Annotated in this window: 48 protein-coding genes and 1 riboswitch (2 of these 49 running past the window's edge); of the genes, 28 read left to right on the top strand and 20 right to left on the bottom strand. The window is 67.1% G+C overall.

What is annotated here, in order from left to right; all coding sequences use genetic code 11:
* A protein-coding gene (locus AB1281_RS14585) for a peroxiredoxin (RefSeq protein ID WP_032127816.1) crosses the window boundary here: on the bottom strand, window positions 1-220 show its start. 263 nt of this gene lie to the left of the window's left edge; the window shows 220 of its 483 coding nt (coding positions 1-220); it begins with the start codon at window positions 218-220; its stop codon lies beyond the left edge, outside the window.
* Between the two features lie 261 nt (window positions 221-481).
* On the opposite strand from AB1281_RS14585, the gene AB1281_RS14580 reads away from it, so the two are divergent.
* Window positions 482-1369: a DnaJ C-terminal domain-containing protein gene (locus AB1281_RS14580; protein ID WP_014038123.1), complete on the top strand. Its 888-nt coding sequence runs from the start codon at window positions 482-484 to the stop codon at window positions 1367-1369.
* Between the two features lie 98 nt (window positions 1370-1467).
* Here the strand turns inward: AB1281_RS14580 and pilH are convergent, their stop codons facing one another.
* Both pilH and AB1281_RS14570 read right to left on the bottom strand, forming a co-directional pair.
* Window positions 1468-1839 (bottom strand): twitching motility response regulator PilH, encoded by a 372-nt coding sequence (gene pilH / locus AB1281_RS14575; RefSeq protein WP_005410644.1) that lies wholly within the window; start codon window positions 1837-1839, stop codon window positions 1468-1470.
* Between the two features lie 88 nt (window positions 1840-1927).
* Window positions 1928-2923 carry a YhdH/YhfP family quinone oxidoreductase gene (locus AB1281_RS14570; RefSeq protein WP_430346245.1) on the bottom strand — a complete coding sequence of 332 codons (996 nt, stop codon included), beginning with the start codon at window positions 2921-2923 and terminating at the stop codon, window positions 1928-1930.
* A 153-nt stretch (window positions 2924-3076) separates the two neighbouring features.
* On the opposite strand from AB1281_RS14570, the gene hflK reads away from it, so the two are divergent.
* The 5 genes from hflK to AB1281_RS14545 all read left to right on the top strand — a co-directional run bounded on the left by hflK (window position 3077) and on the right by AB1281_RS14545 (window position 7688).
* Window positions 3077-4210 (top strand): FtsH protease activity modulator HflK, encoded by a 1134-nt coding sequence (gene hflK, locus AB1281_RS14565; protein WP_032127819.1) that lies wholly within the window; start codon window positions 3077-3079, stop codon window positions 4208-4210.
* Entirely contained in the window at window positions 4207-5070 is an 864-nt protein-coding gene (hflC, locus tag AB1281_RS14560; RefSeq protein WP_010482785.1) for a protease modulator HflC, read from the top strand. Before hflK ends, hflC begins: the two co-directional genes overlap by 4 nt.
* 68 nt (window positions 5071-5138) lie before the next feature.
* Window positions 5139-5324: a DUF2065 domain-containing protein gene (locus tag AB1281_RS14555; RefSeq protein WP_005414170.1), complete on the top strand. Its 186-nt coding sequence runs from the start codon at window positions 5139-5141 to the stop codon at window positions 5322-5324.
* A gap of 292 nt (window positions 5325-5616) precedes the next feature.
* Complete coding sequence (locus AB1281_RS14550; RefSeq protein WP_006463282.1) at window positions 5617-6909, top strand: adenylosuccinate synthase; 1293 nt, start codon at window positions 5617-5619, stop codon at window positions 6907-6909.
* A gap of 116 nt (window positions 6910-7025) precedes the next feature.
* Entirely contained in the window at window positions 7026-7688 is a 663-nt protein-coding gene (locus tag AB1281_RS14545; protein WP_430346244.1) for a hypothetical protein, read from the top strand.
* Here AB1281_RS14545 and AB1281_RS14540 read toward each other — a convergent pair.
* Together AB1281_RS14540 and AB1281_RS14535 are read right to left on the bottom strand one after the other, a co-directional pair.
* Window positions 7618-8298 carry a M23 family metallopeptidase gene (locus AB1281_RS14540; protein WP_430346243.1) on the bottom strand — a complete coding sequence of 227 codons (681 nt, stop codon included), beginning with the start codon at window positions 8296-8298 and terminating at the stop codon, window positions 7618-7620. The genes AB1281_RS14545 and AB1281_RS14540 overlap by 71 nt on opposite strands.
* A gap of 4 nt (window positions 8299-8302) precedes the next feature.
* Window positions 8303-9265, bottom strand: coding sequence for a L,D-transpeptidase family protein (locus AB1281_RS14535; protein WP_430346242.1), 963 nt, complete (start codon window positions 9263-9265; stop codon window positions 8303-8305).
* Window positions 9266-9500: 235 nt separating this feature from the next.
* Between AB1281_RS14535 and AB1281_RS14530 the strand changes: the two genes are divergently transcribed.
* On the top strand, window positions 9501-11627 hold the full coding sequence (locus tag AB1281_RS14530) for a methyl-accepting chemotaxis protein (RefSeq protein ID WP_430346241.1): 2127 nt from the start codon (window positions 9501-9503) through the stop codon (window positions 11625-11627).
* Window positions 11628-11678: 51 nt separating this feature from the next.
* Here the strand turns inward: AB1281_RS14530 and AB1281_RS14525 are convergent, their stop codons facing one another.
* Window positions 11679-16664, bottom strand: a complete 4986-nt coding sequence (locus AB1281_RS14525; protein ID WP_430346240.1) for an autotransporter domain-containing protein — start codon at window positions 16662-16664, stop codon at window positions 11679-11681.
* 371 nt (window positions 16665-17035) lie between these two features.
* On the opposite strand from AB1281_RS14525, the gene AB1281_RS14520 reads away from it, so the two are divergent.
* A complete protein-coding gene (locus tag AB1281_RS14520) occupies window positions 17036-17710 on the top strand; it encodes a serine aminopeptidase domain-containing protein (protein ID WP_430346239.1) in 675 nt (224 codons plus the stop codon).
* A gap of 9 nt (window positions 17711-17719) precedes the next feature.
* Here the strand turns inward: AB1281_RS14520 and AB1281_RS14515 are convergent, their stop codons facing one another.
* Entirely contained in the window at window positions 17720-18052 is a 333-nt protein-coding gene (locus tag AB1281_RS14515) for a hypothetical protein (RefSeq protein WP_430346238.1), read from the bottom strand.
* 108 nt (window positions 18053-18160) lie between these two features.
* On the opposite strand from AB1281_RS14515, the gene AB1281_RS14510 reads away from it, so the two are divergent.
* The 3 genes from AB1281_RS14510 (at window position 18161) to AB1281_RS14500 (ending at window position 20847) form a co-directional block, all read left to right on the top strand.
* Window positions 18161-18883, top strand: coding sequence for an AraC family transcriptional regulator (locus AB1281_RS14510; protein WP_014038112.1), 723 nt, complete (start codon window positions 18161-18163; stop codon window positions 18881-18883).
* 82 nt (window positions 18884-18965) lie between these two features.
* Window positions 18966-20333, top strand: a complete 1368-nt coding sequence (locus tag AB1281_RS14505) for an amino acid permease (protein ID WP_430346237.1) — start codon at window positions 18966-18968, stop codon at window positions 20331-20333.
* A gap of 103 nt (window positions 20334-20436) precedes the next feature.
* On the top strand, window positions 20437-20847 hold the full coding sequence (locus AB1281_RS14500; RefSeq protein WP_005418291.1) for a VOC family protein: 411 nt from the start codon (window positions 20437-20439) through the stop codon (window positions 20845-20847).
* Window positions 20848-20939: 92 nt separating this feature from the next.
* Here AB1281_RS14500 and gcvP read toward each other — a convergent pair whose 3' ends face one another.
* On the bottom strand, window positions 20940-23807 hold the full coding sequence (gcvP, locus tag AB1281_RS14495) for an aminomethyl-transferring glycine dehydrogenase (RefSeq protein ID WP_430346236.1): 2868 nt from the start codon (window positions 23805-23807) through the stop codon (window positions 20940-20942).
* A 62-nt stretch (window positions 23808-23869) separates the two neighbouring features.
* Window positions 23870-23972: riboswitch (glycine riboswitch) on the bottom strand.
* A 300-nt stretch (window positions 23973-24272) separates the two neighbouring features.
* Between gcvP and AB1281_RS14490 the strand changes: the two genes are divergently transcribed.
* From AB1281_RS14490 to AB1281_RS14480, 3 genes are all read left to right on the top strand, one after another.
* On the top strand, window positions 24273-25499 hold the full coding sequence (locus AB1281_RS14490; protein WP_042359276.1) for a multidrug effflux MFS transporter: 1227 nt from the start codon (window positions 24273-24275) through the stop codon (window positions 25497-25499).
* A gap of 141 nt (window positions 25500-25640) precedes the next feature.
* Window positions 25641-26537, top strand: a complete 897-nt coding sequence (locus AB1281_RS14485) for a siderophore-interacting protein (RefSeq protein WP_430346235.1) — start codon at window positions 25641-25643, stop codon at window positions 26535-26537.
* A gap of 68 nt (window positions 26538-26605) precedes the next feature.
* On the top strand, window positions 26606-26998 hold the full coding sequence (locus AB1281_RS14480) for a hypothetical protein (protein WP_008265644.1): 393 nt from the start codon (window positions 26606-26608) through the stop codon (window positions 26996-26998).
* A gap of 119 nt (window positions 26999-27117) precedes the next feature.
* On the opposite strand, the gene AB1281_RS14475 is transcribed toward AB1281_RS14480, so the two are convergent.
* From AB1281_RS14475 to AB1281_RS14460, 4 genes are all read right to left on the bottom strand, one after another.
* Window positions 27118-29082, bottom strand: coding sequence for a M2 family metallopeptidase (locus tag AB1281_RS14475; RefSeq protein ID WP_014038105.1), 1965 nt, complete (start codon window positions 29080-29082; stop codon window positions 27118-27120).
* A 601-nt stretch (window positions 29083-29683) separates the two neighbouring features.
* Window positions 29684-31333, bottom strand: a complete 1650-nt coding sequence (locus AB1281_RS14470; RefSeq protein ID WP_164119265.1) for a phosphoethanolamine transferase — start codon at window positions 31331-31333, stop codon at window positions 29684-29686.
* A complete protein-coding gene (locus tag AB1281_RS14465; RefSeq protein ID WP_430346234.1) occupies window positions 31330-32097 on the bottom strand; it encodes a phosphatase PAP2 family protein in 768 nt (255 codons plus the stop codon). The genes AB1281_RS14470 and AB1281_RS14465 overlap by 4 nt, the downstream gene beginning before the upstream one ends.
* A gap of 111 nt (window positions 32098-32208) precedes the next feature.
* Complete coding sequence (locus tag AB1281_RS14460; RefSeq protein WP_430346233.1) at window positions 32209-33912, bottom strand: ArnT family glycosyltransferase; 1704 nt, start codon at window positions 33910-33912, stop codon at window positions 32209-32211.
* Between the two features lie 131 nt (window positions 33913-34043).
* Between AB1281_RS14460 and AB1281_RS14455 the strand changes: the two genes are divergently transcribed.
* Window positions 34044-34757, top strand: a complete 714-nt coding sequence (locus AB1281_RS14455; protein ID WP_014038101.1) for a response regulator transcription factor — start codon at window positions 34044-34046, stop codon at window positions 34755-34757.
* Window positions 34744-36030 carry a sensor histidine kinase gene (locus AB1281_RS14450; protein WP_049443039.1) on the top strand — a complete coding sequence of 429 codons (1287 nt, stop codon included), beginning with the start codon at window positions 34744-34746 and terminating at the stop codon, window positions 36028-36030. The genes AB1281_RS14455 and AB1281_RS14450 overlap by 14 nt, the downstream gene beginning before the upstream one ends.
* Before the next feature lie 36 nt (window positions 36031-36066).
* Here the strand turns inward: AB1281_RS14450 and AB1281_RS14445 are convergent, their stop codons facing one another.
* Complete coding sequence (locus AB1281_RS14445; protein WP_014038099.1) at window positions 36067-36456, bottom strand: VOC family protein; 390 nt, start codon at window positions 36454-36456, stop codon at window positions 36067-36069.
* Window positions 36457-36614: 158 nt separating this feature from the next.
* Here AB1281_RS14445 and AB1281_RS14440 point away from each other — a divergent pair, with 158 nt between their 5' ends.
* Window positions 36615-37865 (top strand): DUF819 domain-containing protein, encoded by a 1251-nt coding sequence (locus AB1281_RS14440; protein ID WP_014648008.1) that lies wholly within the window; start codon window positions 36615-36617, stop codon window positions 37863-37865.
* A 426-nt stretch (window positions 37866-38291) separates the two neighbouring features.
* Here the strand turns inward: AB1281_RS14440 and AB1281_RS14435 are convergent, their stop codons facing one another.
* Together AB1281_RS14435 and AB1281_RS14430 are read right to left on the bottom strand one after the other, a co-directional pair.
* Entirely contained in the window at window positions 38292-38516 is a 225-nt protein-coding gene (locus AB1281_RS14435; RefSeq protein WP_005410613.1) for a YbdD/YjiX family protein, read from the bottom strand.
* On the bottom strand, window positions 38516-40597 hold the full coding sequence (locus AB1281_RS14430; RefSeq protein ID WP_430346232.1) for a carbon starvation CstA family protein: 2082 nt from the start codon (window positions 40595-40597) through the stop codon (window positions 38516-38518). Before AB1281_RS14430 ends, AB1281_RS14435 begins: the two co-directional genes overlap by 1 nt.
* A 215-nt stretch (window positions 40598-40812) precedes the next feature.
* Between AB1281_RS14430 and AB1281_RS14425 the strand changes: the two genes are divergently transcribed.
* Entirely contained in the window at window positions 40813-41664 is an 852-nt protein-coding gene (locus tag AB1281_RS14425; RefSeq protein WP_430346231.1) for a pirin family protein, read from the top strand.
* 131 nt (window positions 41665-41795) lie between these two features.
* On the opposite strand, the gene AB1281_RS14420 is transcribed toward AB1281_RS14425, so the two are convergent.
* From AB1281_RS14420 to AB1281_RS14405, 4 genes are all read right to left on the bottom strand, one after another.
* Entirely contained in the window at window positions 41796-42254 is a 459-nt protein-coding gene (locus tag AB1281_RS14420; protein ID WP_430346230.1) for a hypothetical protein, read from the bottom strand.
* Window positions 42255-42451: 197 nt separating this feature from the next.
* The gene (gene aqpZ, locus AB1281_RS14415) at window positions 42452-43171 is read right to left on the bottom strand and encodes an aquaporin Z (RefSeq protein WP_430346229.1); all 720 of its coding nucleotides are present in this window, start codon (window positions 43169-43171) and stop codon (window positions 42452-42454) included.
* A 124-nt stretch (window positions 43172-43295) separates the two neighbouring features.
* Window positions 43296-44159: a pirin family protein gene (locus AB1281_RS14410; protein WP_430346228.1), complete on the bottom strand. Its 864-nt coding sequence runs from the start codon at window positions 44157-44159 to the stop codon at window positions 43296-43298.
* Between the two features lie 619 nt (window positions 44160-44778).
* Window positions 44779-46842, bottom strand: coding sequence for a 3-hydroxyacyl-CoA dehydrogenase NAD-binding domain-containing protein (locus AB1281_RS14405; RefSeq protein ID WP_430346227.1), 2064 nt, complete (start codon window positions 46840-46842; stop codon window positions 44779-44781).
* A 235-nt stretch (window positions 46843-47077) separates the two neighbouring features.
* Here AB1281_RS14405 and rpoE point away from each other — a divergent pair, with 235 nt between their 5' ends.
* From rpoE to recO, 9 genes are all read left to right on the top strand, one after another.
* The gene (gene rpoE / locus AB1281_RS14400) at window positions 47078-47698 is read left to right on the top strand and encodes an RNA polymerase sigma factor RpoE (protein WP_014038091.1); all 621 of its coding nucleotides are present in this window, start codon (window positions 47078-47080) and stop codon (window positions 47696-47698) included.
* The gene (locus AB1281_RS14395; RefSeq protein ID WP_014038090.1) at window positions 47695-48573 is read left to right on the top strand and encodes a sigma-E factor negative regulatory protein; all 879 of its coding nucleotides are present in this window, start codon (window positions 47695-47697) and stop codon (window positions 48571-48573) included. Before rpoE ends, AB1281_RS14395 begins: the two co-directional genes overlap by 4 nt.
* 74 nt (window positions 48574-48647) lie before the next feature.
* A complete protein-coding gene (locus AB1281_RS14390) occupies window positions 48648-50183 on the top strand; it encodes a DegQ family serine endoprotease (protein WP_430346226.1) in 1536 nt (511 codons plus the stop codon).
* Between the two features lie 181 nt (window positions 50184-50364).
* Window positions 50365-52158, top strand: a complete 1794-nt coding sequence (gene lepA, locus AB1281_RS14385) for a translation elongation factor 4 (protein ID WP_014038088.1) — start codon at window positions 50365-50367, stop codon at window positions 52156-52158.
* Window positions 52159-52212: 54 nt separating this feature from the next.
* Window positions 52213-53007: a signal peptidase I gene (gene lepB, locus AB1281_RS14380; RefSeq protein WP_014038087.1), complete on the top strand. Its 795-nt coding sequence runs from the start codon at window positions 52213-52215 to the stop codon at window positions 53005-53007.
* Window positions 53008-53059: 52 nt separating this feature from the next.
* Window positions 53060-53443 (top strand): DUF4845 domain-containing protein, encoded by a 384-nt coding sequence (locus tag AB1281_RS14375; protein ID WP_014038086.1) that lies wholly within the window; start codon window positions 53060-53062, stop codon window positions 53441-53443.
* Window positions 53433-54113 (top strand): ribonuclease III, encoded by a 681-nt coding sequence (rnc, locus tag AB1281_RS14370; RefSeq protein ID WP_075676956.1) that lies wholly within the window; start codon window positions 53433-53435, stop codon window positions 54111-54113. Before AB1281_RS14375 ends, rnc begins: the two co-directional genes overlap by 11 nt.
* Window positions 54110-55006, top strand: a complete 897-nt coding sequence (gene era / locus AB1281_RS14365) for a GTPase Era (RefSeq protein WP_005410599.1) — start codon at window positions 54110-54112, stop codon at window positions 55004-55006. Before rnc ends, era begins: the two co-directional genes overlap by 4 nt.
* A gap of 18 nt (window positions 55007-55024) precedes the next feature.
* Complete coding sequence (gene recO / locus AB1281_RS14360; RefSeq protein ID WP_049447075.1) at window positions 55025-55744, top strand: DNA repair protein RecO; 720 nt, start codon at window positions 55025-55027, stop codon at window positions 55742-55744.
* Between the two features lie 547 nt (window positions 55745-56291).
* On the opposite strand, the gene AB1281_RS14355 is transcribed toward recO, so the two are convergent.
* A complete protein-coding gene (locus AB1281_RS14355; protein WP_014038083.1) occupies window positions 56292-57020 on the bottom strand; it encodes a response regulator in 729 nt (242 codons plus the stop codon).
* A gap of 127 nt (window positions 57021-57147) precedes the next feature.
* On the opposite strand from AB1281_RS14355, the gene rlmD reads away from it, so the two are divergent.
* On the top strand, window positions 57148-57318 hold the beginning of the coding sequence (rlmD, locus tag AB1281_RS14350; protein WP_075676958.1) for a 23S rRNA (uracil(1939)-C(5))-methyltransferase RlmD. 1164 nt of this gene lie beyond the right edge of the window; 171 of the gene's 1335 nt are visible here — the first part of the coding sequence; its start codon is at window positions 57148-57150; its stop codon lies beyond the right edge, outside the window.

The following is a 57318-nucleotide window of genomic DNA, read 5'->3' as shown; positions in this document are numbered from 1 at the left end:
CCATGCAGTAGACGTCGATGCCGCGCTGGCGGAACGCCTGGAACTTCTCGACGTAGCCGGGCAGGTGGCGCGCCGAACAGGTCGGGGTGAACGCGCCGGGCACCGCGAACAGCACCACCTTGCGCGCGTCGAACAGCGAATGCGTATCGAGCGTTTCGATGCCCTCGCGGATGCGCTTGAGGGTCACTTCCGGAATGCGGTCGCCGACATGGATGGTCATGGGGAACTCCTTGCTGGGGCAGGCTAGTGGGCCGGATGGGACAGGGGCGTCAAGACATTGGAAAACCCGTGTGCAGGCCCCATCTTCAGGCTTTGCGGCGGGGGCTTCCAGCCACAGCCTGGGGCATCGGGATGGCAGCCGCATTGCGCAGGATCAGTCGGCCTCACCGGGGCCGCACGAGGGGCGGCGTAGCATCGCCGGCGCGTAGAATGAACCCGGGGCGGCGCCACCGGCGCGGCCGAAGCAGATCGAGGTAGCTGGATGGAATTCAAGGATTACTACGCCACCCTGGGGGTGGAACCGAGCGCGGGCGAGGCGGAGATCAAGACCGCCTACCGCCGGCTGGCACGCAAGTACCACCCGGACGTCAGCAAGGAGGCCGGGGCGGAAGACAAGTTCAAGGCGGTCAACGAGGCCTACGAGGCGCTGCGCGATCCGGAAAAGCGCGCGGCCTACGACCAGCTGCGCGCGCAGGGCTATCGCCCGGGCGAGGAGTTCAACGTGCCACCGAACTACGGTGGCGCCGGTGGTTTCAATTTCGAGGAAGTGTTCGGCGGTGGTGGACCCAACGGCGGCTTCAGCGACTTCTTCGAAAGCCTGTTCGCGCGCCAGCGTGGCGGTGGCGGTCCGGGCCCGGGCTTCAGCAGCCAGGGCCACGCACCCAACCGCGACACCCGCGCCAAGCTGTCGGTACCGCTGGAAGCGGCCTACAGCGGCGACAGCCTGCGCATCACCGTCAACGGCAAGCAGCTGGACGTGCGCGTGCCCAAGGGCATCCGTCCGGGCCAGGTGATCCGCCTGGCCGGGCAGGGCAACCATGGCGGCAACCTGCTGCTGGAAGTCGAGTACGCCGCCCACCCGCAGTTCGAGGTCGATGGCCGCAACATCCTCTATACGTTGCCGGTGACGCCGTGGCAGGCCGCGCTGGGCACCAGCCTGAGCGTCCCGACGCTGGGTGGCACGGTGGAGCTGAAGATTCCCGCCGACTCCGATGCCGGCCGCAAGCTGCGCCTGCGTGGCCGTGGCCTGCCGGGCAGCCCGGACGGCGACCAGATCGTCGAGATCGAGATCGTGGCCCCGGCTGCGACCGACGAGGCGCAGAAGAAGGCGTACCGGAATCTGGCCAAGGCGTTTGGCGAGTCAATCTGAGCACGCCTTGCGGTAGTGCCGGCCGCTGGCCGGCAATTTCATGACCCGGAACGGTGATGCGTGGTTGCCGGCCAGCGGCCGGCACTACCGCGCGCATCTCAGCCCTGCCCGGCGAACACCCGCTCCAGCACCTCGGACAGCTCGTCTTCCGAGAACGGCTTGGTGATGTAGGCCTTGGCGCCCTGGCGCATGCCCCACATGCGGTCGGTGTCCTGGTCCTTGGTGGTCACCAGGATCACCGGGATATGCCGGGTCGCCTCGTCGCGGGCAAGCGTACGGGTGGCCTGGAAGCCGTTGAGGTTGGGCATCACCACGTCCATCAGGACCAGGTCGGGCAGCTCGGCCTTGGCGGTTTCGACCCCGGCGGCGCCATCGGTCGCGGTCAGGATCTGGTGCCCGAGCTTCTCGACGATGCGCTGTATCCCCAACAGCTGCGACGGTGAGTCGTCGACGATCAGAATGCGTGCCATGTTGTTCCCCATGTAATGCCCGCAGTGTAGTGCGGGCTCATTACCGGCGGGAGGGGGGCACCTGCCGTCCGTCGCCTGCCTGCGACGTTCAGTCGATCCGCACCACGGTGCGGCCGAGCGATCCACCCGCCAGCATCCGCTCGAACACTGCCGGCAGGCCATCAAGGCCAACCTCGGCGGTGCAGATGCGGTCCAGGTGCTGCGGCTTCCACTCAGTGCCCAGGCGCGCCCACACCTCCTCGCGCAGTGCGCGCGGTGCATTGGCCGACGAGACCCCCAGCAGCGACACACCGCGCAGGATGAACGGCATCACCGTCATGTCCAGCGTCGGGCTGGCCGCCAGGCCGGCGCTGACCACGCTGCCGTAGGGCACGGTCTGCGCCAGCAGGCTGGCGAGCATGGCGCCGCCGGCATTGTCGAGGCCTCCGCCGAAGCGCGCCGACTGCAGCGGGCCGGTGTCGGCCAGCGCCTCGCGCGGCAGCACCTCGCTGGCACCGATGGCGCGCAGGAAGCCGGTCTGGTCCGGCTTGCCACTGACCGCGTGCACCGTGTAGCCGGCACGGCTGAAGATCGACAGCGCCAGTGCGCCGACGCCACCGCTGGCGCCGGTGACCGCCAGCGGGCCCAGCTCCGGGGTCTGGCGGTTGTCCTGCATGCGCAGCAGGGCCAGCGCCGCCGTGAAGCCGGCGGTGCCCAGCACCATCGCCTCGCGCGGGCTCAGTCCGGCAGGCTGGGCAATCACCGCACGCGACTCCAGCCGCACATACTGGCTGTAACCGCCGTCGCGGGTCTCGCTGAGGCCACAGCCGGTGGCCAGCACCGCGTCGCCTTCACGCCAGTCCGGGTCGGTGCTGGTGACCACGGTGCCGGCCACGTCGATGCCGCCCACCAGCGGGAAACGGCGCAGGATCTTCCCCTTGCCGGTGCCGGCCAGGGCGTCCTTGTAGTTGACCGAGGACCAGTGGGCGCGGATCAGCACCTGTCCAGGGTTGAGGTCGTCCACCCTGAGCTGGGCCAGGCCACTGCGGTAGCCGGCGTCGTCGTTTTCGATGCGGAAGGCGGTGAACGGGGTGGTGGGGGCCATCGGCGTTGCCTGACTTCGAGGAAAACGCCACCTTACCCCGTCGCCCCCCTTTCGATCCTGCCGATCCGCCCCATCTTGTATGATCGGTAATGGTTTCACGGCTGGCGCCGCGGGAAGGGCCCGCGCCGCAGCCCACATCTTGATGGAGCGTGCATGGCCTGGAATACACCCGGCGGCAACAAGGGCGGACAAGGCCCCGAGGACAATCGACGCGGGCCGTTCGGGTCGCGCGGCGGTGGCAATGGTGGTGGCTGGGGCGGACTGCCCGGGCCGCTGAAGGACCTGTTCGACGGCGGCATCATGCGTTGGGTGGTGGCAGCCGTGGTGCTGCTGGTGCTGTTCTCCAGCTTCCAGCTGATCGGCGAACAGCAGCGTGGCGTGGTGCTGCGCTTCGGCCAGTTCTCGCGCATCCTGCAGCCCGGCCCGAACTTCAAGCTGCCGTGGCCGATCGAATCGGTCACCAAGGTCAACGCCACTGAGATCAAGACCTTCTCGATCCAGGTGCCGGTGCTGACCCGCGACGAGAACATCGTCAACGTCTCGCTGAACGTCCAGTACCGCATCGACGACCCGCAGCAGTACCTGTTCGGCACGGTCGATGCCAACCAGGTGCTGGAGCAGTCGGCGCAGAGCGCGGTGCGCGAGGAAGTCGGCCGTGCCGACCTCAATGCCGTGCTGAACAACCGTGGCCCGCTGGCCGTGGCTGCCGAGGAGCGCCTGCAGGCGCTGCTGAAGGCGTTCAAGACCGGCCTGACCGTGACCGGCCTGACCCTGCAGGACGCCCGTCCGCCGGAAGAAGTGAAGCCGGCCTTCGACGAGGTCAACGGTGCCCAGCAGGTCAAGGAGCGCCTGATCAACGAAGCCCAGGCCTACGCCGCCAAGGTCGTGCCGGAAGCCCGAGGCCAGGCCTCGCGCGCCCGTACCACCGCCGAAGGCTACAAGCAGGCCGTGGTCTCCAAGGCCGAGGGTGACGCGCAGCGCTTCAGCCTGTTGCAGGCCCAGTACAAGGACGCCCCGGAAGTGACCCGCAAGCGCCTGTGGCTGGAGACCGTGCAGCAGGTGCTGAGCGAGAACCGCAAGGTGATCGGTGGCGATGGCCGCCAGCTGATCTACGTGCCGATGACCGGCGACACCCGTCCCACCACCTCGGCCCCGGCCGCAGTGGCGAACCCGGACGTGGTGATGCCGTCGCTGCCGGGTGCAGCGGTGGAAGCTTCCCGTGATCCGGGCCGGCCGGTGGGCCGCCCGACCGGGCGACCGAGCGGCCGTGAGGAGGGCAGCCGATGAAGAGTCCTATCTGGATCGCCGTGATCGTGGCGGTGGTGCTGGGCCTGCTCGGCTCGGTGTACGTGGTCCGTGAGGACCAGACCGCCATGGTGCTGAACCTGGGCAAGGTGGTGCGTTCGGACATCAAGCCGGGCCTGCACTTCAAGGTGCCGGTGGTGGAAACGGTGAAGGTCTTCGACCGCCGCTTCCAGGTGCTCGACACCGCCCCGGCGCGTTACTTCACCGCCGAGCAGAAGGACGTCAGCGTCGACTTCTTCGCCATCGGCTACATCTCCAACGTGGGTGACTACTTCCGTGCCACCGGCGGCGATCCGCGCATCGCCAATGCCCGCCTGGCACCGATCATCACCGACTCGCTGCGCAACCAGATCAACTCGCGCACGCTGCAGCAGCTGGTGTCCGGCGACCGCAGCGAGCTGATCGCGGAGCAGCTGAAGGGGATCAACGAAGCGGTGGCCGGCCTCGGCATGCAGATGATCGACCTGCGCATCAAGCAGGTGGACCTGCCGACCGACAGCCAGGTGATCAACGACGTGTACGAGCGCATGCGCGCCCAGCGCAAGCAGGAAGCCGCCAAGCTGCGCGCCGAAGGCGAGGAGCAGTCGCTGACCATCCGCGCCCAGGCCGACCGTGACAGCACCGTGCTGATCGCCGAGGCCGAGCGTGACGCCCAGCGCCTGCGTGGTGAAGGCGATGCCGATGCGGCCCGCATCTACGGCAAGGCCGGCTCGGCCGACCCGTCGTTCTATGCGTTCTACCGCAGCCTGGAGGCCTACCGTGGCTCCATGACCGACGGCAACGGCGTGATCGTGCTCGACAAGAACGACCCGTTCCTGCAGTACCTGAAGAACGACCGCTGAGGTCGCAGGGCAGTACCCCACGGGGCCCGGCCAGATGCCGGGCCCCGTGCTTTTTCCGGAGTCCCCCCATGAAAGATCTGTTCGCCGCCGTCTGCCTGGTGGCGGTGCTGGAAGGCCTGTTCCTGTTCGTCGCCCCGTTCGCCTGGAAGCGCATGGCCGAACGCCTGCTGGACCTGCCCAGCCCGGCCCTGCGCAGCTTCGGCGGGCTGGTGCTGCTGGCCGGCCTGAGCCTGCTGTGGTGGGTGCGGCATTGAAAGGGTAGTGCCGGCCGCTGGCCGGCAACCTGGGATTGCCGGCCAGCGGCCGGCACTACCGGGGAGGCGCCTGACCGGCCGGTGAAGCCGTCCGTCGGAAAGGTGGCAGCGGACCCCGGAAACCCGGATAATGCACAAAAGCCGGACGGGCCTCCCCGTTCGGCTTTTTCCGTGTCTGGGCCTTCCATCGCCGGCCGCTCCCCGTTTGGAGCCGCCCTCCAGGTGCTGGCCAGCCCCGCCACGGTTCAACCGTCCGCGGCCCCGATGGCCGCAACAAATCGAGGAGCCCGTCATGGGTCAGTCTGTCGTAGTGTTGGGTGCCCAGTGGGGCGATGAAGGCAAGGGCAAGATCGTCGATCTGCTCACTGAGGAAATCGGCGCCGTCGTGCGCTTCCAGGGCGGCCACAATGCCGGCCACACCCTGGTCATCAACGGTAAGAAGACCGTCCTGCACCTGATCCCGTCGGGCATCCTGCGTGACGATGCGCTGTGCCTGATCGGCAACGGCGTGGTGATCTCGCCGGCCGCGCTGCAGAAGGAAATCGCCGAGCTGGAAGCCTCCGGCGTGGAAGTGCGTTCGCGCCTGAAGATCTCCCCGGCCGCGCCGCTGATCATGCCGTACCACATCGCCCTGGACCAGGCGCGCGAGCGCGCTGCCGGCGGCAAGGCCATCGGCACCACCGGCCGTGGCATCGGCCCGGCCTACGAAGACAAGGTGGCGCGTCGCGGCATCCGCATCGCCGACCTGCATTACCCGAAGCAGCTGGAAGAGCTGCTGCGCACCGCGCTGGATTACCACAACTTCGTGCTGACCAAGTATCTGAACACCGATGCGGTCGATTTCCAGAAGACCTTCGACGAAGCGCTGGCCTTCGGCGAATACGTGCAGCCGATGAAGTCCGACGTGGCCGGCATCCTGCACGACCTGCGCAAGCAGGGTAAGCGCGTGCTGTTCGAAGGCGCGCAGGGTGCGCTGCTGGACATCGATCACGGCACCTACCCGTATGTCACCAGCTCCAACACCACTGTTGGTGGTGCGCTGGCCGGTTCCGGCGTCGGCGCCGATTCGATCGACTACGTGCTGGGCATCGCCAAGGCCTACGCCACCCGCGTCGGCGGCGGTCCGTTCCCGACCGAGCTGGACGACGAAGTCGGCCAGGGCATCCGTGACCGCGGTGCCGAGTACGGTGCCTCGACCGGCCGCCCGCGTCGTTGCGGCTGGATGGACATCGTCGCGCTGAAGCGCGCCGTGGCCATCAACGGCATCAGCGGCCTGTGCATCACCAAGCTGGACGTGCTGGATGGCATGGAAAAGCTGAAGGTCTGCATCGCCTACGAGTACAACGGCAAGCGCACCGAGTACGCGCCGCTGGACGCGCAGGGCTGGGAAGACTGCACCCCGGTGTACCTGGAGTTCCCGGGCTGGAGCGAGAACACCCACGGCATCACCAACTGGGACGAGCTGCCGCCGGCCGCACGTGCCTACCTGCGTTCGCTGGAAGAGCTGGCCGGCTGCCCGATCAGCATCGTCTCCACCGGCCCGGACCGCGACCACACCATGGTCCTGCAGGATCCGTTCGCCTGAGCTAGCGCCGGGTGCTGCCCGGCGTAGGTGACAGGAGAAGCCCCGCGCAAGCGGGGCTTTTTCGTTACTGTGTCGCTAGGGCCAGCGGGAAGCGACGCAATGACCAGGATGTCAGCGTGAAGGGCGTAACGGTGGCGCGGATCACCCTGTGGGTGCTGTGGAGCCTGTGGGGCATCGCCTGCCTGGTACTGCTGCTGGGTGCGGCCGCCAATGCCCTGGCTTCGCGCACGCAGACGATGCCGCTGGTGCTGAGTCCTGGCGCAACCGCCCAGATCACCGTCTACCGCCTTATCGATGACCAACTGCGGTTGCGCCTGCGCTATGCCGCGGACGGTACAGAGGCTGACCCCGAGGTGCTGCTGCACATCGAAACTCCGACCGATCAGAGAGACTTCCGCGCAGGGGAGCGTTCGGGAGTGGCCGGGCAGGGCATCATCCGCGCGCTGGTATCGGTCGAGTCCAGCGGCCTCACGGCGTTCTACTTTGGCTATGGCCGCGGCGACGCATTGCCACGCGGCCGCTCATGGCTACGGGTAACCGTGCTGGAGGTGGACCCGGCGCTGGCCGGGCACGCGGCAGACATCGAGCTGCAGCCACCGCTGGACCTGCTGAAGCTGACCGACCTGGATTACATCTGGCTGTGGCCGTTCTTCTTCTGGAAGATGGCGGCGCTGTTCCTGCTGATTCCAGGGGCTGCGTTGGCTGTCTTTACTCTGGTGTTGAGGCGCTGGCAGCGCCGGGCGTCAGTGCCGCCGACTTCAGCAGGGGATAGGGGTTGATCGACTCTCCCTTCCACCACTGTTTTTCCGGTCCGAGCATGTGTACTTCGAAATGCAGGTGCGGCGCGTCGGCACTGGCATTGCCTGTGCTGCCGACGTAACCGATCACATCCCCGCGTTTGATCACCTGTTTTTCCGCCAGGCCATCGGCATAGCGCTGCAGATGCGCGTAGTAGTAGCACCAGCGTCCGCTGGGTTCGAACTGGTAGATCGTCAAGCCGCCGCGCTCGCTGTCGAACAGTTTTTCCACCGTGCCATCCGCCACCGCGAGTACCGGGGTGCCGGCATCGGCCATGATGTCGATGGCATCGTGCACACGGCCCTCGCTGCGCGCATCGGTGAAGGTGTCGCGCAGCTGAGAGGGCAGTACGCCCTGCACCGGCAGCAGCAGACCGGACGGTGCATCCGCAGCCTGCGCGGCCGACTGCGCGGTGGCGGCGGCTGGGGCTGCTCCGCGCCGCGCTACTGGTTCCGTCACCGGCGCGGTGGCCACCGTTGATGGCGTCGCCGGCAGCGAGGTGGCTGCCGGCTCACTCGCGGCGCGGCGCAGCCACCAACCTGCACCCAGTCCCAGCAGAACGCCCAGTACGATCAGCTGCGGAAGACGCATCGGCTCACTCCCGCATCACCACGGGTACCGAGGTATCCACTGCATCGGCCACACGCACCGCATCCCAGTTGGTCATGCGCACGCAGCCATGCGATTCGGTCTTGCCCACGTGGCCGGGTTCGGGTGTGCCATGCAGGCCGTAATGCGGCTTGGACAGGTCGATCCAGACGCGTCCGACCGGATTGTTCGGGCCCGGTGGCAGGGTGGCCTTCTTTTCGCCCTTGCGGGCATCCCAGAACAGCTTCGGGTTGTAGTGGAACGGCGGGTCGCGGTACACGCCCAGGATCTTCCATTCGCCGATCGGTAACGGGTCGTGCTGGCTGCCCGACGACACCGGGACCTGTGCGATCAGCTTGCCCTGCGCATCCAGCAACTGCAGGGTGGAGTCGGATTTGTCGACCACGATCTTGGTCGCCTTCGGCAATGCGGCGGGTGCGATGTTGGGTACCTGGATGCGGCCGCCTGCCTTGCTCAGATCTACGCCCGGATTGAGCAGCTTCAGCAGCTCAGGAGACGCGTGGAAACGCTCGCCCAGGGCTTCTTCCACACTGCTGAAGCCCAGCGATTTCAGCTTGGCCTGGGCGGCGGGTCCTTTCGGTATGGGCCGGAACGGGCCGGTGACATCCTCAGCGGTCAGCGTGTAGCTGGCCAGCGGCGTGATCGTATCGGCCTGCAGAGCCTTCCAGGTGGCGTCATCCAGTTCACCCGTTACGGTCAGCCCATGCGCCGCCTGGAAGCCCGACACCGCGCGTCGCTGGTTGCTGCCCGCTTCGCCATCGATCTGGCCGGGAGAGAAATTCGCACGATCCAGCAGCACCTGGGCGTGCAGCGCGGAGCGTGGGGCCATATCCGGCCCGGCTTTCTCGGCAATGGGGGCGGGCAGCTCGGGCGGCGGCGCCTGCGCGAAGGCTGGCGACGCCAGCAGCGAGAGAGCGAGCAGGGTGGATCGGGACACGGGCAAGGGCATTGGGATCTCCAGCAGGTCACGCCACCACCTTGCCCGCAGCAGCCGCCGAGCCACCGTGAAAGGGATCTGATGCCGGCATGAGCAGCCATGGGTATTGCAGCCGTGTCCAGCGCGCAGGTGCTGCTGCGCCGTGGGCTCACCAAGGTGAACGGTGGCCGACGCCGTCGACGGACGGCGATCAAGATTGCCTGCCGGGCCGCCGATAAGGGCGCATCCCCCCGTTTTGGATACCCCCATGAACTACTTGAGGAACGTCAGGGTTGCCTGGCGTCTTGGGCTGGGCTTTGGCCTGTTGCTGCTGCTGGTTGCCGCCGTGGTGGCCACCGGCGCCACCGCCAGTGTCGTGCAGAAGCGCGCGATGCAGCAGGTGGTCGATGTCAGCGTGGCCAAGGTGCGCCTGTTGTCGCAGATGCTCGATGCCAACAACCAGATGATGGTGGTGCGGCGCGAGATGCTGATCCGCCAGGGCGATGACCGCGGCCACGATGAGCAGCGCATCGCCGATCTGGTCAAGCGCTACGAGGCCAGCTGGACCGCCTACCAGGCGCTGCCCAGCGACGCCGACGGCAAGGCCATCGCGGAAACCATCGCGGCCAAGCGTGCCATCGCGCGCCCGCTCAACAAGCAGACCAGCGAACTGATGGAGCAGGGCGATTACCCGGGCGCCGTGGCGCTGACCCTGGGCCCGGTGCAGGAAGCGGCCAACGGCTGGAACAAGGCACTGTCCGATGGCGTGGACTTCGAAGAGAAGGAAAGCCGCAAGGCCGCCGCCGAGGCGATCCGCCTGGGTGAGCGCAGCCTGCTGCAGCTGCTGGTGCTGGGCGGCGTTGCGCTGCTGGTGGGCATCGGTGCCTCGGTGATGATCGGCCGCAGCCTGACCGGCCCGCTGGCCCGCGCGGTGAACCTGGCCGAGCGCCTGTCCAAGGGCCAGCTGGACCAGGAGTTCCGTCTTGGCGGCCGCGATGAACTGACCCAGCTGGGTGAAGCCATGGCCAGCGTACGGCAGAGCGTGCAGGCGGCCATCGGCGCGCAGCTGCAGATGGCCGAGCAGCACGAAGCGGGTGCGATCCGCTATCGCATGGACGCCGGTGCATTCCCGGGCGACTTCGGCCGCATGGTGCAGGCCACCAACAGCCTGGTCGAATCGCACGTGCAGGTGGAATTGCTGATGGCCGAGGTGATGCAGCGCTACGCCATCGGCGACCTCAGCCGCGACTTGCCGGACTACCCGGGCGAGAAGGGCACGCTGACCCGTACCCTGGCCGCGGTGAAGCAGAGCCTGATGGCGATCAACGCGCAGATTGATGAACTGGCCCGCGCCGCACGCGCTGGTGATTTCAGCATGCGTGGCGATGCCGCTGCGTTCCAGCACCAGTTCAAGGCGATGGTCGAGCATCTCAACGGCATGATGGCCAGTTCGCAGGCCAGCATCGCCGACGTCTCTGACGTGCTGCGCGCGATCTCGAACGGCGACCTGACCGCACGCATGGACGGCGAGTACGACGGCGTGTTCGCCCGTATGCGCGACGATGCCAACACCACCACCGCACAGCTGACCGGCATCGTGCGGGGCATCCAGGTGGCTGCCGACAGCATCAACAACGCGGCGCAGGAACTGGCCGCCGGCAACAACGACCTGTCGCGCCGCACCGAGCAGCAGGCGGCCAACCTGGAAGAAGCCGCTGCATCGATGGAGGAACTGACGTCCACCGTGCGCCAGAACGCCGAGCTGGCGCGACAGGCCGACAGCGAAGCGCATGCGGCCGGCGCCGCCGTGCGCGAGACCGAACAGGCGATGGCACAGATGGCCTCGGTGATGGGTGAGATCGACCAGTCGTCGGCACGCATCTCGGAAATCTCCACGGTGATCGACGGCATCGCGTTCCAGACCAACATCCTGGCGCTGAACGCGGCGGTGGAAGCCGCACGTGCAGGCGAGCAGGGTCGCGGTTTTGCCGTGGTCGCCAGCGAAGTGCGCACGCTCGCGCAGCGCGCCGGCCTCGCCGCCAAGGAGATCAAGGAGCTGATCGAAGACGCCGCTGCCAAGGTGAAGAGTGGCCTGGCGGTGACCGTTGAATCGGAAGCCGCGATCGCGCGTGTGGCCCAGGCAAGTTCGCGCACGACCCAGCTGATGAGCGACATCGCAGCGGCGAGCAAGGAACAGGCCGCCGGCATCGAGCAGGTCAACCAGGTGGTGGTGCAGATGGACCAGGTGACCCAGCAGAACGCCGCGCTGGTGGAAGAAGCCACCGCGGCCAGCCGCGCGCTGGAAGAACAGGCGCATGCACTGACCACGTCGGTGTCGGTGTTCAAGGTGGAGCAGGGTGTGCGTGCTCACCACGCTGCAGCGCGGGCTGCTTGAGTCGACACACGCCAGCCCTGTCCGGGGCTGGCGTGTCCTTGCTGGGCCGCCTCAGCGCGGTGCGGCGCCAGCCTGCGGCGGGCAACGGCGTGGATTGCAGCGCTGCTTGCCATCCTCGTTGTTGTTGCCCATTGCGCTGGCTCCTGAGGCGCCGCCTGCGGCACCGTAACCGAGCCGCAGCCCGATGCTGGTCGCGCGGCTGGAACCCCGGGTCTGTTCGTGACCCAGCAGCAGCGACATGAACCAGCCCTGCTGAAGGCGCACGTCCATGCCGGCCGCGATGGACAACGCATGGTCGTTGTAGCTCTGCATGCGCAGCTGGTAGTCCTGTGCGCGCGGTCCCATCACGTAGTTCAGGTAGGCGTCGCCCTTGTCGTCGAGTGCCTGCCGGTATTCGATGCTCCAGAACGGGCGCACGCGGGCCTCCGGGTCGGAGGACAGGTACGCGCCTTCCAGCCCCAGTGCCACCGCACTGTTGCGCACCACCTGTTGGCGATAGACCAGGTCGTACAGGCCTGCACCGCTTTCGCGGTAGCTGTCCAGGGTGCTGCGGCTGGCCTCGATGCGGCCGTAGCCGGTCAACGTCATGCCCCCATCGCGGTGCTCGTAACCCATGGCCAGCGAACCGAACCACTGGTCACCATCACGCCTGCCCTGCGCGAAAGCGGCGGCATCGGCGCTCCAGCGGCGGGTGTCGAAGTCCAGTGTGCCGGTGGCTACGACGCCATCGACGAACAGGTGCTCACCCCCGCGCCACAGGCCGTAGGCGGCCAGCGAGCGTTGGTCGGACTTCACCCGCGCGTCGCTGCCTTCCATGTCGCTGTTGTTGCGACCCAGGCTGCCGGCCACACCGAACAGGAACTGCGTGCCGAACGCGCGGTCCACGCCGATGGTCAAGCCGTCGGTACGGAAGTCGTAACTGCTGTGGCCAGCGCCGGTGCCGTAGTTGGCACTGCCCGAGGCCCATATGCCCCAGCCGGCCGGCAACGCGGGCAGGGCGCTGCCACCCAGTCGCGATACCGGTACGGGCAGCGAAGGCAGGTCCTTGCCGCCGGCATAGCTCAGCGACAGCTGGTTGCTGGACGCGTTGCTGCCGCCGCGCACCTGGCGCAGGCGATCACGGATGTTGGCCTGCTGTGCACTGGCGAAGCGCACGCTGGCATCCACCTGCGCCTGCAGAGTAGCGACCACGTCCGGGTCGCGGGTGGGGTCGGGGCGTTGGCTGACCACCAGCCGCAGTTGCGCGCTGCCGGCAGCGAAGCTGCCACTGGCCGCCTGGGTGACGGTGATGATCGCCACGCCTTCGCCGACCAGGGTGACGGTGCGTCCCTGCACGCTGGCGACGCTGGCATCGCTGCTGTTGAAGCTGAAGGCGCCACGGCTTGGACTCTGCGGATCGGCGAGGTCAAAGGCCGCTTCGCCGAACACCTTGTGCAGCTCCTGCGGCCACTGCAGCACGGGCACCGCGGGGGTGATATCCACCTCCAGCAAGGCCTGGGTGGCGGCCAGGTACTGCGTGTTGCCGGCCTGGTCTGCGGTCAGGCTGCAGCGACCCGCGCCCAGCATCAGCACGGTGTTGCCTTCCACCCGGCATACGGCTGGCGTGGTGGTGGCGAACACGATCGCATTGCCGGATGCACCACCGCTGGCAGACAGGGTGAAGCGCCCATTCTCGCTGTAGACCGGCGCGGCAGGATTGGCCTGGAAGGCACTGATCTGCTGCACCGCTTCGACCACCTGCAGGGTGTACGCCTGGCTGGCGGTGAAGCCGTTGGCATCGGTGGCAGTCACGCTGAACGCGTAGCTGCCCGCGCCGCGTGGCGTGCCCGAGAAGGTGCCATCCGTGGCCAGCGCCAGGCCGGCCGGCAGCGTGCCACTGCTGACCGCGAAGCTGTACGGCGCCGCCCCTCCCGAGACCTGCAGGCGCTGCGCATAGGCGATCGCGGTGGACGACTGCGGCAGGCTGGACAGCGCAAACGCGAGTTGCGGCGCATTGACCACCAGCGTGTACGCCGTGTCCTTGCGCGCGGGGCCATCGCCGGTACTGCTGTCGGTCACGCGCACGCTGAAGGCGTAGCTGGCAGCTGTTGTGGGCGTGCCGCTGAGGGTCCCGTTCGGGCTCAACGACAGGCCCGTCGGCAGCGCTCCGATCAGCTGGTAGCTGTAAGGGGCGGCACCGCCGCTGGTCGACAGTGTTGCTGTATATGCGCTGCCTGCGGTCGCTGCCGCCAGTGAGGCAGGGCTCGCTGCCAGTGTCGGCGGCGACACAACGATGCTGACCGTCACCGTGGCGGAGGTCGTGTTGCCGTCGGTGGCCTGGTAGCTGAAGCTGTCCTGGCCGTAGTAACCGGTGGTCGGGGTGTAGCTCACGGTCGCCGCGCTGACCGTTGCCTGGCCGTGGACCGGCGCGCCGATGACGGCGACGCTGGTGGGAATGCCACTGATGGCCAGCGGGACCGCGCTTGCGGTGTTGTATGCCACGGTGGCATTGGAGGGGCTGGCAACGATCGCGTCGGCGGCCACGGCGGCGTTGGACGCGGCCGATGCGGTGCCGGTGCCGGCGCTGTTGGTGGCGGTGACGGTGAACGTATACGACTGGCCGATGGTCAGGCCGTTGACCGCGATCGGCGAGGCGGTACCGGTGGCCGAGATGCCGCCGGGCGAGGAGGTCACCGTATAGCCATTGATCGTCGCCCCGCCCGTGCTGGCGGGCGCGCTGAACGCAATGGTGATCTGCGCGGTACCCGAAGGCGTCGCGGTCACGCTGGTTGGCGCACCGGGCACGATGGCGGCAACGCTGAACGATTGGCTCAGCTGCGGTGCCGGCAGATAGGCGGCATCACCGCCCTGGTCGGCGTTGATCGTGCAGGTGCCTGCCGTCAGGAAGGTGAGTGCGCCGTTGCTGGTGATGGTGCAGACGGCGGTGCTGCTGGAGGTGAACACGACTGCTCCGCCCGGCGCCGTCGCGGTGAGCGTCGGGCTGGTGCCGAAGTTCTGCGTGCCCGGGTTGGCGAACGTGATCGACTGCACGGCCTTCGGGATGACAGCCGTGCTGGCAGCCGAAGCGGAACCGGTGCCAGCGCTGTTGGTGGCGGTGACGGTGAAGGTATAGCTGATGCCGTTGCTTAGGCCCGGCACCGCGATCGGAGAACTGCTGCCGGTGCCGACGATGCCACCGGGATTGGAGGTGACCGTGTAGCCGGTGATGGTGTTGCCGCCGTTGCTGGCCGGTGCAGTGAAGGCGATCGATGCCTGGCCATCGCCTGCGGTCGTGGCGACGATCGTCGGAGCACCGGGCACCACGGCGGCGATCGTGAAGGTCTGCGAAACGGTCGGTGCAGCGAGGTGCGCGCCGTCGCCGGTCTGGTCGGCATGAATGCTGCAGCTGCCGGCCCGGACAAAGGTCAGCGTGCCGCCAGCGGTGATGGTGCAAACCGGGGTGGTGGAGGAGCTGAAGGTTACCGGCAGCCCGGAGTTGCTGGTGGCGGTCAGCGTCGGGGCCGTGCCGAAGTTCTGCGTGCCCGGGTTGGCAAAGGTGATGGTCTGTGTGGCCTTGGGCGTGACGGCGTTCGAAGCGGCGGACGCTACGCTGGTGCCGATGGCGTTCGTTGCGGTGACGGTGAAGGTATAGGCCGTGCCGTTGCTCAGGCCGGTGACGGTGATCGGCGAGGCCGGGCCGGAGGCGACGATGTTGCCCGGCGAGGAGGTGACGACATAGCCGGTGATGGCCGAGCCGCCGTCGCTTGAAGGCGCGGTGAAGCTGACCACGGCCTGGCTGTCGGATGCGCTTGCACTGGCCAGGGTAGGGGCAGCGGGCGCGGTGGGAATGGCTACGGTATGGGTGGAGCCGCTATTGAATCCAGGGGCGATAAGGCCCGCCGCATCCGTGATATTGGTGTTGTTGCGGAGGTCGACCCTGAGCGTGCCGCTACCGGTGATACCGGTAACGTTCACCATGTAGTTCACGCCACTTCCAGTCACCGCGCTGATGGTGCCGGATGTGGCGCCAATGCCGACCACGATGAAGTCATCGGTGGAAACGTTGCTGACCGGTTCGCTGAACACCACGGCGAAGTTCACGCTGGTGGCTGTTGCAGCAGGCGAACCGCTGGGCGCGATGCTGCTTACCGTCGGCGCAACATCGTCGATGACGATGAGGGTGAACGCCTTCTCGAAGGTGGCACCATTCTCATCGGTGGTGCGCACCCGGATACTGTGGTTGCCGGCGGCCAAGGCCGAAGGCGCACTCGCCGTCAGCGTGTTTCCGGAGATCGCGAACGAGGCGTTGTCGGTACTGCCGGTGCCGCTCACCAGCGCGTAAGTGAAGCTGCTGCCGATATCGGCATCGGAGCTGCTCAGTGTTCCCACCGGCGCATTGGCCGCACTGCTTTGCCGCAACGTGTTCGCCGACAGGGTGATGTCGGTGGGCGCACTGTTGGGAACATCGATCACCAGGTTGTTGATGGCATGCCAGGAGAACCGGTTGCCCTGTACCGTGCCGCCCGGCAGCATCTCGATGCGCACTTCATCGACGTTGTCGAAGCTGGCAGGCAGGGTCACCAGCATCGGCGTGTAGTTGAGCCAGCCGAAGGTATGCACGGCGCCACTGGCCGGCGCGCCGGCACGGAAGCCGGTCACCTGCACCTGCGTTCCGTAGTTCTCACCCCAGTTCACATAGACGAAGGACTTCAGCGAGAACGGCCGGCCATTGGCCGACTTGATGGCCATGTCGAGGCGACCGGGCACGTCCTGGTCGTGGGTAATGGCGCTGAATCCCGGTTGGCCTGTGCCGAAGAAGGAATCGTCGCGGCGGTACATGCCGCCGATCGCCGGGCCCCCCGGCGAATCGGTGTTGCTGATCTCCAGGGTCAGCCCGGGAATGGGCTGCGAGCCGCCTTCGCCACTGCGGGCTATGCCGCCTGGCCACATTCCCGAACTGAAGTTGACCTGTGCGGCCTGGGCTGACCAGACGGTCAGCAGGCAAAACAGCAGAAGTGCCGCCCGCAGCAGCGGACGGACAGTGTTTGGTGCGGACATGCGATCCCCCTGATCACTCCACGAATGTCAGCCACCGCACTGCGCCTACGCACACCTGCTGGTAGCCCGTTCCTTGTCTTCAGATTCCCGATGCCGGCCGGGATACCGGTCGACAGTCCATTGCCGCAATGCAAATTCCGTGCCGTGGCACGTGTTTCCTGTAGCCCCCTGGACTGCCGCTGGCGGCCCGTGTGGCGGCGATTCTATACGCTTCCCGGCAATTGCCAATGGGGGCCGCTGCAGTCGCTGCTTTGCGGCCCCACGTACCGGTACGTATGGCGAGCCGGCGCCTGTTCGGCGATGCTCGGCATCACCTGCCTTTCGATGTAGAGGACGTTCCGGTGAGGAATCCAACGCCGTTGACGGTCGTCATGCTGCCAGGACTGGATGGCACTGGCCTGTTGTCTGCGGGGTTCGTGGCGGCCATGCGGGGTGAGGGCGTTCCGGTGGTCGTGCTGCCGCTGCCCACCTGCGGGCAGCAGGACTACGCCACGCTGGCACAGGCGCTGCGTGCCCGGCTGCCGGACGCGCCGTTCGTGCTGCTGGCCGAATCGTTCGCCGGTCCCCTGGCCGTTGAGCTGGCGGCGGCGCCACCGCCGGGCCTGCGAGGGCTGGTACTGAGTACGACCTTCGCACGGAGGCCGGTGCCGCTGCCTGCGGCGAGCGCACGGATGCTGGCTCCGGCGTGGCCGTTGCCACCACTTGCGTTGATGGCCCGGTTGCTGCTGGGGCAATGGCGGACGCGTGCGAACCTGCGCGAGCTGGGCCTGGCAATCACGCAGGTGCCGGCGGCAACCCTGCGCCAGCGTGCTGCGGCGACGCTGCAGGTGGATGTGCGTGCACTGCTGCCGGAACTCGTGTTGCCAACGTTATGCCTGCATGCCCAGCAGGACCGCCTGCTATGGCCGCCCAGCGTGGCCGAGCTGCAGGCCCTGTTGCCCGATGCCCGCCATGTATCGCTGCAGGGGCCACATCTGCTGCTGCAGGCGCGCGCTGACGCAGCTGCAGCCGAAGTTGCCGCGTGGATGAGGACGCTGTCGCCCTGATCGAAGGGCTCAGCCGCGCGCGCGGGTACGTGCTGCTTTCTTCGCCGCCACCTCGCGCACGGTCTTCTTCGCCGCACGGGTCTTCGCCGCCTTCTTTGCGGCAGCGCTGCGTGAGGCGGTGGTGCTGGCCTTCTTGGCCACCGTCTTCTTTGCTGCCTTCTTCGTGGCCGCCTTGCGCCCGCTACCACTGCGCTTGCCACCACCATCCTGCTTGTTCACTGTGGCCCAGGCGATGCGTTCGGCGGTGCTTTCGCTGGCACCACGCTCGCGCTCGCTGTCCTCGATATGCTCGGCCTGGCGCTTCTGTTTTTCGGTATAGGCGGATTTGTCACCGCGGGGCATGGCCGGTTCTCCGGTGGGGGCTGGCCCCCACGGTGGGCCTGGCGGCGTTAAGCGCAAGTCCCGCAAGGGTGATCGCACCGGCAAGGGCGCCTCGGCTATGCTTGCCCCATGCGAGTCGAGCCCGCCGACATCGAAGCCCTGTTCGACGCCATCCCGGATGTGCTGTTCTTCATCAAGGACCGCCAGGGGCGTTACACCCACGTCAACCAGACCATGCTGCGGCGGCTGGGCCTGCGCGCGCGCAAGGACGTGATCGGGCGTACCGCGGCCGAGATCTACCCGACCGGCCTCAGTGCGGACTACGTCGACCAGGACGCCCGCGTGCTGTCCGGCGAGGTGATCGAGAACCTGATGGAGCTGCACCTGTTCGCCAACCGCGAACCGGGCTGGTGCCTGACCTGCAAGCGCCCGCTGGTGGTCGATGGGGCCATCGAGGGCCTGATCGGCATTTCCCGCGACCTCGGCCAGAAGGACAGCCTCGGCACCCAGTACGAGCAGCTGCGGCTGGCGCTGGCCCACCTCAACGCGCACTACGCCGAGAACGTGCGCATGCAGACCCTGCTGGACATCACCGGTTTCTCGCTGTCGAAGCTGGAGCGCAGCTTCCGCAAGGTGTTCCAGATGACCCCGCAGCAGGTGCTGACCCGGCTGCGGATCCAGATGGCCATGCACCTGCTGCATGGCGACGACAGCATCGCCTGCATCGGCCAGGCCTGCGGTTTCAGCGACCAGAGCGCCTTCACCCGCAAGTTCAAGGCTGAAACCGGTTTCTCGCCACGTGCCTATCGCGCCCGTATCGGTGGGAACGTCGGCGAGCCGGCGCTGGCCTGAGCCGACTGCTGCGCTGTGCCTATCCCCGTGGGCACGGGACAGGGTAAGGTGTCGCCCCTGTAGCCCGCCGCCAGCCCCGCCGATGCCCAACTCGATTCCGACCGCCTCGCCGTCCCGCCTCGGACATTCGCTCAAGCCCCGCCAGCTGATCATGATGGGCCTGGGCAGCGCCATCGGCGCTGGCCTGTTCCTCGGCTCGGGCGTGGGTGTGCAGGCGGCCGGTCCGGCGGTGCTGGTGTCGTATCTGGTCGCTGGTGCGCTGGTGATCATCGTGATGAACGCGCTGGGTGAGATGGCGGCGGCCAAGCCCACCAGCGGCGCGTTCTCGGTGTATGCAGCCGACGCCATGGGCGCTACCGCCGGTGCCACCGTGGGCTGGCTCTGGTGGGTGCAGCTGGTGATCGTGATCGCCGCCGAAGCCGTGGGTGCAGCCGGGCTGCTGGCCACGGTCTGGCCGGCGATACCGGTACCGATGGCGGCGCTGGCCTTCATGCTGTTCTTCACCGCGATCAACCTGCTCGGAGTGAAGAACTTCGGCGAGTTCGAATTCTGGTTCGCCATCCTCAAGGTGGCGGCGATCCTGGCCTTCATCGCCATTGGCGTGGCGCTGCTGATGGGGTGGCTGCCGCAGGTGGCCTCGCCGGGCCTGAGCAACTTCACCGAACACGGTGGCTTCGCACCGAAGGGCCTGGCCGGGATCGGTGCAGCGCTGCTGGTTGTCGTTTTTGCCTTCGGTGGCACCGAGATCGTGGCCGTGGCGGCGGCCGAAACCGAAGATCCCGAGCGCAGCATTGCCCGTGCCATCCGCACCGTGGCCTGGCGCATCCTGGTGTTCTACATCGGCTCGCTGAGCGTGATCATCGCCGTGGTGCCGTGGACCAGCGAGGCGCTGAAGTCGCCGTTCGCCGCGGTGCTGGACATCGCCCGCATCCCGGGCGCCGGTACCGCCATCACCCTGATCGCCGTGATCGCGCTGCTGTCGGCACTCAATGCCAACCTCTACGGTGCCTCGCGCATGATGTATTCGCTGGCGCAGCGCCGCGAAGCGCCGGCTGTGCTCGGCTGGACCGACCCGCGCCAGGTGCCGGTGATCGCCGTGCTGGCCAGCGTGCTGTTCGGCTTTGCCGCCACGGTGATGGAACTGCTGTTCCCGGACCGGGTGCTGCCGGTGCTGCTGAACATCGTCGGTTCCACCTGCCTGCTGGTGTGGACGCTGTCGCTGGTCTCGCAGCTGGTGTTGCGCCGCCGCGCGGATCGCCTGGGTACCCGCCTGCCGTTCCGCATGGCCGGCTTCCCGTGGCTGACCTGCTGTGCACTGGCGATTCTGGCACTGATCTTCGGCCTGCTGCTGAGCGAGTCGCACACCCGCCTGCAGTTCCTGTCGATGGTGGCACTGACTGCCACGATCGCCGCCAGCAGCGCCATCGCACGGCGCATGCGCGAGGCCTGATTGAAGCTGCCGGCCAGCGGCCGGCACTACCACGGGGGCTGCACATCCGCCGTGCCATCCTGATCGCGTGGGCCGTCATCGGCCCGTCGACCAGGAGCACCGCATGCTGCGCAGCCGTCCCTTCCTGATGTTCACCGGCCAGGCCGAGGCCGCCTTGGCCCTGTACGCCGAAGCCTTTGCCGATTTCCGCCTGCTGGCCCTGCAACGCCACCCCGAGGGCGCCGGCGCTGGCGTGCCCGGGCAGGTCCGCCAGGCCATCTTCCTGCTCGGTGGCACCCACTACCTGTGCTTCGACAGCCTGGACGTGCACGATTTCACCTTCTCACCGTCGATCTCGCTGTTCGTCGAGTGTTCCGGCGCCGAGCAGTTCGAACGTGCCGCACGCGTACTGGGCGAGGGCGGCCATTGGTTGATGCCGGTGGGCGACTATGACTTCAGCAACCGCTACGGCTGGGTGCAGGACCGCTTCGGCGTGTCGTGGCAGTTGAGCCTGGGGCAGATGCCGGACCCGTGACCGGATGTATGTGGGTGTGGGCCTTGGTGCACACGCCCTTATGAAAACGGCCCGCTTGCGCGGGCCGTTTTCTTTACCGATGCAGTGAGGAATCAAGCCTCGACTTCATCATCCTTGTAGGCATCGACCGGGATGCAGGCGCACATCACGTTCTTGTCGCCGTACACGTTGTCGACGCGTGCCACCGGCGGCCAGTACTTGCTCTGCTTCAGGCTGGCCAGCGGGAAGGCGGCCAGTTCGCGCGGGTAGGCGTGGGTCCACTCGCTGGCGGTCACTGCGGTGGCAGTGTGCGGCGCGTTCTTCAGCGGGTTGTCCTCGCGGTCCAGGCGGCCGTCTTCGATCGCGGTGATCTCTTCGCGGATCTGGATCATCGCGTCGATGAAGCGATCCAGCTCATGCAGCGATTCGCTCTCGGTCGGCTCCACCATCAGCGTGCCGGCCACCGGGAAGCTCAGCGTCGGGGCATGGAAGCCGAAGTCGATCAGGCGCTTGGCCACGTCTTCGGCGCCGATGCCGCTGGTCTTCTCCAGCGGGCGCACGTCCAGGATGCACTCGTGTGCCACCAGGCCGTTGCGGCCGGTGTACAGGGTCTTGAAGTGCGGAGCCAGGCGCTTGGCGATGTAGTTGGCGTTGAGCTGCGCGACCTGGGTGGCCTTGCGCAGGCCTTCGGTGCCCATCATCGCGATGTACATCCAGCTGATCGGCAGGATCGAAGCGCTGCCGAAGCTGGCCGCGCTGACCATGCCGACCGGGCCGTTGTCACCCAGCTTGCCCGGCAGGAACGGGGCCAGGTGCTCCTTGACCGCGCACGGGCCGACGCCCGGGCCGCCACCGCCGTGCGGGATGCAGAAGGTCTTGTGCAGGTTCAGGTGCGAAACATCCGAACCCCACTTGCCCGGCTTGGCCACGCCGACCAGGGCGTTCATGTTGGCACCGTCGGTGTACACCTGGCCGCCGTGCTTGTGGATGATCTCGCAGATCTCCACCACCTCTTCCTCGAACACGCCGTGCGTGGACGGGTAGGTCATCATGATCGCGGCCAGGCGGTCGCTGTACTTCTCGGCGTTGAGGCGGATGTCCTCGACGTCGACGTTGCCGTTGGCATCGGTCTTGGTGACCACGACCTTCATGCCGCACATCTGCGCCGACGCCGGGTTGGTGCCGTGCGCCGAGTCCGGGATCAGGCAGATGTCGCGGTGGTCTTCGCCGCGCGAGCGGTGGTAGGCGCGGATCGCCAGCAGGCCGGCGTACTCGCCCTGCGCGCCGGAGTTCGGCTGCAGGCTGACCGCGTCGTAGCCGGTGCATTCGACCAGCATCGCTTCCAGCGTGTCGATCAGTTCCTTGTAGCCCAGCGCCTGGTCGGCCGGCACCAGCGGGTGGATCTGCGAGAACTCCGGCCAGGTCACCGGGATCATCTCGGCGGTGGCGTTGAGCTTCATGGTGCACGAGCCCAGCGGGATCATCGTGCGGTCCATCGCCAGGTCCTTGTCGGCCAGCGAGCGCAGGTAGCGCAGCAGTTCGTGCTCGCTGTGGTGGGTGTTGAACACCGGGTGGGTCAGGAATGCGGACTGGCGCAGCAGGCCGGCCGGCAGCGCATCGGCGGTGCTGGCATCCAGCGCGTCGACGTCGGCCTGCGCACCGAACACGGCGGCCAGCGCGACCACGTCGGCGCGGGTGGCGGTCTCGTCCAGGCTGATGCCGACCGAGTCGCTGTCGATCGCGCGCAGGTTGTAACCGGCGGCGCGAGCCTTGGCGTGGATCTCATCGGCGTGCACGCCGGTGACATGCAGGGTGTCGAAGAAGTCGCCACCGACCTGCACGCCGGCCTTGCGCAGCGCGGCGGCCAGGATCGAGGCCAGGCGGTGGGTGCGGCGGGCGATGCGGGTCAGGCCTTCCGGGCCGTGGTAGACGGCATACATCGAGGCCATCACCGCCAGCAGCACCTGTGCGGTACAGATGTTGGAGGTGGCCTTCTCGCGGCGGATGTGCTGCTCGCGGGTCTGCAGGGTCAGGCGGTAGGCCGGGTTGCCCTGCGCATCGACCGAGACGCCGATCAGGCGGCCCGGCATCGAGCGCTTGTAGGCGTCACGGCAGGCCATGAACGCGGCGTGCGGGCCGCCGAAGCCGAACGGCACGCCGAAACGCTGGCTGTTGCCGACCACGATGTCCGCGCCCCATTCGCCGGGGGCGGCCAGCAGGGTCAGTGCCAGCAGGTCGGTGGCCACGGCCACCAGGCCGCCGCGTGCGTGCACGGCATCGACCAGCGCCTTGTAGTCGCCGACCTGGCCGAAGGTATCCGGGTACTGCAGCAGCAGGCCGAAGGCTTCCGCTTCCAGTGCCTCGGCCGGGGTGCCGACGCGCAGCACGATGCCCATGGGCTCGGCGCGGGTGCGCAGCAGTTCCAGCGTCTGCGGGTGCACGGCGTCGTGCACGAAGAAGGTGTCCGACTTCGACTTGGCCGAACGCTTGGCCAGGGTCATCGCTTCAGCGGCGGCGGTGGCTTCGTCCAGCAGCGAGGCGTTGGCGATTTCCATGCCGGTGAGGTCGGCGCACAGGGTCTGGAAGTTGATCAGCGCTTCCATGCGGCCCTGCGAGATTTCCGCCTGGTACGGGGTGTAGGCGGTGTACCAGGCCGGGTTTTCCAGGATGTTGCGCAGGATCACGTTCGGCGTGTGGGTACCGTAGTAGCCCTGGCCGATGAAGCTGCGCAGCACGGTGTTCTTGTCGGCGATCGCACGGATCTTCGCCAGTGCCTGCACTTCGGTCATCGATTCCGGCAGTGCCAGCGGCGCCGGCGACTTGATCTTGGCCGGTACGATGGCATCGGTCATCGCATCCAGCGATGCATGGCCGACGACGTCGAGCATCTGCGCGATCTCGGCATCGTTGGGGCCGATGTGGCGCTCGACGAACGCATTGTGGTGCTCGAGCTCACGCAGGGAAGGGGTGTTCTGGGACATGGCGAAGGATCCGTCAGGAAAGGGCACACGCACGGGCACAAGCCGCCGGTCGGCGGTCTGCGGGGCGCCCCTCTGTCCTTTTGCCTGAGAGTTTGGAAGCGCGGAAAACCGCGGCTTCGTGCCCCTTCGGCGCCGGATCGAACCGGTCTCTCCAGAGTTGTGTTACGGGTGGTATCGGGCCTGAGCGATTACGGGCGTTGCGCCTTCGGCAGCGGTGTTCCGCTTCTCCCACCGTGTTGCCCGCCGATTATAGCCCGTTGCGGGCGCGCCAGCCGCCTCCGGGCCCGGCCGCGGCGCCTGAATGGCCGATGGCCCGTCCGTGTGTTTTGTGCACTGCTGCATGGCATCAGGCGCAATCCCCACCTATGATGGGCGGATACCCGAATTCATCTGGCGCCGTCCCTGCTGCAGGGGGACCGGCGCCCGCCGTGCGTGCCGCGCATGGCCCTGCCGGACGCCTTCTCCATGACCGCCGCTGTTGCTCCTTCCACCCGCCGCATGGCCCTGCTGCTCGCCGGCCTGGCCATGTTCGGTCCGTTCTCGATCGACACCATCTTCCCGGCGTTCCCGCAGCTGGCCCAGCGCCTGGCGGTGGACGAGGTGGCGGTGCAGCAGACCATCAGCGTGTACCTGCTGTTCTACGGCCTGATGAGCCTGGCACACGGCCCGCTGTCCGATGCCTGGGGCCGCAAGCGGGTGATCCTCGGCGGCCTGGTGGTGTTCGTCGGCGCCTCGGTCGGCTGTGCGCTGTCCACCGACCTGACCACGCTGCTGGCGTTCCGCGCGCTGCAGGGCCTGTCCGCGGGCGTCGGCATGATCGTCGGCCGCGCGGTGATCCGCGACCTGTACCACGGCCACGACGCGCAGCGGCTGATGAGCCAGGTGTCGATGCTGTTCGGCATCGCCCCGGCCATCGCGCCGATCATCGGTGGCTGGATCCTGCTCAGTGGCGCGGGCTGGCCGCTGATCTTCTGGTTCCTGGTGGTGTTCGCACTGGTCCTGCTGGCAGCCACCGCACGCTATCTGCCGGAAACCCATCCGGTCGAGGCTCGGGTGCCGCTGTCGCCGCGCGTGCTGATGCGCGACTACGTGCGCATCGGTTTCAATCCGCGCTTCCTGCGCCTGGCGCTGGCCGGCAGCATCGGTTTCGGCGGCATCTTCCTGTACATCTCCTCGGCGCCGGTGTTCGTGATGCAGCACCTGCACCTCGGCGAGGGCGGTTTCGCCTGGCTGTTCATCCCCACCATCGGCGGCATGACCACCGGCTCGTTCCTGTCCGGGCGCATGGCCGGGCACACCACGCCCACCCGCCAGGTCGCCATCGGTTTCGGCCTGTGCGCGCTGTCGGTGCTGCTGAACGTCGGCTACGTGGCGCTGGCGCCGCAGTTCGTGCTGCCGTGGGCGGTGCTGCCGATCTTCCTGGGCGGCATGGGCATGGCATTGATCTTCCCGATCCTGGCGCTGGCGGTGCTGGACATGTACCCGCACCAGCGCGGCCTGGCCTCGTCGCTGCAGGCGTTCGTGCAGCTGATGATCAGCACCGTGGTGGCCGGCGTGGTGTCGCCGCTGCTCAGCGCCAGCCCGCTGCACCTGGCGCTGGGCCAGGCGGCGTTCTTCGGCGCCGGCTTCGTGTTCTGGTACTGGGAACACCAGCGTGAACGCACGGCGCAGGCAGCCTGCACGGGTCACTGAGCAGCGTGCAGGGGTAGGGCGGGCCGCGACGCCCGCAGCGCTTGCGACGGGAATCCACCGGACTAGGCTGGGCACTCCAGCCAGCCGGTGCACAGGTGCACGACAGCCAGCCGATCCGATGTCGTTGCATGAGGTTCCCCCATGGCTGCGCAGCAGACCTACCGCCTGTTCGAGGTGGCGCTGAAGGAGCGCCGCGTTCTTTCCCCTTCCCTGGACCGCATGGTGTTCACCGGTGCCGACGTGGCGCGGATGAAGACCGAAGGCCCGGACCAGCGCATCAAGGTGTTCTTCCCCTTGCCCGGCCAGGAGGTGCCGCAGGTCCCCAGCGGCGACGACTGGTATCCACGCTATCGGGCCCTGCCGGACGATCAGCGCCCGCCGATGCGCACCTACACCATCCGCCAGCTGCGTGCGGAGCAGGGCGAGGTCGATGTCGATTTCGTCATCCACGGCGTGACCGGTCCCGCCTCGCGCTGGGCCATGCATGCCCGGCCGGGCGACCGCGTGGTGCTGCTGGCCCCGGATGCCGACTGCGCCGACAGCAGCGAGGGCTGGGAATGGAAGCCGCCGGCCGGCGTTGGCCAGGTGCTGCTGGTGGCTGACGAGACCGCGTTGCCGGCAGTGGCCGGCATTCTTGAGGAACTGGCGGCCATGGTGGATCCGCCGCGCACGCTGGCCCTGCTGGAAGTGGCGCAGGCCGGTGATGCGGTTCCCCTGAAGGCGCCGGCCACGGCCGAGCTGGTCTGGTTGCCGCGCGGGCAGACGGCGTACGGGCAGCCCTTGCTGCAGGCAGTCCAGGCAAGGTTGGCGGCGGCCTCGGGTGTGGCTGCCGGTGATGCGCTGGAAGAGATCGACGTCGATACGCAGATCCTCTGGGAGCAGGCCGATAGCCGCGTGGCGGGGCCGCTCTACGCCTGGGTCGCAGGTGAGGCCGGGGCCGTGATGGCGATCCGTCGCCATCTGGTTCGTGACTGCGGGCTGGACCGCCGCGCGATCACCTTCATGGGGTACTGGCGGCACGGCAAAGTGCTGGACTGAGGCGACGTGAAGCAGCGCTGCGGGCGGGGTGCGCTATCCTTGCGCCCCCCTCGCAGCGGTACCGCACCATGTCCACCAGCTCCAAGACCCGCCGCGACCAGCGCCGTCGCCAGGAAAAGCAGGCCGCCAACAAGGCCGCTGCCCAGGCCTCGCCGGTGGAGCCGCATGCCGAACTGCGCGACGCGCAGCGCACCCTGCTGGCCGGTGTCGTGCGCCGTGATGGCGAATGGGTGCTGGGCATGGATGGCCGCATCGCGGGCCACAGCGAGAGCGCTGCGCAGGTGCTGGCGCTGATCATGCAGGCCGGTGAGCTGCACGAACGCAACGGCACGCCGGTGCGCCTGATGTACTCCGATGCGCTGCGTGATGCGGCGCAGGCCGAAGCAAAGGAGAAGGGCCAGACCTTCGAGGAATTCAAGGCCGAGCTGGCTGCAGCGATGGCCGCGAAGAAGAACAGCTGACAGGCACTTCGGTAGAGCCGGCCGCTGGCCGGCTGCCCGTTGGGTCTTCATCGCGTGGTTGCCGGCCAGCGGCCGGCACTACCAGAAAGGGGCGGATCCTCGCGGATCCGCCCCTTTTTTCATTTCGCCGCTGGCGCCGCGTTGGCCTGCCAGCCGCACATCTGGCCTTCGTTCTGCTGCTTCAGCCACTCGTTGACCGGGGTGAAGTACTCGATCATCGGGCCGGCATCGAGCTTGTCGGTGCCGGTCAGCTCCTTCAGCGTGGCCTGCCACGGTTGGCTGGCACCCTTGCTCAGCATCGCCCAGTACTTCTGGCCGGCTTCCTTGTTGCCGTAGAAGGTGCACTCATGCAGCGGGCCCTTGTAGCCGGCCGCGTCGCACAGGCCCTTGTAGAACTGGAACTGCAGGATGCGCGCCAGGAAGTAACGCGTGTACGGGGTGTTGCCCGGCACGTGGTACTTCGCGCCCGGGTCGAAGAATTCTTCGCCACGGGTGCTGGCCGGCGCCACGCCCTGGTACTTGGCCTTCAGGTCCCACCACGCCTTGTTGTAGTTGTCGGCGGTGATCGAGCCATCGAACACGCCCCAGCGCCAGCGGTCGATCATCAGCCCGAACGGCAGGAACGACACGCCCGACAGCGCCATGCGCATCTGGTTGTTGATGACCGCCTCGCGGCTCTCGGTCGGTGCGTCGACCAGGCCGATCGAGCTGAGGTACTTGGGCGTCATCGCCAGCACGATGGTGTCGCCGATCGCTTCATGGAAGCCATCGTTGGCACCGCCCTGGAACAGCGGCGGCAGCGGGTTGTAGGCCAGGTCGTAATAGATGTGGCCCAGCTCGTGGTAGATGGTGGTGAAGTTCTCTTCGTTCGGCTTGATGCACATCTTGGTGCGCACGTCGCCTTCCATGTTCATGTCCCAGGCGCTGGCGTGGCAGACCACGTCGCGGTCGTCAGGCTTGATGAACTGGGTGCGTTCCCAGTACGACTGCGGCAGCGACGGCATGCCCAGCGACACGTAGAAGTCCTGCGCGCGTTCGGTCATCTGCTTGGCGGTACGCAGTTCGGCCTCGCGCTGCGCCTTGTACTGCGCGGCCACGTTGGCGTCCTTGCCGGCCTTGGCCAACGCTGCGCTCAGGTTGGTCTGGTACTGCTTTTCCAGCGCCGCGGTGATGTCCAGGCTGCCGGCACCCGGGTACGGTTCCAGCTGGTCCCACAGGTTCGACCAGTCCTGCTGCCACATGTTGCCGAGCAGGTGCGCGGCGATCAGGCCGTTGCCCACTTCGGCCTTGTCCTTGCCGTAGGTCTTGTCCAGCTTGCCGCGTGCGTAGCAGTGCAGCTGCTCGTACATCGGCTTGACCTGTTCCCACAGGCGGTCGGTTTCCGGGCCGATCTGTTCCGGCGGCATGTCATAGCCGCTGCGCCACATCTGGCCGGCATCGGTGAAGCCCATGCCCTTGGCGCCTTCGTTCACCAGGCCGACGAACTTCTGGTAGTCGCCGCGCATGCTCTTGGTGGTGCTGTGCCAGCCCTGCCAGGCGTCCAGCTGCTTGTCGTAGTCGCGGCTGCGTGCCAGCACCTGCTCCAGCTCGCCCAACTGGCGGCAGGAGTTCGGATCGTTGGCATCGGTGCAGTACTTGCCGGCGCCGTAGCTGCCTTCCATGCGCGTGGCGATCTGGGTCAGCTCGGCCAGCTTGGCCGGGTCGCGCGGTGCCGGCATCGACGACATCAGCTTCAGCAGGTGGATCGCGCGCTTGCTGTCCTCGCTCATCGGCTTGCCGTCGAAGGTGGCCGCCTGTTCGATCCAGCTGTTGAGCTGGGTCAGCGAGCGCTCGTTGGCCTTGGCCGCGATGCGTTCCGAATCACTGTTGATGTAGGTGGAGGACAGCCACTGCGCCGAGGTCATCTCCGGGTAGGCGGCCTTGAACTCGGCATTGATGCGGGCCACGAACTGGTCGGCGGTTTCGCCGGCCGGGGCGCTGCTGCTGGCGGTATCGGTGCCTGGGGCAGCTTCCTTCTTGCAGGCGGCCAGGGCCAGCGTGGCGGCGGCGATTGCCGAGGCCAGCAGGAGATGACGGTGTTTCACGGGCGGTCCTTGGGTGGTGAACGACGGCCGAAGGCTAGTGGGCAGTCGCTGCCACCGCAAGTGGCGGAAGTCGGCCGGGCGGCGCCCGGCACCCGCAGAGGCAACTGCAACCGCAACGGCCGAAGCAACAGCAACAGCGGACTATCCGTGGTTTGGCGGGGCGGTGTCGGACTGCGGGGACGCCGCAAGTACGTCCCTGTAGGCTTGGCAGCCGCATCCATGCGGCTGACACCCCGCATTCCGACACCGCCCCACCTCTGACAGATTCCGTGTGCTGCCGGTAGGTGTCGACCTTGGTCGACACATCTGTCAGGTATCGACAATCAAAATGGGGTCAGATCCGTTTTCCTCCGGAAAACGGATCTGACCCCAAAGTCGTTCCAACCGATCGCGGAAAACTGTCGAAGGCGGGGTGGGTCCGGTTGCGGGGGCGTGAGCCGCATGGATGCGGCGACCGAGCCTACATGGATGTATTTACGGCGTCCCCCGCCACCGGACCCACTCCGCCATCCCACGGAATGCATGCCGTTGCTTTTGCTTCGGCCGTTGCGGTTGCAGTTGCCTCTGCAGGTGCAGGGCTGCAAGCCCTGCCGAACAACCCTCAACCTTCGCAGCTGGCGAACACGTCGCGGTCGCGCTCGTACAGCGAGGTCTTCACCTGCATCAGGCCCAGCACCGACGGGAACAGGTTGTCATGGTCGGTGTAGGCCGCCGAACGCTTGCGCACGCATTGCAGGTCCAGCCCGCGGCTGCTGGCGAAGCCCGGCGAGAACCACATCGTCATTGGTACCCGGGTCTGCTCGGCCGGGGCGATGGCATAGGGCACGCCGTGCAGGAACAGGCCCTTCTCGCCCAGCGACTCGCCGTGGTCGGACAGGTAGATCATCGCCGTGTCGTAGTCCTGCATGCCCTGCAGCGTGCCGATGGTCTTGGTCAGGAAGTGATCGGTGTACAGCACGGCATTGTCGTAGCTGTTGGTGATCTCTTCGCGCGAGCAACGGCCGATGTCACGGGTATCGCAGGTCGGGGTGAAACGGCGGAACGCGGGCGGATAGCGCTCGAAATAGGCCGGGCCGTGGTTGCCCAGCTGGTGCAGCACCACCACCCGGTCACCGGGCCTGGCACGCACCTGGGTGGCCAGGTCCTGCAGCAGGATCTCATCCATGCAGCGGCCATCGGCACACAGGCCCGGCGTGGTGGCATCGGACAGCGACTGGAAGTCCAGGCCTTCGCACACGCCCTTGCAGCCGGACTGGTTGTCACGCCACAACGGTGCGATGCCGGCGCGGTTCAGGACGTGCAGCAGCGACTGGTGCGCGCGGATCTTCTTTTCGTCGTAGTCGTGGCGACCCCATGGCGAGAACAGGCACGGCAGCGAAACCTCGGTGCTGGTGCCGCACGAGTGCATGTCCGGGAAATTGATCACGCTGGCCTGCGCCAGTTCCGGGGTGGTGTTGCGGCCACCGTTGAGTCCCCAGTTCTGCGCGCGCACGGTCTCGCCCATGACGATCACCAGCAGGCGGGGCTTGCTGGCAGGCGCGCGCGGGGTGGCCTTGGCATCGGTGCCGATCGGCAGCTTCGGCGCGCGCTGCACCGGGTTGTCACCACGCAGTGCACGCGGCATGCCCAGCAGCACGTTGGCCGGTGTCGCGAGGTAGCGCACTTCGCGCTGGTTGCGCATCAGTGCCGAGACATCCTGGAACGAGATCAACGCGCCGCCGACCGCAGTCACCGCCGCCACCACCAGGAAGCCCAGCCGCCACAACAGGCTGCGGCCCCAGCTGCGGCGACGCAGCTGCACACGCCACAGCACGATCATCGGCAGCACCGCCAGCAGCAGTACCGGCCACAGCAGTGACACGGTCATCAGCTCGCGGCTTTCCTTGGGGTCGGTCGCCAGCACGTTGCGCAGCATGTCCGCATCCAGGTAGATGTGGTAGCGGCTCATGTAGTGCGCGGCGAATGCGGTCACCAGCAGCAGCAGGCTGATCACCACCTTGGCGTTCCAGCGCCAGACCAGGATGCCCAGCAGCACGCCGTGCGCACCCAGCAGCAACAGCAGCAGCGACAGCGCGTAGCGCACGCTGCCCGGATGGCTGGCCATCGCGCTGTGCCAGAACAGGCCGTTGCCGGCCACCGCGAAGAACAGGCTGGTCAGTGCGATCAGTGCTTCGGTGGACAGCTGCGGCCGCCAGCGGCGAAGACTCGCCAACGCGGGAAGGCGGGCGGGGCGTTGGACCGATGCACTCATGCGTTTGCCTCCTGGCGGTTGGGTCGGTCCAGCTGATGGCGGATCAGGACGCGTTTGACGATCAGATACAGGCCGAGCGAAAGCAGCCAACATATCAATGCAGTGGCAACGTCATGCGAAAGGAAATGCGCGCCCCGGAGCTGCTGGCTGATGCCGAACACCAGGCCGGTGCCAAGGCCGATCCACAACCCGGCCCAGCGCCACGACGGGCGCCACAGCAGGGCGAAATAGTACAGGCACAGCCAGGCATAGCCCGCACTGGCGTGGCCGGCCGGGAAGCAGGCCCGAGGGGCCATACCGTCGGGGCGCAGCGTGAACAGTCCGATGAAGGGCTCATGGCCGCCGTAGCGCAGCAGATCCCACGGGCATTCCATTGGCACCAGCGCCTTCAGCAGGGAGATCACGCCGGTGCCCAGCGCCATGGCAATCACGACATAAAGCAGCGCCCATCGCAGGGTGCGATCGCGTCCCTTGCGCCAGTGGTGGAAGCACAGCAGGATCGCCACCAGCGCCGCTGCCGTGCTCAGCCATTTGCCCACCTTGTGCACCACCGTGCGGGTAATCCAGGCGTCCTGCAATGCCCAGTGGCCACCTTCAAGGCGGAACAGGTGATCGGCCACCCATTGATCACCGCCGAAACCCATCAGCAGCGCAAACACGGGTAGACCGATTGCGACAGGCAGCCAAAGGTGGGTTACGGCAAATCTTGACGCCAGTGGTGATGTCGCAAGTGGCGCTACCGCATCAATGGGACGAACGGGCATGCTGGGAAGGGGCGGTTCGGGAATCCGCGGTCATGCTCGTCACCTGGATGTCGGAGAAGGGTCGGACGCTCGTTCGTGCCGGGTTAATGTTTGCCCGGCACATGTCAACGTTCAGTCTTCCTCGGCGGTCGATCCTGTCCGTTCGGCGTGGCATTGCGGGTCCCAGGCCGTACCAGGAAGCAGTTGCCAACGATTCCTGTTGGCAATGCCGATGTCGATCACCTTGGCCGGGTCCACGCAGGGGCTCATCGCATCATCCAGCACCAGCAGCCAGCGCTTGCCCGGTGCCTCGGCCAGCCACGGGCCGGCGTCATGCCACTGCTCGGCCCACGGGCGCTTGAAGCCGAACTCGCGCACCGGCCGGTCGGCCTGTAGCAGGTTCTGTTCGCGCCAGGCGACCAGCGCAAGTTCAGCGTCCGGTCCGATCCGCGCGCCCACCCGGCGCATCACCGCCGATGCCGACGCGAACGGATCCAGCGCGGGGATCAGCACCAGGCCGTAGAGCATCCACAGCATGCCGTGGGTCAGCAGCACCAGCGTTGCAGCGCGGCGCACCCGCAGCCATACGATCAACGTGGCCAGGGCAATGGCAAAGGTCAGCAGGCCATCCCCCAGCACCGGCAGCAGCGAATCGGGCATCGCACGCCGTTCCAGCTGCGCCACGGCCCACGGATGCTCGGTCATCAGCATCACGCCGAGCACGCCGGTGGCCAGCATCAGCACCACGCTGTAGCCGAACAGGTAGCGCCGCACGCACAGCCGGCGCAGCAGGCCCGGCAACAGCGGGGCCACCGCCAGCGCCATCGCCGGCAGCATCGGCAGCACATAGACCTCGCGCTTGCCGGGGCTGGCACTGAAGAACACCAGCACCAGCAGCGCCCAGCCCAGCAGCAGCCATTGCCGGCGGTCGCCACGGCGGATGCGGTGCCACCAGGGCTTGAACAACATCGGCAGCAGCAGGCTGCCCGGCAGCCACAGGGTCAGGATCACCTGCAGGTAGTACCAGACCGGTTGGCGGTGGTGCCAGGCATTGGCGTAGCGCGTGCCGGTCTGCTTGAACAGCAGTTCGTGGGCATAGGACTGCAGTGCCGCACTGGGCTCATGCAGCAGTGCCCAGCCCAGCGGGGCAAGCCACACCGCCACGCCCAGCAGGAAGGCCGGGATCAGCCACAGCAGCGTTGCCGGATGCGGGCCCTCCACGCGGTGCCCGCGACGGCGCTGGTACAGCCACCAGCCGAACCACGGCAGCACCATCAGCAGTGGCAGGAAACCCACGCCCTTGGTCACCGTGCCGAGGCCAGCGGCGAAACCGGCCAGCCACAGCGCGGGCAGGTTGCGGCGCTCGCACAGGTGGCGCATCAATCCCCACAGGGCGACCGTGGTCATGCCGACCAGCACCATGTCGATCTGCGCGCGCTTGGCCATCAGGCCGAACTGCAGGGTGCAGAACAGCGCCGCCAGGGCGTACAGGGAATGCCGCGGTGACCACAGCCGGCGTGCCAGGTCCGAGACCAACCACAGGCTGAGCAGGGCGCCCAGCAGCGACGGCAGCAGGAACGACCACTGCCAGCTGCCGACGATCTCGTAGGCGGCCGCCTGCAGCCACATGAAGACCGGCGGTTTCTCCGCGTACAGCTCCACGCCCCGGTGCGGCAGCAGCCATTCCCCGCTTTCGACCATGGTGCGGGCCGCCAGTACGAAGCGCGGCTCGTCCGGCGGTTGCGGCTGGCGCAGGCCGATACCGGCCGCCAACGCAGCGATGATCAGCAGCCACAACAGGGGCAGGCGCCAACGGCGGGGCAGGGCTACGGGCACGGCAGGCTCCGGGAGCAAAACGGCCACTCTGACGTGGCTGGGGTAGGAAAGGCGTCGGAGCGGGCGCACGGCGACCGCATTCCGACATGGTCGGCGCTACCATGGTACGAACTTCCGTGGATCTTTCGTGCATGCGTCTGTTGGTGATCGAGGACAACCGCCAGCTGGTGGCCAACCTGTTCGACTATTTCGAGTCGCGCGGGCACGTGCTCGACGTGGCCCCGGATGGCATCACCGGCCTGCACCTGGCCGGCAGCCATCCTTACGATGCGGTGATCCTGGACTGGATGCTGCCGCGCATGGAGGGGCCCGAGGTGCTGCGCCGCCTGCGCGCCGAGCACGCGTCGGAGGTGCCGGTGATCATGCTGACCGCGCGTGACGAGCTGCCGGACAAGATCGCCGGCTTCCGCGCCGGCGCCGACGACTACCTGACCAAGCCGTTCGCCCTGCCCGAGCTGGAAGTGCGGCTGGAGGCGCTGCTGCTGCGCGCGCAGGGCCGCAATCCGCGCAAGCGCCTGCAGGTGGGCGACCTGGTGCTGGACCTGGCGACCCTGGAGGCGCAGCGCGGCAGCCAGGTGCTGCATCTCTACCCGGCCTGCCGCAAGCTGCTGGAAGTGCTGATGCGCGCGAGCCCGGGCGCGGTGACCCGCCAGCAGCTGGAATTCGCCCTGTGGGGCGACGAGCCACCGGATGGCGACCTGCTGCGCTCGCATGTCTACGAGCTGCGCCGCAGCGTTGATGGCCCGTTCGCCGACAAGCTGATCCACACCCTGCCGCGGGTCGGTTATCGCCTGGCGGTGACCGCGGCCAGCGACGCAACCCGGGAAGACGATGAAGGCGCGTAAGCCGGGCCCGCTGTACCGGCGCGTGGTGTGGTGGTTGCTGGGCTACCTGGCCCTGCTGTCGATTGCCGTGTTCAGCGTCGGCAACTACGTGCACGAACATGCCGAGCACGCCGCCTGGCGCGCGCTGCTCAATTCCGAACTGGACAGCATTGTCGATCACACCGAGCACGAGCCGCATTACCGCTGGCAGGATTCGGACACGCTCAGCCTGTTCCGCTTCGACGAGGGCAACATGCCCGAGAGCGTGCGCACGCTGCATCCCGGGCTGCACGATGGCGTGCCGATCAAGGATCGGCAGACCGCGGTGATGGTGCGTGACACCGGCTCGATGGGGCGGGTGGCGCTGGCGCTGGACATCTCCGATTTCCATGACCTGGAACAGTTCGCCACGCGCTGGGTGATGCTGGCCGGGGTGATCATGATCTTCGTCACCGTGCTGATGGCCTCGTTCGGCATGGAGCGTATGGTGCGTCCGTTGAGCCTGCTGGCACAGCACATTGCCGGGCTGCGGCCGGGCGTGCAGGGCCAGCGTATCGAGGTCGATCCGCGCGGCAGCTCCGAGCTGCATACCATTGCCGGTGCGTTGAACGACTACCTGGACCGCAACGAGCAGTTCGTCGAGCGCGAGCGGGTCTTCATCAGTACCGCCAGCCACGAACTGCGCACGCCGATCGCGGTGATGACCGGTGCCGCCGAGCTCGCGCTGGAGCAACCGGGCCTGCCCGAGCGTGCCCGCCAGCAGATGCAGCGGGTGTTGCGCACGGCGCAGAGCGTGGAGCAGCTGATCGAGCTGCTGCTGGTGTTGGCGCGTGATCCGGCGCGCCTGGCTGCGCGTGCCGAGCGCATCGCCCTGGACCAGCTGCTGCCGGAGATCGTCGACGACCATCGCCACCTGCTCGGTGACAAGGACCTGAGCATCGGCATCCAGGCGGCGCCGGTGGATATCGTTGCCCCGATGGCGGTGGTGCAGGCGGCGATCGGCAACCTGCTGCGCAATGCCATCGAGAACAGCGGCCGCGGCCATATCGAGCTGCAGCTGGATTCGTCGGCGGTGCTGACCCTGCAGGACCCGGGGCATGGCATGAGCCCGGAGGAGATCGCGGCCATCCACGCACGCATGGCCCGTGGCGAGCGCGCCGATCGTGGCGGTGGCATCGGCCTGGACCTGATCGCGCGGTTGTGCGAGCACCTGGGCTGGACCCTGCAGCTGCAGCCCTGCGAGCCGCGCGGGACACGCGTCACCCTGGACTTCGGCGCCTCGCGCCCCGCATGACGGTAGTGCCGGCCGCTGGCCGGCAACCTCATCGCACTAGGTGACAGCCGGTCGCGCCACGTGCTGGTCGATCAGGATCACGTTGCCGTCAGGATCGGCCAGCTGCAGGTAGCCGGTACCCTGGCCATCGGGATCGGTCCGCACTGCCAGTTCGATGCCCTTCGCATCCAGCTCGGCCTGCAGTTCACGCACATCCTGGAAATGGGGCAGTTCCTGCTTGTGCTGGTCCCAGCCGGGGTTGAAGGTCAGCAGGTTGCCCTCGAACATGCCCTGGAACAGCCCGATCACCGTGCCGTTGCTACGCATCACCAGCCAGTTCTGCGTGGGATCGCCACCGGTGACCGAGAACCCGAGGGCTTCGTAGAACGCACGGGACGCGGCCAGATCCTTCACGGACAGGCTGACCGAGAACGCACCGAGTTGCATGGCCCTGCTCCACATGGGGGATGCGGTCATAGTCATCAATGCCGGAAGTCGCGGCAAGCAGCGCAGCATGACCCGGCGTGAAGACAATGTTAATCTCGACCTGCGCCGCTTTATGCGGCGCTTTTTTTTCTCCGCTCTTTCGATCGACAGAGGATCCCATGCCGACCGAACCCGCTACTGCCCTGATCAGCAACGACATCGTTGGACTGGGCCTGATTGCCGCCACCCTGGCCCTGATCTTCTGGGCTGCAAGTGGTCCGACCCCGCTGCTTAAGAAGATCTTCGCCTGGGTGCCGGCACTGCTGCTGTGCTACTTCATCCCCGCCATCTACAACACCGCCGGTGTCATCGATGGCCACAACACCTCGCTGTACAACCCGGTCGCGCGCGACGTGCTGCTGCCGGCCGCGCTGGTCCTGCTGACGCTTTCGATCGACCTGAAGGGCGTCATCAAGCTCGGCCCGAAGCTGCTGATCGTGTTCTGCGCCGGTACCGCCGGCATCATGCTCGGCGCCATCGTTTCATTCCAGCTGATGAAGCTGATCCACCCGGAAACCGTGGCCGGTGATACCTGGGCCGGCATGGCGGCGCTGGCCGGCAGCTGGATCGGTGGCGGCGCCAACATGGTCGCCATGCGCGAAGTGTTCGGTACCGATGCCACCACCTTCGGCCAGTTCGCGGTGGTCGACGTGGCCTGCGCCAGCCTGTGGATGGCGATCCTGTTGTTCCTGGCCAACCGCGCGCAGCAGATCGACACCCGCAACGGTGCCGACACCCGTGCCATCGACGAGATGAAGGCACGCATCAGCGCCTACGAGGCACAGAACGCGCGCATTCCCAGCATGACCGACCTGATGGTGATCGTTGGCGTGGCCTTGGGGGGCGTCGGCCTGGCCCACGCCATCGCCGCGCCGCTGTCGGGCTGGTTCAAGGCCAATGTCAGCTGGGCCAGCCAGTTCAGCCTCGACAGCCAGTTCGTCTGGGTGATCCTGCTGTCCACGGCGATGGGCCTGGGCCTGAGCTTCACCCGTGCACGCCGGCTGGAAGCGGCTGGCGCTTCGCGGCTGGGCACGGTGTTCCTGTACTTCCTGATCGCCTGCATCGGCATGCAGATGAACCTGCTGTCGCTGCTGGATCGGCCGTGGCTGTTCCTGCTGGGCGCGATCTGGATGGCCACGCATGTGCTGGTGCTGTGGGTGGTGGCCAAGCTGCTGCGCGCGCCGCTGTTCTTCTTCGCGATCGGTTCGCAGGGCAACATCGGCGCGGCCGCCTCGGCCCCCGTGGTGGCCGCAGCCTTCCATCCGACGCTGGCCCCGGTGGGCGTGCTGCTGGGCACGGTGGGCTATGCCACCGGCACCGGCCTGGCCTACGTCACCGGTTTGATCCTGAAGTGGATGGCCGGGGCCTGAGTCCTGAGCTGACGATCATGTTGCGTGTTCATGGCAATTGCCGTGAACACGCTTTCCCCGTGCAGAGCCGAGCCCACGCTCGGCTTTCTTTTTGCCTGCCACAGGATAGATCCACGTCATGCGTGGATGCACTTCATGGGTATCCATGAACAAAGAAAGGACAGATCCGTTTCCCCGCGGAAACGGATCTGACCCCTGATGCTTCTTGCCGTCACCGGAAATCTGTCGAAGGTGGGGTGGTGTCGGATGGCGGGGTGTCCGCGGCATGGATGCCGCGGCCAAGCCCCCAAGGACGGGTTTACGGCGTCCCCGCCATCCGACACCACCCCGCCAAATTCACGGAAAACCAGAGCCGACGCTTTGGCTGTTGCAGTTGCAGTTGCTTCTGCGGGCGCCGGGCTGTAAGCCCGGCACCCACCTCACTCCTCAACAGCAGCGTCCACCGTTGCGCCCGCCGTAACGCGCTTCCTGGCGCTCGCGGAAGAACGTCTTGTAGTCCATCGGCTCCTGGTCCGGATGCTTCTCCAGCATGTGCCGGACGTAGTTGTCGTAGTCAGGAATGCCACAGCACAGCCGTGCGGTCTGCACCAGGCGCCGCCAGATGCGGCGGTGCGCCTGGTATTGGCCGGCGGGAACCAGTTGCGTGCTCATCACAGGTCCACCATTTCATGCGGCTTCAGCGCCACGTACGGGGTCTCGCGGTCGCTGCGCTGCGGGTTGCGGCGTGCCGCCAGGATGGTCTTGATCGAATACACCAGCACCGCGCCCACCACCAGCAGGAACAGTGCGGTCAGGCCGGTGTTGACGTAGGCGTTGACCACGATCTGCTTCATCTGCGCCACCGACTTGGCGGGTGCGGTGATCGTATCGCTGGCGAGCGCAGCCTGGAACTTGTGAGCCTGCGCCAGGAAACCCTGTGCCGGGTTGCTGTCGAAGATCTTGATGAAGCCGGCATAGGTGGTGCAGATCAGCAGCCACACCGCCGGTACCGCGGTGACCCACGCATAGCGGTCACGCTTCATCTTGAACAGCACCACCGTGCCCAGCATCAGCGCGATGCCAGCCAGCATCTGGTTGGAGATGCCGAACAGCGGCCACAGCGTCTGGATGCCGCCGAACGGATCGACCACGCCGGTGTAGAGCAGGTAGCCCCACAGCGCCACGCAGCCGGCGGTACCGATGATGTTGGCGGTCCACGATTCGGTCTTCTTCAGGGCCGGCACGAAGTTGCCCAGCAGGTCCTGCAGCATGAAGCGCCCAGCACGGGTACCGGCGTCCACCGCGGTCAGGATGAACAATGCTTCGAACAGGATCGCGAAGTGGTACCAGAACGCCATCATCGCGTCGCTGCCACTGGGAATCGCTTCGTGCAGGATCTGCGCGATGCCCACCGCCAGCGTCGGTGCACCACCGGCGCGGTGCAGGATGGTCGGTTCACCGATGGCGGCCGCGGTCGCGGTGAGCTGCTCGGGTGTGATGGTGAAGCCCCAGGTGTTGGTGATGTAGTGCGCCGCGGAAGCCGCATCGGCACCGATCACCGCCGCCGGGCTGTTCATCGCGAAGTAGATGCCCGGATCGATGATCGAGGCCGCCACCAGCGCCATCACCGCCACGAAGGATTCCATCAGCATGCCGCCGTAGCCGATGTAGCGCATGTGCGCTTCATTGGCCAGCAGCTTCGGCGTGGTGCCGGACGAAATCAGTGCATGGAAACCGGAGACCGCGCCACAGGCGATGGTGATGAACAGGAACGGGAACATGCCGCCCTTCCACACCGGGCCATCACCGCTGGCGGCGAACTGGGTCAGTGCCGGCATCTTCAGCTCCGGCATCACCACCAGGATGCCGATGGCCAGCGCGATGATGGTGCCGATCTTGAGGAAGGTCGACAGGTAATCGCGTGGTGCCAGCAGCAGCCACACCGGCAGCACCGAGGCGACGAAGCCGTAGCCGATCAGCATCCAGGTGATCTGGGTGCCGGTGAAGGTGAACGCCGGGCCCCAGACCGGGTCGGCGGCGACCTTGCCGCCGTACCAGATCGCGGCCAGCAGCAGGATCAGGCCAACCACGGAGATCTCGCCGATCTTGCCGGGGCGGATGTAGCGCATGTACACGCCCATCAGGATCGCGATGGGCATCGTCGCGATCACCGTGAACATGCCCCACGGGCTTTCGGCCAGCGCCTTGACCACCACCATCGCCAGCACCGCCAGGATGATGATCATGATCAGGAACGCACCGAACAGGGCGATGGTGCCGGGCACCTGGCCCATCTCCTCGCGGACGAGGTCACCCAGCGAGCGGCCGTTGCGGCGGCTGGACAGGAACAGCACCATGAAGTCCTGCACTGCACCGGCCAGTACCACACCCACCACCAGCCACAGCAGGCCAGGCAGGTAGCCCATCTGCGCGGCCAGTACCGGGCCGACCAGTGGGCCCGCGCCGGCGATGGCGGCGAAGTGGTGGCCGAACAGCACGTGCTTGTTGGTCGGCACGTAGTCCAGGCCATCATTGTTGATCACCGCCGGGGTGGCCCGGGTCGGATCCAGCTGCATCACCTTGTTGGCGATGAACAGGCTGTAGAAGCGGTAGGCGACCAGGTACAGCGAAACCGCTGCCACCACGATCCATAGTGCGTTGATGTGTTCACCGCGGCGCAGGGCCACGGTGCCCAGACAGAATGCGCCGAGCAGGGCGAGTGCCGCCCAACCCAGTTTGGAAAACCCTTTCATGAGGTGCTCTCTCCCGGAAAGACAGTCAAAGAGTCCTGCTTGCCCACGACAGGGTCAATTGGCACAGGACGAATCTGCGGTAGTACTTTGGTCGTACGGCGGTTGCGCTGACGTGCAGCGAACATCAGGGATGGAACAATCGGTTGCGGTGCCATCCATTGGCGTACGGCCATGTGGCGTCCATCTTCACTGGCATCCATCCAACAGGAGTCGCCATGAGCTTTCCCGAACCGGTCCGCGTGCTGCGGACCATCCGTGGCATGCCCACCTCCGACGGTGCCGGCGTGCGCCTGACCCGCGTCATCGGCGGCCCCACGCTGCCCGACCTGGATCCGTTCCTGCTGCTTGATGAGTTCGGTACCGACCGCGCCGAGGACTACATCGCAGGCTTCCCGGAGCATCCGCACCGCGGCTTCGAGACCGTCACCTACATGCTCGACGGACGCATGCGGCATCGCGACAACCACGGCAACGAAGGCCTGCTGACCCCGGGCAGCGTGCAGTGGATGACCGCCGGCCGCGGCCTGGTGCATTCGGAGATGCCCGAGCAGGAAAGCGGGCAGATGCGCGGCTTCCAGCTGTGGGTGAACCTGCCGGCGAAGGAGAAGATGACCGACCCGAAGTACCAGGAATTCGCGCCGGAGCGCATTCCCGTGGTGAAGCCGGACGTCGGCGTGGAAGTGAAGGTGATCGCCGGCAGCGTGGACGGTACCCACGGCCCGATCGTGCAGCCGGCCACCGAGCCGCTTTACCTCGACATCACGTTGGCGCCCGACCGGGCCTGGACCTACACGCTGCCGGAAGGCCACAACGCCTTCGCCTATGTCTTCGAAGGTGCGCTGACGGTGGGTGAGCAGGATGCTGCGCGCGATGTCGCGCGCCAGGAACTGGCGGTGCTGGGCGGCGGCGAGCAGTTGCACATCTCGGCCGGCAGCGAAGGCGCGCGGCTGATCCTTGTAGCAGGTCGTCCGTTGCGTGAGCCGGTGATGCGCCACGGCCCGTTCGTGATGAACACGCGGCAGGAACTGATGCAGGCCTTCGTTGATTTCCAGGAAGGCAAGTTCTGAGGTAGTGCCGGCCGCTGGCCGGCAGCAGCCTCGGACGAAGGCGGATCGGGGTGCCGGCCAGCGGCCGGCACTACCGTCGGATCGGCGGGTCGCGTTGCGGGGATGCTGCCAGGCAGTCATCCCCATCACCGTCAGCGCCCGGCGGCCACGGCCGACGGGGTCAGGCTCATGCCCTGCGCCAGTTGTTGCAGTGAGCCCAGCTCCTGCGCGCTGTCCGGATACAGCGAAATCTGCGCGTAACGCCCTTTGTCGATCTTGACCACGCTGATGCGCCGTTCGGCATACCCCGGCGGTTGCTGGCCGCCCAGGTCGGGCTGGTACCAGTACAGCGATTCACCGCCGAAACTGCCTTTTTCCTGGCGCAGCGAGCGGCTGAGCGGAATGGCGGGATCACGCGCGCTGAGCATCAGGCTCAGCACTTCGCGGCCATCGGTGGTGCTGGCGCGGCAGACCAGGAAATCGGCCTGCACCTGCTGGTGCCACTGCAGGCCACTGCTGGCTGGCAGCGAAGGACATTCGGACGGCGCCTGCGCGGCGGCCTGGGCCGCGGCGAACAGCAGGCTCGACAACATGACAGGCACGAACTTCATGCATCCCCCAAGGTGATGAGTTGTTTGGCTCCGCCGGCAGGGCCGGCGGCCATGGCATCCCATCCCCGGATGCCGCCCCATCCGGCATGTGCACGGACGGTCAACTCAACCTTAACGGAACGTGAGCGATCGCACAATTCGCGGTTACAGAAGTAACCATTGCGGCCGAGGGTCGGCCGCAATGGGTGCCGCGTGGATCAGCGGTCGCTGCCGATCCACTTGTAGATGATGCCGCCGATCGCGCCGCCGAGCAGCGGGGCGACCCAGAACAGCCACAGCTGGCTGACCGCGCCACTGCCGGCGAAGAATGCGACGGCGGTGGAGCGGGCCGGGTTCACCGAGGTGTTGGTGACCGGAATGCTGATCAGGTGGATCAGGGTCAGCGACAGGCCGATCGCCAGCGGCGCGAAACCGGCCGGTGCCTTGCCGTGGGTGGAACCCATGATCACGATCAGGAACACCGCGGTCAGCACCACCTCGCACAGGAAGGCGGCCGCCACGCTGTAGCCGCCGGGCGACAGCGCGCCATAGCCATTGCTGGCGAACGCACCGGCCTGGCTGCCGTCGATGGCGAAGCCACGGGCGCCGGAGGCGATCTGCAGCAGGATGAAGCCGGCCAGCAGGCCGCCGGCGACCTGGGCGATGATGTACGGCACCAGGTCCTTGGTCGGGAAACGACCACCGGCCCACAGCCCGACGCTGACCGCCGGATTGAAGTGCGCGCCGGAGATATGGCCGAACGCATAGGCGCCGGTCACCACGGTCAGGCCGAAGGCGAGCGCCACGCCGAGGAAACCGATACCCAGCGGATTGCCGTCGCCACCGAACTTGGCGGCCAGCACCGCACTGCCACAGCCACCCAGAACCAGCCAGAACGTGCCGAGGAACTCGGCGGACAAGCGTTTACCCATGCTCATGTGTTGCACTCCTTTGAAAGATGTCCGAACTGTGCGATCGGTCACATTTCAGTGACCGGCGAGTGACGATAGCGTCAACGCCGGGTGCAGGGATACACCTTCGGATGTGTGCAACACGCGATGTTCAGTACTGGGGCAGGGGAATGAACTCCTTGTCGTCGCCCGGAATGGTGCCGAAGCGGCCGGCTTCCCAGTCGTGCTTGGCCTGCTCGATGCGCTCCTTCGAGCTGGACACGAAGTTCCACCACAGGTGGCGTGGGCCATCCAGCGGCTCGCCACCGAACAGCATCGCCTTCACCGGCGTCTTCGCACGCAGGCGCCCTCGTGCGCCGGCTTCGGGGATCACCAGGTGCTGCGCGGGGATGTCCACGCCATCGAGCTGCGCCTCGCCTTCGAGGATGTACAACGCGCGCTCGCGGTGGCCGTCGTCGATATCGATCTCCGCCTCCGGGTCGAGATCGATCGCCACATTGAGCGTGTCGGCGAACACCTTCACCGGCGATTCCTCGCCATAGGCGCGGCCGGCGATCACCCGCAGCCAGGCGCCGTTGCGGCGCTGCTCGGGCAGGGTGGCAGCGGCGTGGTGGTAGAACGCCGGCTCGACTTCCTCGTGCGACTTCGGCAGCGCGACCCAGGTCTGCATGCCGTGGATGGGGTTGTCATGGTCGCGGTCCGGCTGCGGCGTGCGCTCGGAATGGGCGATGCCGCGGCCGGCGGTCATCCAGTTGACGTCACCGGGACGGATCACCTGATCCGAACCCAGCGTGTCGCGGTGGCCGATCGCGCCCGACCACAGATAGGTGACGGTGGCCAGGCCGATATGCGGATGCGGGCGCACGTCGATGGCGGTGCCGGGGTGCATGAGTGCCGGGCCCATCTGGTCGACGAACACGAACGAGCCGATGCTGCGCGCCTGCAGGGTAGGGACGGCGCGACGGACTTCGAGGCCGCCGATGTCGTGCACGCGCGGGGCGATGATGGTGGTCATGCGGGCGTTCTCGCTGGCAGGGATCAGGTGGTCAGCATCGCATGCAGCTGTGACGGGGACATGCCCCGTATGGGTAACAGGTTGTTCCAGCCAACGGCGCAGCCCCTCGTGGCTGAACGATCGGTAGAGTCGACTGTTAGTCGACTTGCGCTTGGCCGGGCGGGTGGGTTGCGCAGGACACGCCGTAAACCCATCCATGGGGGCTCGATGGCGCCATCCATGGCGCCAACGGTCCTGCGCAACCCACCCGCCCGGCCTCTGACAGTTTCCGTGTGCTGTCCAGCCACGGAGAAGAAAAAAGAAAAGCAAAATCAAAATCAAACGCCGGTCGCTTCGCTCAAGTGTCGACCAAGGTCGACACCTACCGGGTTTGCTGTTCGCTCACCGTCATCGGGAAACTGTCAGGGGTGGGGCGGTGTCGGGTTGCGGGGTGTCCGCGGCATGGATGCCGCGGCCAAGCCCCCAAGGACGGGTTTACGGCGTCCCCGCAACCCGACACCGCCCCGCCCAACAAACAGAAAAGCCAGAGCCGGCTGTTGCTCCGGCTCTGGCTCTGGCTTTTGCTTTTGCTTTGGCGGTTGCCTCTGCGGGTGCCGGGCCGCAGGCCCGGCCGATCAACTCATACCACCGGTTCGCGCAGGGCGGGGTTGTCCCAGCCCGGGCGCGGTGCGAAACGGTCGCCGTGGCGCTGCTGCAGCGCCTTCAGCCGCTCGACGATCGCATCGGCGCCCACCGCACGGATGTGCTGGATGGGACCGCCGCGGAACGGTGCGAAACCGGTACCGAAGATCACGCCGGCATCCAGCAGGTCCGCATCCGCCACCACGCCTTCGTGCAGGCACGCCACCGCTTCGTTCAACAGCGGCAGGATCAGGCGGTCCTCCAGATCGGCCGGGGCCTGGTAGTCGCTGGCCACGTCCGGCTTCTTCGGCTTGCCGTTCTCCCAGGTGTAGATGCCCTGGCCATCCTTCTTGCCACGCTTGTCCGGTTCCACCGTCTGCAGCGCCGCCGGAATCTGCAGGCCCAGGAACGGCGCCAGTTCGCGACCGACGCCGGCGGCCACGTCCAGGCCGACGGTGTCGATCAGTTCGATCGGGCCCATCGGCATGCCGAACTTCACGGCGGCCTTGTCGATCACCGGGCCCGGAATGCCTTCGGCATACGCGGTGGCGGCTTCCAGCATGTACGGGAACAGCACGCGGTTGACCAGGAAGCCCGGGCTGCCGGCCACCGGCACCGGGAACTTGCCCAGCGCCTTGCAGAACGCGGCCAGGCGGCGCTCGGTTTCCGGCGCCATGCCGTCGTGATGGATGATCTCCACCAACGGCATCTGCGCGACCGGGTTGAAGTAGTGCAGGCCGGCGAACTGTGCCGGGCGCTGGATATGGTCGCGCAGTTCCACCAACGGAATCGACGAGGTGTTGGTGGTCAGCAGCGCATCCAGCTTCATCTTCGGTTCGAGCGTCTGGTACAGCGCACGCTTGGCTTCGGGGTTCTCGATGATCGCCTCGATCACCAGGTCGGCCTCGGCCACGCCGTTGCCTTCCAGGTCGGCACGCAGGCGCGCGGCCACGGCAGGACGCTTGCTCTCGTCGCGCACCTTCTTGGCGAACAGCGCCTGCGCGCGTTCCATGGCCGGGTCGATGAAGCGCTGCTCGCGGTCCTGCAGGGTCACCTCGAAGCCCTTGTAGGCGGCCCACGCGGCGATGTCGCCACCCATCACGCCGGCGCCGACCACGTGCACGTGGCGGATGCCGGAATCACCGCCGCCGAGGCCCTTCAGGCGCTCGGTCAGGAAGAAGATGCGGATCAGGTTGCGCGCGGTCGGTGTACTGGCCAGCTTCACCACGGCCCGCCGTTCGGCGTCGAGGCGTGCCTGGATCGGCTTGCCGCCGCTGCGCTGCCAGGTGCTGATCAGCGCGTATGGCGCCGGGTACTGGTCCTTCTTGGCCTTGCGGGCGACCTGCTTGACCATCTGCGGTGCCAGCAGCGTGCGTGCCAGCCAGGTGTTGGTGGCCCATGCCGTCGCGCGCTGCTTGAACGGACGGGTGGTGCCGGACAGGGCCAGTGCGACGGCGGTGTCGAGCACCACCGCCGGCGCCACCACCTTGTCGACCAGGCCGATGCTTCGTGCGGCCGAGGCCGACAGGGTGCGGCCGGTCAGCATCATGTCCATCGCTGCCGGGGCGCCCACCAGTTGCGGCAGGCGGGCGCTGCCACCCCAGCCCGGGAAGATGCCCAGCTGGGTTTCCGGCAGGCCGATGCGGGTGCTGCTGTCATTGGAGGCCACGCGATAGCGGCAGGCCAGGGCAAGCTCGGTGCCGCCGCCCAGGCAGTGGCCGTGGATGGCCGCCACGGTGGGGCAGGGCAGCTCGGCCAGCTTCTGGTAGGTGGCCTGGCCACGACGGATCGCGTCGTTGACGGTGCCGCGGCGGTCGAATTCCTGGAACTCCTTCAGATCCGCGCCAGCGATGAAGCCGGCCTTCTTCAGCGACTGGATCACCACGCCCTTGGGCGGGTCCAGCGCGATGCGCTCAAGCAGGTCGCCCAGTTCCAGCAGCACGTCCTGCGACATCGCGTTGACGCTGCTGTCCTGACGATCCAAGGAGAGAACCACCACGCCGTCGTCGCGGATCTCGGGGTGCCAGTGGCTGAAGCGGAGACCATCGAAGCCTGAGAGCATGGACGTTCCATCCGGTTGTGTATGGAGAAGCGGCTATGATCCAGAGGTTGTTTCCCCCGCGTCAAATCCCAATAGCAGGGGAGTGGCGCCCCCGGATCCATGGCCGTGGACCGGGACGCTAACGGAACGGTGGTTAAAAGCTGGTGCGGCGCCAGGTGATCGGCGACTGAACTTTTCCCGGGATTGGCAGTCTCATTGCCCGACGTCGGTTGGGCTGACAGGAGTGCGGCCCCTCATGGCCGATGTTGATACACCTCAGGAGCTGGATCTGGAGCTGGTCCGGCGCGTGCAGCACGGCGAGAGTGCCGCGTTCGATGTCCTGGTGCGCAAGTACCAGCATCGGGTCGTGGCCCTGGTCGGTCGCTACATCGCCGACTGGAGCGAATGTCAGGATGTCGCCCAGGACACTTTCATCCGTGCCTACCGCGCGATCGGAAGTTTCCGTGGCGATGCCCAGTTCTCAACCTGGTTGCATCGAATCGCCGTGAATACCGCCAAAAACTACCTGGCTTCACACAATCGACGTCCGCCGACCGATGACATCGACATCGGTGACGCCGAGCAGTTCGACAGCGGTACCCGCCTGCGGGACACCGACACGCCCGAGCGCGAGTTGATGCGCCAGGAGCTGGAACAGACGGTCATGAAGGCCGTCAACGCGCTGCCGGAAGAACTCCGGTCGGCGATCACCCTGCGCGAGGTGGAAGGCCTGAGCTACGAGGATATCGCGCAGAAGATGGGGTGCCCGATCGGCACCGTGCGTTCACGGATCTTCCGGGCGCGCGAGGCGATCGACACCGAACTCCGGCCGCTGTTGGACATCGGCAGCGCCACCCGTGAGAAGAGCCGCGTATGACCAGTAATCCGTTCAACGAATCGCAGAACCATCAATCGCCCGCCGGGCAGCGCCTGGACCAGCGCCATCGCGAGCAGCTGTCGGCCCTGGTCGATGGCGAGCTGGGCGCCGATGAAGCGCGCTTCCTGCTGCGCCGGATGGAGCACGACCCCGAACTGGCCGGCTGCCAGGAGCGCTGGCAGCTGCTGGGCGACGTGATGCGCGGGCAGGCCTCGGCATTGGCACCGGCCGGTTTCAGCGCCGCCGTGGCCGCCGCTGTTGCCGCTGAGCCCGTGCCGCAGGCCGAGCCCCGTCGCCAGGTGCGCCGCAGCGGTTGGCGGGCCTGGGGCGGTGGTGCCGCATTGGCCGCCTCGGTGGCGGCCGTGGCGCTGTTCATGGGCGGCGAGAAGCTGCAGGAAGCCACGCCGGGCGAGCCGCTGGCACCGCAGGTGATCGCCAGTGAGGCCCGGCTGGCGCCGGCACCGACCCAGCCGGCGCCGGTCACCGAGGCATCGGTGGATACCGCGGCAATGGCCGTGGTGGCTGCGCCGGCCGTGGCGATGGCGGCCAGCCGCCGCCAGGATGCCCGCCGCGCCAGTGCCACCCGCAGCCAGCAGGCCGCGCGTGCCGCCCAGCGTGACGATCTTCCGCAGCGTGCCGTGGCATCCACGCAGGCACCATTGACCCCGACCGTGCCGGCCAACGCCAACCGCAACCTGCCGTTTGGTGAGGTCGGTGGGCTGCAGGCCCGGCCATGGCCGCGCTCCAGCCTGGCGCCCGCCGCCGGTGGTGCGCTCAATGCCAGCTTCCCGGCCCATGCCGGTGGTGCCGCGTTCTACCCGTTCGAGCCGCGCCTGCAGGACGACCTGCCGGTGCCGCCGCGCCCGCGCGACTGAGCCGGGCGCCTTCACGCCCCGCCGTCGGCGGGGCCCGTATTCCTCTTTCCATTCGACCCGGAGGTTGCCGTCCGATGACTCCCCGACTCCGCACGCAGGCCATTGGCCTGCTGGCCCTGACCCTTCCCCTGATGGCCTGCGCGCAGGCGCCGGCGCCTGCCGCCCAGACCCAGCCTGCGCCGGCCGCGGCACCGCGGGCGCCCGCGCAGCCGCTGGTCAGCGGCCTGCCCGACTTCACCAACCTGGTCGAACAGGTTGGCCCGGGCGTGGTCAACGTCGACACCACCATCGTCCGCAACAACCGCCAGGCCTCGCGGGGCCCGATGGGCGGCGACGATGACATGCCGGAATTCTTCCGCCGCTTCTTTGGCCCTGACTTCCCGATGCCGGGGCAGGGGCCGGGTGGGCAGGATGGCGGTCCCAGCATCAAGGGCCGTGGCATGGGTTCGGGCTTCATCATCTCGCCCGATGGCTATGTGCTGACCAACTACCACGTGGTGGCCGACGCCAGTGACGTGAAGGTCAAGCTGGGCGACAGCCGCGAGTTCACCGCCAAGGTGGTGGGCAGCGACCAGCAGTACGACGTGGCCCTGCTGAAGATCGACGGCAAGAACCTGCCGACCGTGCGCGTGGGTGACTCCAACACCCTGAAGCCGGGCCAGTGGGTTGTCGCGATCGGTTCGCCGTTCGGCCTCGACCACTCGGTCACGGCCGGTATCGTCAGCGCGCTGGGCCGCAGTACCGGCGGTGCCGATCAGCGCTACGTGCCGTTCATCCAGACCGACGTGGCGATCAACCAGGGCAATTCCGGTGGTCCGCTGCTGAACACCCGCGGCGAAGTGGTCGGCATCAACTCGCAGATCTTCTCCGCCTCCGGCGGCTACATGGGCATCAGCTTCGCGATCCCGATCGACCTGGCGATGAGCGCGGTCGAGCAGATCAAGAAGAGCGGCAAGGTCACCCGCGGCCAGCTCGGCGCGGTGGTCGAGCCGATCGATTCGCTGAAGGCGCAGGGCCTGGGCCTGCCGGACAGCCGTGGCGCCCTGGTCAACCAGATCGTGGCCGGCAGTGCGGCCGCCAAGGCCGGTGTGCAGGTGGGTGATGTCATCCGCTCGGTCAACGGCAGCGCGGTCAACAGCTGGTCCGACCTGCCGCCGCTGATCGGTGCGATGGCACCGGGCAGCAAGGTGAACCTGGTGGTGTACCGCGACGGCAAGCCGCATGACCTCAGTGCCACGCTGACCGCCCTGAGTGAAGACGGGCAGGTCAATGCCCGCGGGCCGTCGGCCGGCGGTGCCGAGGCGGCTCCGCAGACCGGCGCCGTTGCCCTGCTGGGGCTGGACGTCAGCGATCTGAACGCGGCCCAGCGCAAGCAGTTCGGGCTCAACGGCAACGAAGGCGTGCGCATCACCGGGGTCAAGGGCCAGGCGGCGCGTGATGCCGGCCTGTCGCCGGGCATGGTGATCCTGCAGGTCGGCCGCGTCGCGGTCGGCAGCGTGGATGCCCTGAACCGGGCGCTGTCCAGCTTCAAGAAGGACGACGTGGTGATGCTGCTGGTCCGTACGGCCAATGGCAACAGCGCCTTCGTGGCGGTCAAGGCCGGCCAGTAAGGCCTGCCACGGGGCGCTGCGGCGCCCCCTGCGTCTCCCCCGAAGCCCCGCCCCGGCGGGGCTTCGGTCGTTCAGCGTCCGGCCCGATGAGGCAGTTTTCGCGGCAGGGCGCCGGGCGTGCGATAATCGACCGTTACCCTGACGACGCCGCGCGCCGCCGCCACCTATGTCTTCTGATTCGATGCGGAACATCCGCAACTTCTCCATCATCGCCCATGTCGACCACGGCAAGTCCACGCTGGCCGACCGCATCATCCAGCTCTGCGGTGGCCTGCAGGCCCGCGAGATGGAAGCGCAGGTGCTCGATTCCAATCCGATCGAGCGCGAGCGTGGCATCACGATCAAGGCGCAGTCGGTGTCACTGCCGTACGTGGCCAAGGACGGGCAGACCTACCACCTGAACTTCATCGACACCCCCGGCCACGTCGACTTCTCCTATGAAGTCAGCCGCTCGCTGGCCGCCTGCGAAGGCGCGCTGCTGGTGGTCGACGCGGCCCAGGGCGTGGAAGCGCAGTCGGTGGCCAACTGCTACACCGCGGTGGAGCAGGGCCTGGAAGTGGTGCCGGTGATCAACAAGATCGACCTGCCCACCGCCGACATCGAGCGCGCCAAGGCCGAGATCGAGGCCGTGATCGGCATCGACGCCTCCGACGCCGTGCCTGTCAGCGCCAAGACCGGCCTGAACGTGCAGGACGTGCTGGAAGCGATCGTCCATCGCATCCCGCCGCCGGCACCGCGCGACACCGACAAGCTGCAGGCGCTGATCATCGACTCGTGGTTCGACAACTACCTGGGCGTGGTCTCGCTGGTGCGCGTGATGCAGGGCGAGATCAAGGCCGGCGACAAGCTGCAGGTGATGTCGACCGGCCGCAACCACCAGGTCGACAACGTTGGCGTGTTCACTCCGAAGCGCAAGGTGCTGCCGGCGCTGCGTGCCGGTGAAGTGGGCTGGGTCACCGCCAGCATCAAGGACGTGCACGGTGCGCCGGTCGGCGACACCCTCACCCTGGCTGGCGATCCGGCGCCGAAGCCGCTGCCGGGCTTCCAGGAAATGCAGCCGCGCGTGTTCGCCGGCCTGTTCCCGGTCGATGCCGAAGACTACCCGGACCTGCGCGAAGCGCTGGACAAGCTGCGCCTGAACGATGCCGCGCTGCGTTTCGAGCCGGAAAGCTCCGAGGCGATGGGCTTCGGCTTCCGTTGCGGCTTCCTTGGCATGCTGCACATGGAAATCGTGCAGGAGCGCCTGGAGCGCGAATACAACCTGGACCTGATCAGCACCGCGCCGACGGTGGTGTATGAAGTCCTGAAGACCGATGGCTCGATCATCAACATGGACAACCCGGCCAAGCTGCCGCCGGTGAACCAGGTCGAGGAGATCCGCGAGCCGATCATCCGTGCCAACGTGCTCACCCCCGAGGAGTACATCGGCAACATCATCAAGTTGTGCGAAGAAAAGCGCGGCAGCCAGATCGGCATCAACTACCTGGGCAGCCAGGTGCAGATCAGCTACGAACTGCCGATGGCCGAGGTGGTGCTGGACTTCTTCGACAAGCTGAAGTCGGTCAGCCGTGGCTATGCCTCGCTGGACTACCACTTCGTGCGCTTCGACGCGGGCCCGTTCGTGCGCGTGGACGTGCTGATCAACGGCGACAAGGTCGATGCGCTGTCGCTGATCGTGCACCGCAGCCATGCCGATCGCCGCGGCCGCGAGCTGTGCGAGAAGATGAAGGACCTGATCCCGCGGCAGATGTTCGACGTGGCCATCCAGGCCGCCGTCGGCTCGCAGATCATCGCCCGCACCACGGTCAAGGCCATGCGCAAGAACGTGCTGGCCAAGTGCTATGGTGGCGACGTTTCGCGCAAGAAAAAGCTTCTGGAAAAGCAGAAGGAAGGCAAGAAGCGCATGAAGCAGGTCGGACGCGTGGAGATTCCGCAGGAAGCGTTCCTGGCCGTCCTGCAGATGGACAACAAGTAAGCCCGCACCGGCCCCGCGGGGCCGGTCGTCTGGTGACGTTGCAAAGGACCCTGAATGAAACTGTTTGAGATCCTCCTGGTCGTGCTGACCCTGGCCTCGGGCCTGATCCTGCTCGCGGACAAGCTGTATCTCGCCAAGCGTCGCGCACAGCGCGCGGGCCTGCTCGATTCCGAGCCGGTGCTGGTGGATTACTCGCGTGCGTTCTTCCCGGTGCTGGCGATCGTGCTGATCGTGCGCAGTTTCATCGCCGAGCCGTACAAGATCCCGTCCAGCTCGATGATGCCGAACCTGCTGATCGGCGATTTCATCCTGGTCAACAAGTTCTCCTACGGCCTGCGCCTGCCGATCAGCAACACCAAGATCGTGCCGTTCGGCGAGCCGTCGCGCGGTGACGTGGTGGTGTTCCACTTCCCCGGCCACAGCGACAACGACCCGGCCAAGGGCGAGAACTTCATCAAGCGCGTGATCGGCGTGCCGGGTGACACCGTGGTCTTCGAAGGCGACGGCGTGATCCTCAACGGCGAACCGCTGAAGTACGACAACAAGGGCATCTATGCCGGCCACAAGGGCCAGGGCGAGGGCGCCAACCTGCTGGTCGAGCACCTGCCGGGCCGTACCCACACCGTGCTGGAGACCGACTACCCGCGTGGCCAGGGCCAGTGGACCGTGCCGGCCGGCAAGTACCTGGTGATGGGCGACAACCGTGACAACAGCGACGACGGCCGTTTCTGGGGCCTGCTGCCGGAAGAAAACCTGCGCGGCAAGGCCTTCCTGATCTGGCTGAACTGCCAGGGCTGGTTCTGCAAGGATGGCTTCGAGCCGTCGCGGATCGGCTCGAGCATCAACTGATCGGGCATCAACCGAGTATTTTCACATCCAACGCGTATCTGGGGAGAACGCAATGAAGACGATGAACACGCAGCGTGGCATGACCCTGACCTCGTTCCTGGCGGTCCTGATCGTGGTCGGTTTCTTCCTTTACATCGGCATGAAGCTGTTCCCGATGTACCAGGAGTATTACGCGGTGCGCTCGGCGATGAAGAGCCTGGCCAAGGAGCCGGGGGTGGGCAGCATGGAGCCGGCCCGGATCCAGGATCTGTTCTTCAAGCGGCTGTACATCAACTACTCGGAAAACGTGAAGCCGGCCAACGTGAAGTTCGACCGTCGCGACAATGGCTGGACCCTCAAGGTCAACTACGAAGTGCGCCGTCCGCTGGTCGGCAACCTGGACGTGGTTGGCAAATTCGATTCATCCCAGGACCTGACCCGAAGCGGTGCCGAATAAACCTTTCCAACGTGGTGACCTGATCGGTCATCCCTTCCGCGACCCGGCGCTGCTGAAGCAGGCGCTGACGCATCGCAGTGCCGGTGCGCCACACAACGAGCGCCTGGAATTCCTGGGCGACAGCATCGTCAACATGATGGCGGCCGAGGCGTTGTACCGACGCTGGCCCAAGGCTGACGAAGGCGCGATGACCCGTGCCCGCGCCGAGCTGGTGCGTGAGGGCGCGCTGGCGGTGATTGGACGTACTCTGGAACTGGGCGATCGACTGATCCTGGGCCCGGGCGAAATGAAGTCCGGCGGCCATCGTCGTGATTCGATCCTGGCCGACGCGGTGGAAGCCGTGGTGGCTGCGATCTACCTGGATGCCGGCTTCGAGGCCTGCCGGGCGGTGGTACTGCCCTGGTTCAGCGCTTCGATCGAGGCACTGCCGGCCTCCGGCCGGCCCGAGAAGGACCCCAAGACCCGCCTGCAGGAATGGCTGCAGGCCCGACAGAAGGCGTTGCCGCAGTATGAACTGGTGTCAGAATCCGGTGACGACCACGCCAAGCACTTCCGGGTACGCTGCAACGTAGCCGACCCGGCCGCCAGCACCGAGGGCGAAGGCGCCTCGCGGCGGCTTGCCGAACAACAGGCGGCTGCGGCCGTCCTAGAACAACTGGATTCCAAGTGAGCGAACAAACTCCCCATCATTGCGGCAGCGTGGCCGTCATCGGCCGCCCGAACGTGGGCAAGTCGACCCTGACCAATGCCCTGGTCGGCGCCAAGGTCAGCATCGTCTCCAACCGCCCGCAGACCACGCGCCATCGCCTGCTGGGCATCGCCACCTATCCGGAAGGCCAGCTGGTGCTGGTCGACACCCCCGGCCTGCACAAGGTGCAGAAGCGGGCGATGAACCGGGTGATGAACCGCGCCGCGCGCGGTTCGCTGGAAGGCGTCGATGCCGGCCTGCTGGTGATCGAAGCCGGTCGCTGGGATGAAGAGGACAGCCTGGCGTTCAACGTGCTGCGCGACGCCGGCATCCCGGTCGTTCTGGTGGTCAACAAGATCGATCGCCTGAAGGAAAAGGGCGCGCTGCTGCCGTTCCTGCAGCAGGTGACCGAAGGTCGTGATTTCGCCGCCGTGCACCCGATCTCCGCGCAGAAGCGCAACGGCCTGGAAGCGCTGGTGCGCGACGTGCTGAAGCTGCTGCCGGAAGCCCCGCCGATGTTCGGCGAGGACGAGATCACCGACCGCAGCCAGCGTTTCCTGGCTGGTGAGCTGGTGCGCGAGCAGCTGATGCGCCAGCTCGGCGAGGAACTGCCGTACGCCACCACCGTCGAGATCGAGCGCTTCACCGAGGATGGCAACCTGCTGCGCATCGGTGCGGTGATCTGGGTCGAGCGCGAGGGCCAGAAGGCCATCGTGATCGGCAAGGGCGGCGCCCGCCTGAAGGAGATCGGCGCCAAGTCCCGCCTGCAGATGGAGCGTCTGTTCGGGGCCAAGGTGTTCCTGGAAACCTGGGTGCGCGTGCGTGAAGGCTGGTCCGACGACGAGGCCGCGCTGAAGGCCTTCGGTTACGAGTAACGCGTTGCGGTCGCTTCGATGATGATCGAGGACGACACCGGCTTCGTGCTGCACGCACGGGCCTACCGCGAGACCAGCCTGCTGGTCGAAGTGTTGAGCGCGCAGCATGGCCGTATCGGCCTGCTCGCGCGTGGCGTGTCCACCGCCAAGGGCCAGGTACTGCGTGCTGCCCTGCAGCCGTTGCAGTGGATACGCTTCAGTGCCCAGCAGCGGGGTGAACTGGCCCAGCTGCGTGGTGCCGAGGCGTTGGATGCGGCGCCACGCCTGGTCGGCCAGGCGATGCTGGCCGGCTTCTACCTGAGTGAACTGACCCTGCGCCTGGCCCCGCGCCAGGACCCGCTGCCGGAGCTGTACCTCGCCTATGGCGAGGCACGCGCGCGTCTGGCGGTGGGCGCCGGCCTGGCCTGGACCCTGCGCCGTTTCGAGCGCGAACTGCTGTCCGCACTGGGGCTGGGCTTCGAGCTGGACAGTGCCAGCGATGGCCAGCCGATCGACCCGGCGGCGCGCTACGAACTGGATCCGCAAGAGGGCGCGCAGCGCCTGCTGAGTGAGCGCGGTGGGGAACGCCGGGCAGCGGCCACTGGCTCGGCGCTGCTGGCTTTGGCGGCAGATGAAGAGCCGGATGCCGCCGACCTGGCCAGCCTGCGCCTGCCGATGCGGCGGGTGCTGGCCCATCACCTGGGGCCGCGCGGCCTGAAGTCCTGGGAAATGCTCGAGCAGCTCGCGCCCAGGCGTTGAGGGGTGTTCGGCAGGGCTTGCAGCCCTGCACCTGCCGAGGCCAAAGCAACAGCAACAGCAACAGCAACAGCGTGCATACCGTGGGTAGGCGGGGTGGGTCCGGTTGAGGGGGGCGCTGCAAGTACGTCCATGTAAGCTCGGTCGCCGCATCCATGCGGCTCACGCCCCCTCAACCGGACCCACCCCGCCTTCGACAGTTTCTCGCGAGCTGTTGGACGTGCCGACGGGGTCGGATCCGTTTTCCGAAGGAAAACGGATCCGACCCCAATTTGGAATTCGATATCTGACAGAGATTCATCCACGCATGGCGTGGATCTACCAGCCGTCACACGGAATCTGTCGGGGGTGGGGCGGTGTGGGTTGGCAGGACCGTTGGCGCCATGGATGGCGCCATCGAGCCCCCAGGGACGGGTTTACGGCGTGTCCTGCCAATTCACACCGCCCCACCCAACAAGCAGAAAGCCAGAGCCGCTCTGGCTCTGGCCTTTGGTGTTGCTCTGGCTTGAAAGCTTCTGCAGGTGCAGGGCGCAGCCCTGCCGAGCAACCCTCAGTGCAGCAGGGCAGCTACCGCGTCGCGGAACCCCGCCTGGGCCTGCCCGGACTCGGGCGCATGATGCAGCTGGCGCACCGCCCGTCCCAACCGTGCCGCCCCCACGAAGCCACAGCTCGCCTGCAACCGGTGCAACTGGCTGCGCAGCTGGCGCTCGTCGTGCTGGTCCACCGCCTGCTCCACCGCATCACGCACGCCCGGCAACTCGGCCAGGAACAGCTCGCGCAGGGCGATCAGGTGATTGCGCTGGCCATTGAGAGCGGCCAGGGCTGCGGTCTCGTCCCAGTCCTGCACGGCCAGCTCGACCGCGGCCGGGGCCTGTGCCACGAAGATTCCCGCCGGGCTGTTGACCAGCGCACGGCGCACCGCCTTCAGCAGCTGGTCGCGGCCCAGCGGCTTGACCAGGGTGTCGCTGAAACCGGCTTCGCGCAGGCGGGCGTGGATGGAGGTATCGCCGTCGGCGGTATGTGCCAGCGCCGGCGTGTCGGGGTGTGAACGGCGCAGCTCACGCAGCAGCTGCGCGCCATTGCCATCCGGCAGGTTGACGTCGATCAGCCACAGGTCGTGCGCGCCGGGTTCGGCACTTGCCAGGGCGCTGGCCAGCGAATCTGCGGTGTCCACATCCGCCGGTAACGTTTCCAACGCCGCCTTGAAAAAACCGCGGCTGATGATGTCGTCCTCGACAAGCAGGAAGCGGGGCCGTGCGGCCCGCGGGGTCATCTGCATCAGGGCTGCCTCCATGTCAGCTGTCCCAATCATCAAGCACGGCGGCCACGGGCGCAAGCGGGTCCGGGCCCCGCCGGTCAGGATCTGCGACAATACGCCCCCATTTTTGCCCGCAGCCTGTTGCCACGTGGCCCGATCCCGTTCCCGCACCGACCGTACCCCATTCCAGACCGAGATCCTCGACCTCAGCCATGATGGTCGCGGTGTCGCCCGCCGTGAAGGCGAGGGCGGCAAGGTCACCTTCGTCAGTGGCGCGCTGCCCGGCGAAGTGGTGATGGCTGAACAGACCGCCCGCAGC

The organism is Stenotrophomonas sp. NRRL B-14846 (genome assembly GCF_050473585.1).
Classification (GTDB): domain Bacteria; phylum Pseudomonadota; class Gammaproteobacteria; order Xanthomonadales; family Xanthomonadaceae; genus Stenotrophomonas.
This window is presented reverse-complemented; position numbering and strand designations above follow the sequence as displayed.

Bases quoted from the DNA above. Each gene is read 5' to 3' on its own strand.
- AB1281_RS14425 (WP_430346231.1), top strand. From the start codon at position 40,813: ATGAGCTTTCCCGAACCGGTCCGCGTGCTGCGGACCATCCGTGGCATG.
- AB1281_RS14555 (WP_005414170.1), top strand. From the start codon at position 5,139: ATGAAAGATCTGTTCGCCGCCGTCTGCCTGGTGGCGGTGCTGGAAGGC.
- hflK (WP_032127819.1), top strand. From the start codon at position 3,077: ATGGCCTGGAATACACCCGGCGGCAACAAGGGCGGACAAGGCCCCGAG.
- AB1281_RS14485 (WP_430346235.1), top strand. From the start codon at position 25,641: ATGGCTGCGCAGCAGACCTACCGCCTGTTCGAGGTGGCGCTGAAGGAG.
- AB1281_RS14500 (WP_005418291.1), top strand. From the start codon at position 20,437: ATGCTGCGCAGCCGTCCCTTCCTGATGTTCACCGGCCAGGCCGAGGCC.
- AB1281_RS14525 (WP_430346240.1), bottom strand. From the start codon at position 16,664: ATGTCCGCACCAAACACTGTCCGTCCGCTGCTGCGGGCGGCACTTCTG.
- lepA (WP_014038088.1), top strand. From the start codon at position 50,365: ATGCGGAACATCCGCAACTTCTCCATCATCGCCCATGTCGACCACGGC.
- AB1281_RS14410 (WP_430346228.1), bottom strand. From the start codon at position 44,159: ATGACCACCATCATCGCCCCGCGCGTGCACGACATCGGCGGCCTCGAA.
- AB1281_RS14395 (WP_014038090.1), top strand. From the start codon at position 47,695: ATGACCAGTAATCCGTTCAACGAATCGCAGAACCATCAATCGCCCGCC.
- gcvP (WP_430346236.1), bottom strand. From the start codon at position 23,807: ATGTCCCAGAACACCCCTTCCCTGCGTGAGCTCGAGCACCACAATGCG.
- AB1281_RS14470 (WP_164119265.1), bottom strand. From the start codon at position 31,333: ATGAGTGCATCGGTCCAACGCCCCGCCCGCCTTCCCGCGTTGGCGAGT.
- AB1281_RS14420 (WP_430346230.1), bottom strand. From the start codon at position 42,254: ATGAAGTTCGTGCCTGTCATGTTGTCGAGCCTGCTGTTCGCCGCGGCC.
- AB1281_RS14450 (WP_049443039.1), top strand. From the start codon at position 34,744: ATGAAGGCGCGTAAGCCGGGCCCGCTGTACCGGCGCGTGGTGTGGTGG.
- AB1281_RS14490 (WP_042359276.1), top strand. From the start codon at position 24,273: ATGACCGCCGCTGTTGCTCCTTCCACCCGCCGCATGGCCCTGCTGCTC.
- AB1281_RS14535 (WP_430346242.1), bottom strand. From the start codon at position 9,265: ATGCCCTTGCCCGTGTCCCGATCCACCCTGCTCGCTCTCTCGCTGCTG.
- AB1281_RS14445 (WP_014038099.1), bottom strand. From the start codon at position 36,456: ATGCAACTCGGTGCGTTCTCGGTCAGCCTGTCCGTGAAGGATCTGGCC.
- AB1281_RS14435 (WP_005410613.1), bottom strand. From the start codon at position 38,516: ATGAGCACGCAACTGGTTCCCGCCGGCCAATACCAGGCGCACCGCCGC.
- AB1281_RS14515 (WP_430346238.1), bottom strand. From the start codon at position 18,052: ATGCCCCGCGGTGACAAATCCGCCTATACCGAAAAACAGAAGCGCCAG.
- aqpZ (WP_430346229.1), bottom strand. From the start codon at position 43,171: ATGAGCATGGGTAAACGCTTGTCCGCCGAGTTCCTCGGCACGTTCTGG.
- AB1281_RS14530 (WP_430346241.1), top strand. From the start codon at position 9,501: ATGAACTACTTGAGGAACGTCAGGGTTGCCTGGCGTCTTGGGCTGGGC.
- AB1281_RS14580 (WP_014038123.1), top strand. From the start codon at position 482: ATGGAATTCAAGGATTACTACGCCACCCTGGGGGTGGAACCGAGCGCG.
- AB1281_RS14570 (WP_430346245.1), bottom strand. From the start codon at position 2,923: ATGGCCCCCACCACCCCGTTCACCGCCTTCCGCATCGAAAACGACGAC.
- rpoE (WP_014038091.1), top strand. From the start codon at position 47,078: ATGGCCGATGTTGATACACCTCAGGAGCTGGATCTGGAGCTGGTCCGG.
- AB1281_RS14355 (WP_014038083.1), bottom strand. From the start codon at position 57,020: ATGCAGATGACCCCGCGGGCCGCACGGCCCCGCTTCCTGCTTGTCGAG.
- AB1281_RS14455 (WP_014038101.1), top strand. From the start codon at position 34,044: ATGCGTCTGTTGGTGATCGAGGACAACCGCCAGCTGGTGGCCAACCTG.
- AB1281_RS14390 (WP_430346226.1), top strand. From the start codon at position 48,648: ATGACTCCCCGACTCCGCACGCAGGCCATTGGCCTGCTGGCCCTGACC.
- AB1281_RS14465 (WP_430346234.1), bottom strand. From the start codon at position 32,097: ATGCCCGTTCGTCCCATTGATGCGGTAGCGCCACTTGCGACATCACCA.
- AB1281_RS14510 (WP_014038112.1), top strand. From the start codon at position 18,161: ATGCGAGTCGAGCCCGCCGACATCGAAGCCCTGTTCGACGCCATCCCG.
- AB1281_RS14430 (WP_430346232.1), bottom strand. From the start codon at position 40,597: ATGAAAGGGTTTTCCAAACTGGGTTGGGCGGCACTCGCCCTGCTCGGC.
- lepB (WP_014038087.1), top strand. From the start codon at position 52,213: ATGAAACTGTTTGAGATCCTCCTGGTCGTGCTGACCCTGGCCTCGGGC.
- AB1281_RS14520 (WP_430346239.1), top strand. From the start codon at position 17,036: ATGCTGCCAGGACTGGATGGCACTGGCCTGTTGTCTGCGGGGTTCGTG.
- AB1281_RS14505 (WP_430346237.1), top strand. From the start codon at position 18,966: ATGCCCAACTCGATTCCGACCGCCTCGCCGTCCCGCCTCGGACATTCG.
- pilH (WP_005410644.1), bottom strand. From the start codon at position 1,839: ATGGCACGCATTCTGATCGTCGACGACTCACCGTCGCAGCTGTTGGGG.
- recO (WP_049447075.1), top strand. From the start codon at position 55,025: ATGATGATCGAGGACGACACCGGCTTCGTGCTGCACGCACGGGCCTAC.
- AB1281_RS14540 (WP_430346243.1), bottom strand. From the start codon at position 8,298: ATGCGTCTTCCGCAGCTGATCGTACTGGGCGTTCTGCTGGGACTGGGT.
- AB1281_RS14480 (WP_008265644.1), top strand. From the start codon at position 26,606: ATGTCCACCAGCTCCAAGACCCGCCGCGACCAGCGCCGTCGCCAGGAA.
- AB1281_RS14550 (WP_006463282.1), top strand. From the start codon at position 5,617: ATGGGTCAGTCTGTCGTAGTGTTGGGTGCCCAGTGGGGCGATGAAGGC.
- AB1281_RS14375 (WP_014038086.1), top strand. From the start codon at position 53,060: ATGAAGACGATGAACACGCAGCGTGGCATGACCCTGACCTCGTTCCTG.
- AB1281_RS14405 (WP_430346227.1), bottom strand. From the start codon at position 46,842: ATGCTCTCAGGCTTCGATGGTCTCCGCTTCAGCCACTGGCACCCCGAG.
- AB1281_RS14440 (WP_014648008.1), top strand. From the start codon at position 36,615: ATGCCGACCGAACCCGCTACTGCCCTGATCAGCAACGACATCGTTGGA.
- hflC (WP_010482785.1), top strand. From the start codon at position 4,207: ATGAAGAGTCCTATCTGGATCGCCGTGATCGTGGCGGTGGTGCTGGGC.